The sequence below is a fragment of the Massilia sp. Root335 genome, assembly GCF_001425685.1.
Taxonomy (GTDB): Bacteria; Pseudomonadota; Gammaproteobacteria; order Burkholderiales; family Burkholderiaceae_D; genus Telluria; species Telluria luteola.
Genome location: NZ_LMCY01000044.1, coordinates 763 through 56264, shown reverse-complemented (window position 1 = coordinate 56264; position 55502 = coordinate 763). Strand labels below are relative to the sequence as shown.

At 66.5% G+C, this 55502-nt stretch carries 59 protein-coding genes and 1 pseudogene (1 of these 60 running past the window's edge); 36 read left to right on the top strand and 24 right to left on the bottom strand.

All coding sequences use genetic code 11. The features are described 5' to 3' along the window. Positions 1-1433 carry the 3' portion of a TonB-dependent siderophore receptor gene (locus ASC93_RS22695; RefSeq protein WP_056447792.1) on the top strand. Its footprint begins 742 nt before the window's first position, so only the last 1433 of its 2175 coding nucleotides appear in the window; the start codon falls outside the window, past its left edge; the stop codon is at positions 1431-1433. A 9-nt stretch (positions 1434-1442) separates the two neighbouring features. On the opposite strand, the gene ASC93_RS22690 is transcribed toward ASC93_RS22695, so the two are convergent. From ASC93_RS22690 to ASC93_RS22680, 3 genes are all read right to left on the bottom strand, one after another. After that, positions 1443-1925: a glutathione peroxidase gene (locus tag ASC93_RS22690; RefSeq protein ID WP_056447789.1), complete on the bottom strand. Its 483-nt coding sequence runs from the start codon at positions 1923-1925 to the stop codon at positions 1443-1445. A gap of 183 nt (positions 1926-2108) precedes the next feature. Then, positions 2109-3245 (bottom strand): PilT/PilU family type 4a pilus ATPase, encoded by a 1137-nt coding sequence (locus ASC93_RS22685; RefSeq protein ID WP_056447786.1) that lies wholly within the window; start codon positions 3243-3245, stop codon positions 2109-2111. 15 nt (positions 3246-3260) lie between these two features. After that, positions 3261-4304, bottom strand: coding sequence for a type IV pilus twitching motility protein PilT (locus ASC93_RS22680; RefSeq protein WP_056447783.1), 1044 nt, complete (start codon positions 4302-4304; stop codon positions 3261-3263). 179 nt (positions 4305-4483) lie between these two features. On the opposite strand from ASC93_RS22680, the gene ASC93_RS22675 reads away from it, so the two are divergent. The 3 genes from ASC93_RS22675 to ASC93_RS22665 all read left to right on the top strand — a co-directional run bounded on the left by ASC93_RS22675 (position 4484) and on the right by ASC93_RS22665 (position 6733). Next, positions 4484-5185: a YggS family pyridoxal phosphate-dependent enzyme gene (locus ASC93_RS22675; RefSeq protein ID WP_056447780.1), complete on the top strand. Its 702-nt coding sequence runs from the start codon at positions 4484-4486 to the stop codon at positions 5183-5185. A 37-nt stretch (positions 5186-5222) separates the two neighbouring features. Beyond that, positions 5223-6053 (top strand): pyrroline-5-carboxylate reductase, encoded by an 831-nt coding sequence (gene proC, locus ASC93_RS22670; RefSeq protein ID WP_056447777.1) that lies wholly within the window; start codon positions 5223-5225, stop codon positions 6051-6053. Between the two features lie 104 nt (positions 6054-6157). Continuing rightward, complete coding sequence (locus ASC93_RS22665) at positions 6158-6733, top strand: cytochrome b (protein ID WP_056448243.1); 576 nt, start codon at positions 6158-6160, stop codon at positions 6731-6733. Positions 6734-6780: 47 nt separating this feature from the next. Here ASC93_RS22665 and ASC93_RS32375 read toward each other — a convergent pair whose 3' ends face one another. Further along, entirely contained in the window at positions 6781-7476 is a 696-nt protein-coding gene (locus tag ASC93_RS32375) for a PEP-CTERM sorting domain-containing protein (protein WP_056447773.1), read from the bottom strand. 306 nt (positions 7477-7782) lie between these two features. On the opposite strand from ASC93_RS32375, the gene ASC93_RS22655 reads away from it, so the two are divergent. The 10 genes from ASC93_RS22655 to ASC93_RS22610 all read left to right on the top strand — a co-directional run bounded on the left by ASC93_RS22655 (position 7783) and on the right by ASC93_RS22610 (position 22266). Beyond that, complete coding sequence (locus ASC93_RS22655) at positions 7783-8835, top strand: LacI family DNA-binding transcriptional regulator (protein WP_056447765.1); 1053 nt, start codon at positions 7783-7785, stop codon at positions 8833-8835. A 1-nt stretch (position 8836) separates the two neighbouring features. Continuing rightward, positions 8837-9757 (top strand): sugar ABC transporter permease, encoded by a 921-nt coding sequence (locus ASC93_RS22650; RefSeq protein ID WP_056447762.1) that lies wholly within the window; start codon positions 8837-8839, stop codon positions 9755-9757. Positions 9758-9761: 4 nt separating this feature from the next. After that, positions 9762-10685: a carbohydrate ABC transporter permease gene (locus ASC93_RS22645; protein ID WP_082548271.1), complete on the top strand. Its 924-nt coding sequence runs from the start codon at positions 9762-9764 to the stop codon at positions 10683-10685. Further along, positions 10682-12298 carry an extracellular solute-binding protein gene (locus ASC93_RS22640; RefSeq protein WP_082548270.1) on the top strand — a complete coding sequence of 539 codons (1617 nt, stop codon included), beginning with the start codon at positions 10682-10684 and terminating at the stop codon, positions 12296-12298. The genes ASC93_RS22645 and ASC93_RS22640 overlap by 4 nt, the downstream gene beginning before the upstream one ends. 88 nt (positions 12299-12386) lie before the next feature. After that, on the top strand, positions 12387-13562 hold the full coding sequence (locus tag ASC93_RS22635; RefSeq protein ID WP_157202080.1) for a glycoside hydrolase family 88 protein: 1176 nt from the start codon (positions 12387-12389) through the stop codon (positions 13560-13562). A gap of 105 nt (positions 13563-13667) precedes the next feature. Next, positions 13668-16532: a TonB-dependent receptor gene (locus tag ASC93_RS22630; protein WP_056447754.1), complete on the top strand. Its 2865-nt coding sequence runs from the start codon at positions 13668-13670 to the stop codon at positions 16530-16532. Positions 16533-16542: 10 nt separating this feature from the next. Further along, complete coding sequence (locus tag ASC93_RS22625) at positions 16543-18297, top strand: beta-galactosidase family protein (RefSeq protein ID WP_056447752.1); 1755 nt, start codon at positions 16543-16545, stop codon at positions 18295-18297. Beyond that, the gene (locus ASC93_RS22620) at positions 18294-20360 is read left to right on the top strand and encodes a phosphocholine-specific phospholipase C (protein WP_056447750.1); all 2067 of its coding nucleotides are present in this window, start codon (positions 18294-18296) and stop codon (positions 20358-20360) included. The genes ASC93_RS22625 and ASC93_RS22620 overlap by 4 nt, the downstream gene beginning before the upstream one ends. An 11-nt stretch (positions 20361-20371) precedes the next feature. Beyond that, the gene (locus ASC93_RS22615; RefSeq protein ID WP_056447748.1) at positions 20372-21451 is read left to right on the top strand and encodes an ABC transporter ATP-binding protein; all 1080 of its coding nucleotides are present in this window, start codon (positions 20372-20374) and stop codon (positions 21449-21451) included. After that, positions 21448-22266, top strand: a complete 819-nt coding sequence (locus tag ASC93_RS22610; RefSeq protein WP_056447746.1) for a hypothetical protein — start codon at positions 21448-21450, stop codon at positions 22264-22266. The genes ASC93_RS22615 and ASC93_RS22610 overlap by 4 nt, the downstream gene beginning before the upstream one ends. A gap of 235 nt (positions 22267-22501) precedes the next feature. Here the strand turns inward: ASC93_RS22610 and ASC93_RS22605 are convergent, their stop codons facing one another. Both ASC93_RS22605 and ASC93_RS22600 read right to left on the bottom strand, forming a co-directional pair. Continuing rightward, the gene (locus tag ASC93_RS22605; protein ID WP_056447743.1) at positions 22502-25441 is read right to left on the bottom strand and encodes a polysaccharide lyase family 8 super-sandwich domain-containing protein; all 2940 of its coding nucleotides are present in this window, start codon (positions 25439-25441) and stop codon (positions 22502-22504) included. A gap of 128 nt (positions 25442-25569) precedes the next feature. Beyond that, complete coding sequence (locus ASC93_RS22600; RefSeq protein WP_056447741.1) at positions 25570-25917, bottom strand: hypothetical protein; 348 nt, start codon at positions 25915-25917, stop codon at positions 25570-25572. Positions 25918-26031: 114 nt separating this feature from the next. Here ASC93_RS22600 and ASC93_RS22595 point away from each other — a divergent pair, with 114 nt between their 5' ends. The 4 genes from ASC93_RS22595 (at position 26032) to ASC93_RS22580 (ending at position 28586) form a co-directional block, all read left to right on the top strand. Then, positions 26032-26430, top strand: coding sequence for a VOC family protein (locus ASC93_RS22595; RefSeq protein ID WP_056447739.1), 399 nt, complete (start codon positions 26032-26034; stop codon positions 26428-26430). A 49-nt stretch (positions 26431-26479) separates the two neighbouring features. After that, a complete protein-coding gene (locus tag ASC93_RS22590) occupies positions 26480-26707 on the top strand; it encodes a hypothetical protein (RefSeq protein ID WP_056447736.1) in 228 nt (75 codons plus the stop codon). Then, positions 26708-28057: an MBL fold metallo-hydrolase gene (locus tag ASC93_RS22585; RefSeq protein WP_056447734.1), complete on the top strand. Its 1350-nt coding sequence runs from the start codon at positions 26708-26710 to the stop codon at positions 28055-28057. It begins immediately after the preceding gene. Between the two features lie 121 nt (positions 28058-28178). Continuing rightward, entirely contained in the window at positions 28179-28586 is a 408-nt protein-coding gene (locus ASC93_RS22580; RefSeq protein WP_056447731.1) for a hypothetical protein, read from the top strand. 43 nt (positions 28587-28629) lie between these two features. Here the strand turns inward: ASC93_RS22580 and ASC93_RS22575 are convergent, their stop codons facing one another. The 6 genes from ASC93_RS22575 to ASC93_RS22550 form a co-directional block, all read right to left on the bottom strand. Next, the gene (locus ASC93_RS22575; RefSeq protein ID WP_056447729.1) at positions 28630-28962 is read right to left on the bottom strand and encodes a hypothetical protein; all 333 of its coding nucleotides are present in this window, start codon (positions 28960-28962) and stop codon (positions 28630-28632) included. Continuing rightward, positions 28959-29096, bottom strand: a complete 138-nt coding sequence (locus ASC93_RS31090) for a hypothetical protein (RefSeq protein WP_157202079.1) — start codon at positions 29094-29096, stop codon at positions 28959-28961. The genes ASC93_RS22575 and ASC93_RS31090 overlap by 4 nt, the downstream gene beginning before the upstream one ends. Positions 29097-29132: 36 nt before the next feature. Continuing rightward, on the bottom strand, positions 29133-29936 hold the full coding sequence (locus tag ASC93_RS22570; protein WP_056447727.1) for a lipid II flippase Amj family protein: 804 nt from the start codon (positions 29934-29936) through the stop codon (positions 29133-29135). Positions 29937-30035: 99 nt separating this feature from the next. After that, on the bottom strand, positions 30036-30338 hold the full coding sequence (locus tag ASC93_RS22565) for a hypothetical protein (RefSeq protein WP_056447725.1): 303 nt from the start codon (positions 30336-30338) through the stop codon (positions 30036-30038). A 278-nt stretch (positions 30339-30616) separates the two neighbouring features. Continuing rightward, on the bottom strand, positions 30617-30937 hold the full coding sequence (locus ASC93_RS22555) for a hypothetical protein (protein WP_056447721.1): 321 nt from the start codon (positions 30935-30937) through the stop codon (positions 30617-30619). Positions 30938-31061: 124 nt separating this feature from the next. Beyond that, on the bottom strand, positions 31062-31826 hold the full coding sequence (locus ASC93_RS22550; RefSeq protein ID WP_056447719.1) for a DeoR/GlpR family DNA-binding transcription regulator: 765 nt from the start codon (positions 31824-31826) through the stop codon (positions 31062-31064). Positions 31827-31899: 73 nt separating this feature from the next. Between ASC93_RS22550 and ASC93_RS32370 the strand changes: the two are divergent. Then, positions 31900-32469, top strand: a pseudogene (locus ASC93_RS32370) (NUDIX domain-containing protein); the annotation flags it as partial. A gap of 368 nt (positions 32470-32837) precedes the next feature. Here ASC93_RS32370 and ASC93_RS22540 read toward each other — a convergent pair. The 5 genes from ASC93_RS22540 to ubiA are packed head-to-tail and all read right to left on the bottom strand — an operon-like array spanning position 32838 to position 35131. Next, entirely contained in the window at positions 32838-33221 is a 384-nt protein-coding gene (locus tag ASC93_RS22540) for a hypothetical protein (RefSeq protein WP_056447717.1), read from the bottom strand. 6 nt (positions 33222-33227) lie between these two features. Beyond that, on the bottom strand, positions 33228-33521 hold the full coding sequence (locus tag ASC93_RS22535) for a hypothetical protein (RefSeq protein ID WP_056447715.1): 294 nt from the start codon (positions 33519-33521) through the stop codon (positions 33228-33230). Next, on the bottom strand, positions 33514-33918 hold the full coding sequence (locus tag ASC93_RS22530) for a phage holin family protein (protein WP_056447713.1): 405 nt from the start codon (positions 33916-33918) through the stop codon (positions 33514-33516). The genes ASC93_RS22535 and ASC93_RS22530 overlap by 8 nt, the downstream gene beginning before the upstream one ends. Next, on the bottom strand, positions 33918-34238 hold the full coding sequence (locus ASC93_RS22525) for a YqjD family protein (protein WP_056447712.1): 321 nt from the start codon (positions 34236-34238) through the stop codon (positions 33918-33920). Before ASC93_RS22525 ends, ASC93_RS22530 begins: the two co-directional genes overlap by 1 nt. Positions 34239-34276: 38 nt before the next feature. Then, positions 34277-35131: a 4-hydroxybenzoate octaprenyltransferase gene (gene ubiA / locus ASC93_RS22520; protein ID WP_056447709.1), complete on the bottom strand. Its 855-nt coding sequence runs from the start codon at positions 35129-35131 to the stop codon at positions 34277-34279. Between the two features lie 184 nt (positions 35132-35315). On the opposite strand from ubiA, the gene ASC93_RS22515 reads away from it, so the two are divergent. Beyond that, on the top strand, positions 35316-35846 hold the full coding sequence (locus ASC93_RS22515; protein WP_056447706.1) for a hypothetical protein: 531 nt from the start codon (positions 35316-35318) through the stop codon (positions 35844-35846). Here the strand turns inward: ASC93_RS22515 and ASC93_RS22510 are convergent. Further along, on the bottom strand, positions 35824-36768 hold the full coding sequence (locus ASC93_RS22510) for a hydrogen peroxide-inducible genes activator (protein ID WP_056447704.1): 945 nt from the start codon (positions 36766-36768) through the stop codon (positions 35824-35826). The genes ASC93_RS22515 and ASC93_RS22510 overlap by 23 nt on opposite strands. Positions 36769-36904: 136 nt before the next feature. On the opposite strand from ASC93_RS22510, the gene ASC93_RS22505 reads away from it, so the two are divergent. Together ASC93_RS22505 and rfaE2 are read left to right on the top strand one after the other, a co-directional pair. Further along, positions 36905-38095 (top strand): PilT/PilU family type 4a pilus ATPase, encoded by a 1191-nt coding sequence (locus ASC93_RS22505; RefSeq protein WP_056448234.1) that lies wholly within the window; start codon positions 36905-36907, stop codon positions 38093-38095. 10 nt (positions 38096-38105) lie between these two features. Beyond that, positions 38106-38585 carry a D-glycero-beta-D-manno-heptose 1-phosphate adenylyltransferase gene (gene rfaE2 / locus ASC93_RS22500; RefSeq protein ID WP_056448231.1) on the top strand — a complete coding sequence of 160 codons (480 nt, stop codon included), beginning with the start codon at positions 38106-38108 and terminating at the stop codon, positions 38583-38585. Positions 38586-38595: 10 nt separating this feature from the next. Here the strand turns inward: rfaE2 and trmL are convergent, their stop codons facing one another. Both trmL and ASC93_RS22490 read right to left on the bottom strand, forming a co-directional pair. After that, a complete protein-coding gene (gene trmL, locus ASC93_RS22495) occupies positions 38596-39066 on the bottom strand; it encodes a tRNA (uridine(34)/cytosine(34)/5-carboxymethylaminomethyluridine(34)-2'-O)-methyltransferase TrmL (protein WP_056447702.1) in 471 nt (156 codons plus the stop codon). A gap of 15 nt (positions 39067-39081) precedes the next feature. Continuing rightward, positions 39082-39627 (bottom strand): ComF family protein, encoded by a 546-nt coding sequence (locus tag ASC93_RS22490; protein WP_056447700.1) that lies wholly within the window; start codon positions 39625-39627, stop codon positions 39082-39084. A 484-nt stretch (positions 39628-40111) separates the two neighbouring features. Here ASC93_RS22490 and ASC93_RS22485 point away from each other — a divergent pair, with 484 nt between their 5' ends. From ASC93_RS22485 to ASC93_RS22460, 7 genes are all read left to right on the top strand, one after another. After that, complete coding sequence (locus ASC93_RS22485) at positions 40112-41020, top strand: methyltransferase domain-containing protein (RefSeq protein WP_229412839.1); 909 nt, start codon at positions 40112-40114, stop codon at positions 41018-41020. Between the two features lie 481 nt (positions 41021-41501). Further along, the gene (coxB, locus tag ASC93_RS22480; protein ID WP_056447697.1) at positions 41502-42698 is read left to right on the top strand and encodes a cytochrome c oxidase subunit II; all 1197 of its coding nucleotides are present in this window, start codon (positions 41502-41504) and stop codon (positions 42696-42698) included. A 95-nt stretch (positions 42699-42793) separates the two neighbouring features. Continuing rightward, a complete protein-coding gene (gene ctaD, locus ASC93_RS22475) occupies positions 42794-44389 on the top strand; it encodes a cytochrome c oxidase subunit I (RefSeq protein WP_056447694.1) in 1596 nt (531 codons plus the stop codon). Positions 44390-44396: 7 nt separating this feature from the next. Further along, positions 44397-44516, top strand: coding sequence for a cytochrome oxidase small assembly protein (locus ASC93_RS32365; RefSeq protein WP_229412838.1), 120 nt, complete (start codon positions 44397-44399; stop codon positions 44514-44516). A gap of 7 nt (positions 44517-44523) precedes the next feature. Next, a complete protein-coding gene (locus ASC93_RS22470) occupies positions 44524-45099 on the top strand; it encodes a cytochrome c oxidase assembly protein (RefSeq protein WP_056447692.1) in 576 nt (191 codons plus the stop codon). Position 45100: 1 nt separating this feature from the next. After that, positions 45101-45331 (top strand): DUF2970 domain-containing protein, encoded by a 231-nt coding sequence (locus ASC93_RS22465; protein ID WP_056447690.1) that lies wholly within the window; start codon positions 45101-45103, stop codon positions 45329-45331. A 76-nt stretch (positions 45332-45407) separates the two neighbouring features. Then, positions 45408-46265, top strand: coding sequence for a cytochrome c oxidase subunit 3 (locus ASC93_RS22460; RefSeq protein WP_056447688.1), 858 nt, complete (start codon positions 45408-45410; stop codon positions 46263-46265). A gap of 172 nt (positions 46266-46437) precedes the next feature. Here ASC93_RS22460 and ASC93_RS22455 read toward each other — a convergent pair whose 3' ends face one another. Further along, on the bottom strand, positions 46438-46641 hold the full coding sequence (locus ASC93_RS22455; protein ID WP_056447686.1) for a twin transmembrane helix small protein: 204 nt from the start codon (positions 46639-46641) through the stop codon (positions 46438-46440). Between the two features lie 43 nt (positions 46642-46684). Between ASC93_RS22455 and ASC93_RS22450 the strand changes: the two genes are divergently transcribed. The 6 genes from ASC93_RS22450 to ASC93_RS22425 are packed head-to-tail and all read left to right on the top strand — an operon-like array spanning position 46685 to position 51815. Continuing rightward, positions 46685-47422 carry an SURF1 family protein gene (locus tag ASC93_RS22450; RefSeq protein ID WP_056447684.1) on the top strand — a complete coding sequence of 246 codons (738 nt, stop codon included), beginning with the start codon at positions 46685-46687 and terminating at the stop codon, positions 47420-47422. Between the two features lie 49 nt (positions 47423-47471). Further along, on the top strand, positions 47472-48035 hold the full coding sequence (locus ASC93_RS22445; RefSeq protein WP_157202091.1) for a redoxin domain-containing protein: 564 nt from the start codon (positions 47472-47474) through the stop codon (positions 48033-48035). 7 nt (positions 48036-48042) lie between these two features. Beyond that, positions 48043-49212: a heme A synthase gene (locus tag ASC93_RS22440; RefSeq protein WP_056447680.1), complete on the top strand. Its 1170-nt coding sequence runs from the start codon at positions 48043-48045 to the stop codon at positions 49210-49212. Next, positions 49209-50114: a heme o synthase gene (cyoE, locus tag ASC93_RS22435; RefSeq protein ID WP_056447678.1), complete on the top strand. Its 906-nt coding sequence runs from the start codon at positions 49209-49211 to the stop codon at positions 50112-50114. The genes ASC93_RS22440 and cyoE overlap by 4 nt, the downstream gene beginning before the upstream one ends. Positions 50115-50116: 2 nt before the next feature. Then, on the top strand, positions 50117-50716 hold the full coding sequence (locus ASC93_RS22430; RefSeq protein WP_056447676.1) for an SCO family protein: 600 nt from the start codon (positions 50117-50119) through the stop codon (positions 50714-50716). A 28-nt stretch (positions 50717-50744) separates the two neighbouring features. Beyond that, on the top strand, positions 50745-51815 hold the full coding sequence (locus ASC93_RS22425; RefSeq protein WP_056447674.1) for an AI-2E family transporter: 1071 nt from the start codon (positions 50745-50747) through the stop codon (positions 51813-51815). Here the strand turns inward: ASC93_RS22425 and ASC93_RS22420 are convergent. Then, on the bottom strand, positions 51812-52333 hold the full coding sequence (locus tag ASC93_RS22420) for a GNAT family N-acetyltransferase (protein WP_162251944.1): 522 nt from the start codon (positions 52331-52333) through the stop codon (positions 51812-51814). The two genes, ASC93_RS22425 and ASC93_RS22420, sit on opposite strands and share 4 nt — an antisense overlap. 44 nt (positions 52334-52377) lie before the next feature. Between ASC93_RS22420 and ASC93_RS22415 the strand changes: the two genes are divergently transcribed. Next, entirely contained in the window at positions 52378-52701 is a 324-nt protein-coding gene (locus ASC93_RS22415) for a hypothetical protein (protein ID WP_056447669.1), read from the top strand. A 37-nt stretch (positions 52702-52738) separates the two neighbouring features. On the opposite strand, the gene ASC93_RS22410 is transcribed toward ASC93_RS22415, so the two are convergent. Then, a complete protein-coding gene (locus ASC93_RS22410; RefSeq protein WP_082548267.1) occupies positions 52739-53443 on the bottom strand; it encodes a phage tail protein in 705 nt (234 codons plus the stop codon). Between the two features lie 96 nt (positions 53444-53539). Further along, the coding region (locus tag ASC93_RS22405; RefSeq protein ID WP_157202076.1) for a DUF4214 domain-containing protein at positions 53540-55502 on the bottom strand (1963 nt) is incomplete at its 5' end.

Here is a 55502-nt window from a genome sequence, read left to right as displayed (position 1 = left end):
TGTCCGACAACGATCAGTTGAACCTGAGCGGTAACCTGCTGGCGCAGCGCGCCGCGAGCGACGACACGAGCCTGGACACCAATCGCATCGGCGGCCTGCCCGCGCCCGACTATCTGCGCGGGCACGGGCGCAGCGATTCGTCGGGCCGCTTCGTCTCGGCGGAGCTGAACTGGGTCGCCAAACGCTGGGGCGGCAAGCTCGATGCCAAGCTGCGCGCATCGGACGCCGACTTCGGCCTGCGCACCGACCGGCTGATGGCCACGGCCGGCGACGCGCTCCGGTTCGCGCGCCTGCGCGACGGGCGCGTGCGTTTCTCGGGCGCGAGCAGCAGCGGCAAATATACGCGCAGCCTGTTCGACGGGCATGCGCTGGCGGCGGGCTGGGAAATCAGCCGCGAGGAACAGGACTCCAGGGCGCACCGGGTGGACGGCCTGGTGGGCCAGGTGCCGCTCGACTTCATCGAGGCGTTCGATCCGCGCGTGCGCCGCACGGCCGCCTTCGCGCAGGACGAATGGAACGTCACGCGGCAGTGGTCGATGTACCTGGGGGCGCGCTGGGAAGGTATCCGCACCGACAGCAGCGGTTCGGGCCTGGTCGATACCACCTCGAACGCGCACGTGCTTAGCCCCGTCGCGCAGACGCTGTACAAGTTTCCCGACAAGAGCGGGCGCCAGCTGCGCCTCGCGCTGACGCACACGTTCAAGGCGCCGGACACCAACCAGCTGAGCGCGCGCCGCGTCGAGACGGAAACGAACACCCGGTTCAGCGCCGACATCAGCGGCAACCCGGCCCTGCGCCCCGAGCAGGCGAACGGCATCGACGTCACCTACGAGCATTTCTGGGCGCCGGGGGCCGTGTTCTCGGTCGGCGGCTCCCAGCGCCGCATCCGCGACTACATCCGCACGATCCTCGGGCAGGACGCGAACGGCCGCTGGCTGTACCACCCGGTCAACGACGGCAACGCCGTGGTGCGCACGCTCGACGTCGAGGTCAAGTTTCCGCTGAAGGCCGTCATGCGCGCCGGCGCGCCGCCGCTCGACCTGCGCTTCAACCTGAACCGCAACTGGTCGCAGGTCGCGACCGTGCCGGGGCCGGACAACCGGCTCGACCGGCAGATCCCGCTCTCCGCCGTGTTCGGCGCCGACTACAAGAAGGAACCGTTCAGCTGGGGTATCAACCTGGCCTTTCGCGAAGGCGGCATGGTGCGCGTCTCGCAGGAGCAGAGCACGCAGCTGCAGGCGCGCCGCGACGTGGACGGCTACGTCCAGTACTCGCCGCGCAAGGGGCTCGACCTGCGGCTTTCCGTCGGCAATGCGCTGGGCGCGGACGACCTGGGTTACTCGCGCTACCGCGACGCCAGCGGCACCAGCGAAATGTGGACGCGCGGTCCGCAGTCGATCGAACTGCGCTTCAACCTCGGTATGAAATTCTGAGGGCGCAGCTTACTGCTGCAGCGCCTTCTCGACGTCGCCCGCGATGTCTTCGGGTTTGGTCTGCGGCGCATAGCGATGCAGGACGGCGCCGTCGCGGCCGACGAGGAACTTGGTGAAGTTCCACTTGATGCCTTCCGTGCCCAGCACGCCGGGCGCCGCCTGTTTCAGGTGCTGGAACAAAGGATGCGCGGCGTCGCCGTTGACGTCGACCTTGGCGAACATCGGGAAGTTCACGCCGTAGTTCTTTTCGCAGAAGGCGCCGATCTCCGCTTCGCTGCCCGGTTCCTGGCCGCCGAACTGGTTGCAGGGGAAGCCCAGCACTTCCAGGCCGCGCGGGTGCAGTTCGCGGTACAGGGTTTCGAGGCCCTGGTATTGCGGCGTGAAGCCGCATTTGCTGGCGGTGTTGACGATGAGGAGGACCTTGCCGCGGTACTGCGCCAGGTCGACCGGCTTGCCGTCGAGGGAAGTGGCCTGGAAGTCGAACACGTTCATGGGAGTCTCCTGTAAGCTTGCGCTGATCCGAATGCAACAGTGTAAGACAAAGGCGGGCAGGATGCAGACGACCGCGAACATTCCCCTGGCCGCCGGCGCGCTGTTTTACGTGGGCATCATCGCGGGCGGCCCCGCCCGGGGCGGCAGGGCCGTCGTCAGGCTATCCCGCGTCGCGGTGCGTGTTCAGACGAGACCCAGCGCCTCCGTCCCCGCCGAGAAATCGCGATTCTTCGCGTGCTTGCTGTTGAGCTTGATGTTCAGGCGCAGGTCGTTCACGGAGTCCGCGTTGCGCAGCGCATCTTCGTAGCTGATCTTGTCGGCTTCGTACAGGTCGAACAGGGCCTGGTCGAACGTCTGCATGCCCAGCTCGCGCGACTTCTTCATGATCTCCTTGATCTCGTGGACTTCGCCCTTGAAGATCAGGTCCGAGATCAGTGGAGAATTCAGCAGGATCTCCATGGCGACCACGCGCCCCTTCGCTTCCTTCTTCGGAATCAGGCGCTGCGAGATCAGGCCCTTCAGGTTCAGCGAGAGGTCCATCAGGAGCTGCTGGCGGCGCTCTTCCGGGAAGAAGTTGATGATGCGGTCCAGTGCCTGGTTCGAGCTGTTCGCGTGCAGCGTGGCGAGACACAGGTGGCCCGTCTCGGCGAACGCGATCGCGTGTTCCATCGTCTCGCGGTCGCGGATCTCGCCGATCTGGATCACGTCCGGCGCCTGGCGCAGGGAGTTCTTCAGCGCCGCCTCGAAGCTGTCCGTGTCGACGCCGACCTCGCGCTGCGTGATCACGCAGTTCTTGTGCGGGTGGACGAATTCGACCGGGTCTTCGATCGTGATGATGTGGCCGTAGCTGTTCTCGTTGCGGTAGCCGACCATCGTCGCGAGCGTCGTCGATTTGCCGGAGCCGGTGGCGCCGACCATGATCACGAGGCCGCGCTTGGTCATGATCACGTCCTTGAGCACGTCCGGCAGGTCGAGGTCCTCGAACTTCGGGATCGTCGTCGTGATCACGCGCAGCACCATGCCCACGGCACCCATCTGCATGAACGCCGAGACGCGGAAGCGTCCCAGGTCGCCCGGGCTGATGGCGAAGTTGGCTTCCTTGGACAGCTCGAAGCCGGCCGCCTGCTTGTCGTTCATGATGGCGCGCGCCAGGTCGGCCGTGTGCGACCCCGTCAGCGCCTGGCTGGACACGGGTGTCATGCGGCCGTCGATCTTCATCGCCGGCGGAAAGCCGGACGTGATGAACAGGTCTGAACCGCCCTTGCTGACCATCAGGCGCAGCAGGTCGAACATGAATTTGGAGGCCTGGTCGCGTTCCATGTCGGTCCTCGCTGCTTATCCTGGGAAGTTTTCGGGGATCTTGGCGGCGGCGCGTGCGGCCGCGGGCGAGATCACGTTGCGGCGCACGAGGTCCGTCAGGTTCTGGTCCAGCGTCTGCATGCCGACGTTGGAGCCGGTCTGGATCGCGGAATACATCTGCGCGATCTTCGCTTCGCGGATCAGGTTGCGGATGGCCGGCGTGCCGATCATGATCTCGTGCGCGGCCACGCGGCCGGAACCGTCCTTCGTTTTCAGCAGCGTCTGCGAGATCACGGCCTGCAGCGATTCGGACAGCATCGCGCGCACCATCTCCTTTTCCTCGGCCGGGAACACGTCGACGATACGGTCGATGGTCTTCGCGGCCGACGACGTGTGCAAGGTGCCGAACACGAGGTGGCCCGTCTCGGCGGCGGACAGCGCGAGGCGGATCGTCTCCAGGTCGCGCAGCTCGCCGACGAGGATCGCGTCCGGGTCTTCGCGCAGCGCCGAGCGCAGCGCGTTGTTGAAGGACAGCGTGTGCGGGCCCACTTCGCGCTGGTTGATCAGGCACTTCTTCGATTCGTGCACGAATTCGATCGGGTCCTCGATGGTGAGGATGTGGCCGTATTCGTTTTCGTTCAGGTGGTTGACCATCGCGGCCAGCGTCGTCGATTTGCCGGAGCCGGTCGGACCCGTCACGAGCACGAGGCCGCGCGGCCGCATCGCCAGCTCGGTAAATATCTTGGGCGCGTTCAGTTCTTCCAGCGTGAGGATCTTCGACGGAATCGTCCGCATCACGGCCGCCGCGCCGCGTTCCTGGTTGTAGGCGTTGACGCGGAAGCGCGCCAGCCCCGGGATCGCGAACGAGAAGTCGCACTCCAGCATCTCTTCGTACTGCTTGCGCTGGCCGTCGTTCATGATGTCATAGATCATGCCGTGCACGTCCTTGTGCTCCAGCGCCGGCAGGTTGATGCGGCGTACGTCGCCGTGCACGCGGATCATCGGCGGCAGGCCGGATGAGAGGTGCAGGTCCGAGGCCTTGTTCTTCACCGAGAAGGCGAGCAACTCTGAGATGTCCATTTATAATCCTGTGGTGGGGGCCTCGCAAACCTGCTGCGCGTCGGATTTTCGTCCTGCGATGCTCGCCGTACCGTAAGTACGGCTGCGCTTCTCGAACGAAACTCCTTCCGCTCGCTACGGTTTTCGAGGCCCCTTTTGAAGTGCGTAGAACTGCAAAATATTTCCTATAGAAAACCATTATGTCCACAATCGCAGCCAACTTGCAAGCTGTCGAAGCGACAATCCAGGCCGCCTGCGAGGCCGCGCATCGGCCCCGTTCCGAGGTCCGGTTGCTGGCGGTGTCGAAGATGTTTCCCCCTGAAGCCGTGCTGGAAGCGATCGACGCCGGCCAGCGCGCGTTCGGCGAAAACTATGTGCAGGAAGGCGTCGACAAAATCGCCGCTGTGGCAAAAGCGCGACCGGACCTCGTGCTCGAATGGCATTTCATCGGCCCGATCCAGAGCAACAAGACACGCTCCATCGCGGCCGCCTTTCAATGGGTGCACACGGTCGAACGATTGAAAATCGCCCAGCGCCTGTCCGAACAGCGCCCGCCGGAACTGGGCCCGCTCGACATCTGCCTGCAAGTGAACATCAGCGGCGAAGCCACCAAAAGTGGCGTCAAGCCGGAGGAATTGCCGGACCTCGCCAAGGCCGTCGTCCAGCTGCCGAACCTGCGCTTGCGCGGGCTGATGGCGATTCCGGAACCGCAGGCCGATCCGGCCCTGCAACGCGCGCCGTTCGCCCGCCTGCGCGCGCTCGCGCGGGACCTCGCCCGCGCCGGCATCCACCTCGACACGCTGTCGATGGGCATGTCGGGCGACCTGCAATCGGCCGTGCTGGAAGGCGCGACCATCGTGCGCATCGGCAGCGCGATCTTCGGCGCGCGCCACTACGAATAGACAAGCGCGCAACACGCGCGCGAACACAAAGGACACCATGAAGATCAGTTTCATCGGCGGCGGCAACATGGCCACTGCCCTCATCGCCGGCCTGGCCGGCAAGGTCGCTCAACCCGCTGACATCCACGTCGTCGACCCCAACGCCGACGCGCTCGAGCGCCTGCGCACGCAGTACGGCGTGACGACGTCGCCGGACATCGGTGCCACCGTCGCCGCCAGCGACGTCATCGTGCTGGCCGTGAAGCCGCAGCAGATGCGCGACGTGACCGCTCATTTGAGAACTGAGCTGCAATCGCAACCGGCGAACAAGCCGCTGCTGCTGTCGATCGCGGCCGGCATCCGCGGCGCCGACCTGTCGCGCTGGCTCGGCGGCTACGGCGCCATCGTGCGCACGATGCCGAACACGCCCGCGCTGATCGGGCAGGGCATCACGGGCATGGTGGCGATGGCCGGCACCAGCGCGCCGCAAAAGGATGCCGCGGACACCATCATGCGCGCCGTCGGCCAGACCGTGTGGCTGGACGAAGAAAGCCTCATCGATCCGGTGACGGCGGTGTCGGGCAGCGGCCCGGCCTACGTGTTCTACTTCCTCGAAGCGATGCAGCAGGCGGCCGCCGAGATGGGCCTGTCCGCGGAACAGGGCAAGGCGCTGGCGCTGGCGACGTTCACCGGCGCGGCCCAGCTGGCGGCGCAGTCGGACGAACCGGTCGACGTGCTGCGCCAGCGCGTGACGTCGAAGGGCGGCACCACGCACGCCGCCATCACGAGCATGGAAGCGGCCGGTGTCAAGCAGGCAATCGTCGACGCGATGAAGGCCGCCGCCGCGCGCGGGCGCGAGCTGGGCGAGGAGATGGGCAAGGACGCCTGAGCGCAGGCCACGTGCCGTGCACCGGGCCGGCGCGAAAAGAAGTATCGTCGGGTTGCCTGCGCGCGTACGGCGCGTACGGCGCGATCGTCAAGGAGGTCAGCGACATGCACACCGACCCTGCCCGGAACACCTGGCGCTTCGCCCTCACGGCCCGGCTCCTGCACTGGATCGTGGCCGTGCTCATCGTGTGCCAGCTCGGCCTGGGCTGGACCATGATGACGATGGAGGACGACCCCGGTGCCGGCGCCCTGTTCGACCTGCACAAATCCGTCGGCCTGATGGTGTTCGTCCTGGTGGCCGTGCGCCTCGGCTGGCGCCTGGCGCATCCGCCCGCGCCGCTGCCGGCAAGCGTGGCGCCGTGGGAGCGCACCCTCGCGAACCTGGTCGAATGGACGCTGTACGCCTGTCTGGTGGCGATGCCGTTGACCGGCTACCTGGGCGCGTCGCACCAGAAACATCCGCCGGCGTTCTTCGGCCTGCCGCTGCCCGCGTGGGCGGCGCCGGACCACGACCTCGCCGAACGCTTTTTCGGCATCCACGCCGTCATCGCGTGGCTCTTCGCGGCCCTCATCGTTGCGCACGTGGCGGGCGCGCTCAAGCATGCACTGATCGACAGGGATGGCGTCTTTCGCCGCATGTCGCTCGGCCGCAAGGCGCGCGGCGAACCAGGTCGGCAATGAAAAAACGGGAGCCGAAGCTCCCGTCGCCGGCACCGCGTCGCGGCAGTTCAGGCCCGTTTCGACTTGCGGCGGCTGCCCACCAGGCCGGCGAGCCCGAGGCCCAGCAGGGCGATACTGGCGGGTTCGGGAACGGCTTGCGTCACCACCGGCGCGCCGTACCGGAACTGCGTGCGGTTGCCATAGTTCTGGTTAACGCCCTCGGCCGTCACATCGCTGCTGAACGCGTATGCGCGGTCGAACACACCCGCGGGAAGATAATTGGCTTCCACGCCGACGCCTTGCGCCGAACCGGAAATGCGCACGATATCCACGAGCAGGTTACCCATCGACGCATCGTAATTGAACTGGCCGTTGAAGCTGATCAGGGAACCGAAGCTGTTCGGACCGCTGAACGTTTCGGTATCGAAGACCTTGGCATCGGCACCGACGTTGCCGTCGAACGTTGCGCTCAGGCCGCCGACCGCCTTCGTCGTGGTCGACAGCGTCATGCGCCACGTCGACGTGCCGTTCCAGGACGAGCCATTGTTCGGGCTGGCGAAAAAGCTGACCTGGTCGATGCCGATCGCGCCCGACGGCAGCGCCGACGCCTTGTACACCTGCTGGTAGCGGGCGACGCACCAGAACGTGCAGTCCGACGAATAACTGCCATCGTTGGCCATGTCGCCGAGGGTCAGGACGGCGGCGTTGGCCTGGACGGCGCCGAGGGCCAGCAGGAGGGTGATTGCAACATTCTTGAAGGACATTTTTAGTTCCTTTAATTAATATTTGTTGCAATTAATTAAGCAATGTCCGTGCCATGGCTTAAAAATCAAAGGGTTATGAGATTTCTCAAAGAAAATAGAAATTTAATGTAAATAATTTCGACATGTAATCTCGGGAGCCGCCGCCGCGCTTCTTCGCCCGCCAGCCGAGCGGGCCGACGAGGGCGATGCAACAGCAGGGCGCGCAAGTCGCGCGCTTTTTCGATGCCGAGCAAAATGTCCGTTGCGTTTTCGGAAAAATCTGGTAACGTTAACCTATTCGAACAAAAACACGACGGAGAACAGGGAATGCCGGAGACGAAGAACAGCGGCGGCGCCGCGCACGTCACGTCGCACGACGTGGCGCGCAAGGCCGGCGTGTCGGTCATGACGGTGTCGCGCGCCATGAGCGGGGAAGGCTACGTGGCCGAGAAGACGCGCGAAAAGGTGCTGGCCGCCGCGCGCGAACTGGGTTACACGCCGAACCTGTCGGCGCGCATGATGAAGGGCAGCCGCACGAACGTGATCGGCGTGCTGGTCAACGACCTGCTGTCGACGGTGATCAACGAGATCGTCGGCGCGGTCAGCGTCAGCCTGCGCAAGTGCGGCATGGACCTGATCATCTACAACTCGATCGACGAGATCGGCGCGTCCGGCCGCAGCGGCGTGCAGCAGATGATCCGCAACCACTGCGACGGCCTGCTGTTTGTGCTGCCGCGCCTGTCGGACGGCTATATCGAATTCCTCGAGGCGAGCAGCCAGCCGACGGTCCTCGTCAACTACTGCCGCACCGATACGACCCTGCCCGTCGTCAGCGGCGCCAACTACGCGGGCGGCGTGGCCGCGGCCGAGCACCTGCTGGCGCTGGGCCACCGCCGCATCGGCTTCATCGCCGGTTCGCAGCACACGGGCCAGAGCCAGGAGCGCGAGCGCGGCTACAAGGCGGCGCTGCGCAAGGCCGGCATCCGCAGCGACCGCACGCTCGTCGCGCAGGGCGACTTCGGCCAGGGCTCCGGCTTCGAGGCGGCCGGGAAGCTGCTGCGCCTGCCGGACCCGCCCACCGCGATCTTCGCGGCCAACGACGACATGGCGATCGGCGCGATCAACGCCGCGCATTCGCTCGGCCTCGCCGTTCCGGACGACGTGTCGGTGGTCGGCTTCGACGACATCCCCGCCGCGTCGCTGCTGCACCCGCGCCTGACGACCTTGCGCCAGCCGCTGGCGGACATCAGCGCAGCCGCGGTGGCTGAACTGGTCCGCCGCATCAACCACGCGGAAGGGCAGCAGCACCGCATCGAATTCCCCTGCGAGCTGGTGGTGCGCGAATCCACCGCCGCGGCACCGTTGCGCGAAGCGGCCTGACATGGACCCGCTCTCCCGCTCCCAACGCATCGCGCGCGAACTGGCGCGCAACCGCAGCGTGTACGTGATGCTGGCGCCCGTGCTCGCGTACTTCATCGTGTTCCAGTACGTGCCGATGGCGGGCGCCATCATCGCGTTCAAGGATTTCAATCCGGCGTCCGGCATCCACGGCAGCCCGTGGGTCGGCCTGGACTGGTTCCGCCAGTTCTTCGACAGCCTGTTCGTCGGCCGCGTCATTTCGAACACCATCCTGATCAACGTGTACGACGTCCTCGTCGGCTTTCCCGCGCCGATCGTGCTGGCGCTGCTGCTCAACGAACTCACGGGCACGCGCTTCCGCCAGTTCGTCCAGACCGTCACGTACCTGCCGCACTTCATTTCCGTCGTCGTCGTCAGCGGCATGCTGCTGGACTTTTTTGCGCGCGACGGCGTGATCGGCCAGATCGTCGCGAGCCTCGGCGGCACGCCGCAGGCCGTGATGAACGATCCGGACTGGTTCCGCACGGTGTACGTCGGGTCCGAGATCTGGCAGAGCGTGGGCTGGGGCTCGATCATCTACCTGGCCGCGCTGGCGGGCATCAACCCGACCTTGTACGAAGCCGCGCGCATCGACGGCGCCAACCGCTGGCAGCGTCTGCGCCACATCACCCTGCCGGGCCTCCTGCCCATCATCGCCACCTTGCTCGTGCTGCGCCTGGGCCAGATGATGACGGTCGGCTTCGAAAAGATCATCCTGCTCTACAACCCGGCCACGTACGAGACGGCCGACGTGATCTCGACCTATGTGTACCGCCACGGCATCCTCGATGCGAACTACAGCTATGCGGCCGCCGTGGGCCTGTTCAACTCCGCCGTCGCCATGGTCCTGCTGGTGGTGGCGAATAAGCTGAGCCGGCGCTGGTCCGGCACCAGCATCTGGTGATGCCATGACGACCCGAGTCCTCTCCCGTTCCGAACCCGAAGTCCGCGCCTGGCGCCCGCGCCAGGGCTGGGGTTCCGCCGCCTTCGACGCCGCCAACGCGGCCGTGCTGCTGGCGCTGTGCTTCATCACGTTCTACCCGTTCTATTACGTGCTGATCGCGTCGCTGTCCGACCCCGTCGCGCTGATGGCCAACCGCGGCTTCATGCTGCTGCCGCGCGGTTTTTCGCTGGAGGCCTTCCATCGCGTGTGGGACAACCCGATGGTGCGCAGCGGTTTCTTCAACACGCTCGTGATCGTCGTCGGCGGCACCGCGCTCAACCTCGTGCTGACCTGCTGCGGCGCATACGCCCTGTCGCGCAAGCGGCTGCCGCTGGAAAAGGCGTTCATGGTGCTGATCGTGTTCACCATGTTCTTTTCCGGCGGGCTGGTGCCCAACTACCTGCTCGTGCGCGACCTGGGCCTGCTCAATTCGCGCTGGGCCATCATCCTGCCGTTCGCCGTCAGCGCGTGGAACCTGATCATCCTGCGCGCCGCGTTCAACGCCGTGCCCAAGGATTACGAAGAGGCGGCGCGCATCGACGGCGCCGGCGACTTCACGATCCTGCTGCGCGTGTACGTCCCGCTGTGCATGCCGACCATCGCCGTCGTCGGCCTGTTCTATGCGGTCAGCCACTGGAACGGCTACTTCTATTCGATGATCTATCTCTCCGACCGCGACCTGTTCCCGATCCAGCTGGTGCTGCGCGAGATCCTCGTCTCCGGCAGCACGGATTCGATGATGACGGGCGAGGCCGTCGGCCGCGAGGCGCTGTCGAACACGATCAAGTACGCCACCGTCGTGGTGGCCACGATTCCCGTGCTGGCGGTGTACCCGTTCCTGCAGCGCTGGTTCGTGAAGGGCGTCCTGACGGGAGGGATCAAGGAATGAAAAAAGCCTGTCTTCTTGCGCTGATGCTGGTAACGTTAACGGATTGCGCGCGGTCCGCGCCGGAGCCGATCCTGCTACCGATCGTGAAGCAGTCGCTGCACCTGACGTGGTTCGCCAACTTCAATGGCAAGGCGGCCGTCTCGCTGAAGTCGTACGGCGAACAGAGCGCCTACCACGTGCTGGCGGAGCGCACCGGCATCACGGTCGATTTCCAGCATCCGCCGCTGGGCGCGGAACGCGAGCGCTTCAACCTGCTGCTCGTGTCGGGCAACTACCCGGACGTCATCGAGGCCGACTGGTTCGGCTATCCGGGCGGATCGAGCAAGGCCTTGAAGGATGGCGTCGTCATCCCGCTCAATGACCTGATCCGCCGCTACGCGCCGAACCTGCAGGCGCTGCTCGACAAGCACCCCGAGGTCTACCGCCAGATCAGCACGGACGACGGCACGATCTACGCCTTTCCCATGCTGCGCATCGACCCGCAGGTGCGCAGCGTGTGGGGTCCGCAGGTGCGCCAGGACTGGCTCGATAAACTGGGCCTGCGGCAGCCGTCCACGATGGCCGACTGGTATCGCGTGCTGAAGGCATTCAGGACGCGCGACCCGAACGGCAACGGGATCGCCGACGAGATTCCGTTTTCCGCGCTGACGATCCCGGGCGAGAAGACCGTGCCCGGCCTGCCGCCGCCGCTGTGGGTGTTCCTCGGCGGCTTCGGCCTCGCGCCCGAGTTCTACCGCTGCGGCACCAAGGTCTGCTACAGCCCCGCGCAGCCGGCCTACCGCGACTTCCTCGCAACGATGCGCCAGTGGTATCGCGAAGGCCTGCTCGACCCGGACTACCTGGCGCAGACGGAGCGCCAGTTCGACGCCAAGATGACGAATGGCCTCGTCGGCGCGTACGCGGGCTACAACGGCAGCGGCCTGGCGCGCTTCACGGCCATGAACCGCGCGCGCTTCCCCGGCTTCAAACTGGTGGCGACGCCGTATCCGCAGGGCCCCGCGGGCAAGCGCTACGTCACGTGGCCGGAAGCGGGCGAGGAGTACATGGGCGTCGGCGCCGCCATCACGCCGAACAACCATCACGTCGTGGAGACCGTGAAATTCCTCGACTACGGCTATTCGGCGGCCGGCGGCCTCACGTTGAGCTTCGGCCGCGAGGGCGTCAGCTACACGATGGTGAACGGCGAGCCGCGCTACACGGATATCGTCATGAAGAACCCGAAGCTGTCCGTGGCCGAGGCGATCTTCGCCCACGCCCGCCCGCAGCAAGGTCCGCTCGTGCAGGACGTGCGCTACCTGCGCCAGTTCTATTCGATGCCAGAGCAACTGGAGGCCGTGCGCACGTGGTCCGATGCGTCGACCGAGCTGCTGCTGCCGCCGCTCGAAGTGGCGAGCCTCGATGCGCGCAAGTTCAACGCGATCATGAGCGACATGAAGATCTATGTGGCGGAGATGACGACGCGCTTCATCACGGGCCGCGAGCCGCTGGAGCACTTCGATGCGTATCGGCGCAAGCTCGACCAGGCCGGCCTGCCGTTCGTCGTCGCCGCGATGCAGCGCGCGCTCGACCGCTATGACAGCAAGGCGATCCAGCCGACGCGGGAGCAACCATGACGCAAGCGCCTGCCGCTGAATTCGCGGCCCGATCTGTTAACGTTAACGGTTTCGCGTGCCGATTCCATTTCATACCAGTCCAATGAACATGACGACACTTCCACTCAACGCCGCCGACCGGGACCTGTTCCGCGGCGCCCTGGACCAGGCCCTGGCCCAACTGGAGGGCACGTTGGCCGAATTCGGCGCGCGCTTCCCCGACGATACGGCGCCGCAAGACCGCTACCGGCCGCGCCGCTGGCTCGACTATCCGGACGGCGCCAACTCCGGCTGGACCACGGGTTTCTGGACCGGCATGCTGTGGCTCGCCCACGAGCTGTCGGGCCAGTCGGCCTTCCGCGCCGCCGCGCATGCGCACCTGGCGAGTTTCGAGGCGCGCCTGGAACGGCGCATCCAGATCGATCACCACGACCTGGGCTTCCTGTACATGCCGTCGTGCGTGGCGGCGTGGCGCATCCGCGGCGACGCGCACGCGCGCACGGTCGCGCTGGGCGCCGCCGACTACCTGATGCGGCGCTACCTGCCGCGCGCCGGGATCATCCAGGCCTGGGGCGACCTCGATGATCCGGCCCAGCGCGGCCGCATGATCATCGACTGCCTGATGAATCTCCCGCTGCTGCACTGGGCCGGCAGCGCCGGCGGCGACGCGCGCTACCGCGACGCCGCGCTGAGCCACCTGGAGCGCTCGCGCGACTTCCTCGTGCGCGCCGACGATTCGAGCTTTCATACGTACCACTTCGATCCGGAGACGGGCGCGCCGCTGTACGGCAGCACGGCGCAGGGCCTGGCCGACGATTCGTGCTGGGCGCGCGGGCAGGCCTGGGGCATGTACGGCTTCGCGCTGAATCACCGGCACGCGCCTGATCTCGGCCTGCTGGCGGTCGCGATGCGCCAGGCCGATTACTTCATCGCGCACGTGCCGCCGAACGGCATCGCGTACTGGGATCTCGCGTTCGGCCCGGGCAGCGGCGAACCGTGGGACAGCTCCGCCAGCGCGATCGCCGCATGCGGCCTGCTCGAACTGGCGGATCACCTGACCGGAGACGAGGCGAGTGCCGAGCGTTATCGCGCCGCGGCGCTGCACATGCTGCGCGGCCTCGTCACGCATTGTGCGGCGCGGGCGCCGGCCAGCAATGCGCTGCTGCTGCACGGCGTGTACAGCAAGCCGCACGGGCAGGGCGTCGACGAACCGAGTTTGTGGGGCGACTACTTCTATCTGGAGGCGCTGGCGCGCGTGCTGCACGGCGCGAACGGCTACTGGTAGGACATACAAGGTGACATAAGAAGCGCCGCATGGCGGCAAGGGCGGGCGCGATATACCGCGCCCGGGACAGCAGTGATATCGTGGAATCCAAGACAGGAGATGGAGATGGCAGCGAATAACAAGACTTACGATGTGCACCACCCGTTGAACCCGATGGCGATCGCCGTCGCCTGCGCCATCCTCGGCGCGACGGCCAGCGCCTCGGCGCAGACCGCGCAGACGGCGCATGACGGCCCGGCGGTCCAGCAGGTCGAAGTGACGGGCATCCGCGCGTCGAAGCAGAAGTCGCTGGAAAAGAAGCGCAACAACGACACGATGAGCGAAGTCGTGACGGCGGAAGACGTGGGCAAGATGCCCGACAAGAACGTGGCCGACGCGCTGCAGAAGCTCCCCGGCGTGAACACGCTGGCCGGCAGCGGCGGGCAGGGCGGCTACGACGAGAACGACCGCGTGAGCATGCGCGGCACGAGCCCCAGCCTGTCGCTCACGACAATCAACGGCCACTCGGTCGCGACGGCCGACTGGGACGCGAGCGACCAGCTGGCCGGCGGCGCCGGCTCCAGCGGTTCGGGCGCGGCGCGCAGCGTCAGCTTCCTGCTGCTGCCGTCCGAGATCGTCAGCCAGGTCATCGTGCACAAGAGCGCGGAAGCGGACCAGGTCGAGGGCGGCGTCGCGGGTGCCGTCGACATCATCACGCGCCGTCCGCTCGACGGCAAGAAACCCTTCAGCGCGGAAGCGAGCGTGCAGGGCGTGTACTCCGACCTGGCCGGCAAGACGAACCCGCAGCTGGCGGCCTTCCTCAACTGGACCAACGCGAACCGCACGGCCGGGGTCATGCTGCAGGTGTTCGACCAGAAGCGCAACGTGCGGCGCGACAGCCAGCAGATCACGTGGGGCCGCATCGGCGCCGCGACGAATGCGGGCAGGGCCAACGGCGGCGCGCTCGCGGGCACGCCGTTCGTCTCGGAAGTGATCGAGAGCCTGTTCCAGCAGCAGCGCAAGCGCACCGGCGGCCTGCTCGGCGCGGAGTTCAAGGTGACGGACGACTTCACGATCAACGCCGACATCTTCCGCTCCAAGCTGGACGCCAGCTATGCCAACAACCGCTTCGTCATGCGTCCCACGAACTCGATCGCCGGCGGCGTGGTGCCGACCAATGTGACCGTCGCGAACGGCGCCGTGACGTCCGCGCAGTTCGACAACACCGGCGCGGCCACGGGCACGCAGCTGGAATCGCAGGTCAACCCGAGCGCCGCGTCGCGCACGGGCTATGAAAACGTCGACTTCAAATGGCGCGTCAACGACGCCCTGCGCGTGACGGGCCGCGGCGGCAGCACGAAGGCCGAGGGCGACACTTACCTGTACTGGAACTATGCGTTCCTGCCGAATACCGCGACCGGCTATGTCTACAACGGCCCGAACGACCCGGTGACGGTGCTGCTGCCGAACGGCGCGGCGGCCGCGAACCTGACGTCGAACCCCGGCAATTCCGGCGCGGACCAGAGCTACAGCCTGCAGCACAGCGAAGACCGCGAGCACTACGGCCAGCTCGACGCCGAGTACAGCTTCGAGAGCGGCTTCGTCAACAGCGTCAAGGTTGGCGTGCGCGGTTCCGATCACAAGCGCACCGGCACCCGCCCGCTGAAAGCCGGCCTGCCGGAGAACGCCGCGCAGAACGGCCAGGTGTCGGCCGCGTCGCTGCCCGTCATCGGCTGGGGCGGTGCGCAGTTTCCCTCCGACTTCGGCAGCAACCTGGGAGCGACGGGCGCCACCGGGCCCTATATCTCCCCGGATGCGGTGGTGGCCTGGTCGCAGGCCAACCTGAACGCCAACGATGCCTTCAACAAGCCGGTGGCCGGCGTCTTCACCGTCAAGGAAAAAGTGAAGTCCGGCTATGTGATGGCGCGCTTCGGCAGCGACCGCTGGCGCGGTAACGCGGGCGTGCGCCTCGTGCGCACGGAAACCAGCGTGACGACGAACACGGGCCTGCCGTGCGGCGTGCCCACGGCCACCAACGGCATCACGTACGGCAGCGCGGCACAGGCGACCGCCTGCGCGGGCTTCGTGCCCGCGGGCGGCACGCTCACGACCGGTTCACGCTTCGGCAACTTCTACACGCTGACGACGGATTCCAGTTACACCAAGGCGCTGCCCAGCATGAACCTCGTGTACGACGCGACGAAGGATCTCGTGCTGCGCACGGCGGCGGCGCGCGTGATGTCGCGCCCGGACTACAGCGCGCTCGGCGCCAGCATCAGCGGCTTCGCCTACAACCCGGCGGCGATTCCGGTGTCCACCGCGTCGGGCGGCAACGCCAAGCTCGGCCCCGTCCTCGCGAACAACTACAACCTGGGCGTCGAGTGGTACTTCCAGCCGCGCAGCCTGTTGTCGGCGCAGCTGTTCTACATCGACTTCGACGCGCTGGTCGGTTCGGGCACGTCGACGCAGCAGCTGCTCAACACGGCCGTGCCGGCGTCGCTCGGCGGGCCGCAGGTCGTGAGCACGGTGGTCAGCTCGCCGGTGATGACGACCGGACGTTCGAAGGGCATCGAATTCGGTTACGAGCAACCCGTGTGGGGCGGCTTCGGCATCCAGGCCAACTACACGTACGTCGACGCGAAAGAGGCGAGCGGCCTGCCGATGCTGGGCGCGTCGCGCAACTCGTACACGGCCGGCGGCTTCTACGAGAACGACAAGTTCAGCGCGCGCCTCGTGTACTCGTGGCGCGGCGCCGCGCGCACCGGCTTGTATGGTCTGTCGCAGAACTATGCGGCGGCTTCGGGCACCGTCGCGGCCTCGCTCAACTACTCGCTGACCGAGGCGATCACGCTCACGTTCGAGGGCCTGAACCTGAACAATCCGACGCTGCGCTACTACAACGCCGCGGACGCGAACATCCCGTTCGCCGCGACGACGGCCTTGCACAGCAGCGGGCGCCAGTACTATTTCGGCGCGCGCTTCAAGTATTGAAAGGCGGGACATGGGTGATTTTCGTATCGAGGGCAACGGCTTCCAGCTGGACGGGCGGCCCTTCCGGATCCTGTCCGGCGCGATGCACTACTTCCGCATCCCGCCCGCGTACTGGGAAGACCGGCTGAGGAAGCTGCAAGCGATGGGCCTCAACACGGTCGAGACCTACGTCGCGTGGAACGTGCACGAGCCGCGTCCCGGCGAATTCGACTTCGACGGCATGGCGGATCTCGTGCGCTTCGTCGCGACGGCGCAGGCGCTGGGCCTGTACGTGATCGTGCGGCCGGGCCCGTTCATCTGCGCCGAATGGGAATTCGGCGGCCTGCCGGCCTGGCTGCTGGCGGACCCGGACATGGAGGTACGCTGCTGTTATCCGCCCTACCTCGCGGCCGTGCGCCGGTTCTACGAAGCGCTGCTGCCACGGCTGCTGCCGCTGCAGATCCAGCGCGGCGGCCCGGTCATCGCGATGCAGGTCGAGAACGAGTACGGCAGCTACGGCAGCGACCGGGCATACCTGGCCTGGCTGCGCGACCTGATGCTGGAACTGGGCGTCGAGACGATGCTGTTCACGTCCGACGGCGCGACGGACCACATGCTCACGCACGGCACGCTGGACGGCGTGTGGAAGACGGCCAACTTCGGTTCGCGCGCGGACGGCGAGTTCGCCACGCTGCGCCGCTACCAGCCCGACGCGCCGCTGATGTGCATGGAATTCTGGAACGGCTGGTTCGACCACTGGGGCGAGCCGCATCACACGCGCGACGCGGAGGACGCCGCCGCCGCGCTGGACGAGATCCTCGCGGCCGGGGCGTCCGTCAACGTCTACATGTTCCACGGCGGGACGAGCTTCGGCTTCATGAACGGCGCGAACACGGACCTGGAGACGCGCCGCTACCAGCCGACGGTGAATTCGTACGACTACGACGCGCCGCTGAGCGAGGACGGCGAACCGACGCCGAAGTACCACGCGTTCCGGCGCGTGATCGGCAAGTACGTCGACCTGCCGCCGCTGGCCTTGCCGGCGCCGGTGCCGCGGATCGAGCTCGATCCCATCCGCTTCACCGACCATGCGTCGCTGGCGGACAACGCGGCGCGGCTGGGCCCGACCATCGAAGCGGTCGCGCCGCGCTCGATGGAAGCGCTGGGCCAGGACTATGGCTACACGCTGTACCGCACCCGCGCGCGCCATCCGGCCGGCGTCGTGCGGCTGTCCGCCGAGCGCTTGCACGACCGCGCCCAGGTCTTCGTCGACGGCGTGCCGGCGGGCGTGCTGGAACGTGACGGCGACCTCGCCATCGACGTCGCGCTGCCGGGCGGCGCCTGCGTCGTCGAACTGCTCGTCGAAAACCAGGGCCGCGTGAACTACGGCCCGGACCTGCAGGACCGCAAAGGGCTGCTGGGCTGGGTCAGGCTCGGCATCAACAAGCTGTATCACTGGGAGATGATCCCGTTATCGTTGCGTCATCTGGACGTGTTAAGTTTTGACGCGTACGGCGGCGAACCGAGGAATCGGCCGGGCTTTCACCGCGCGGTATTCGACGTGGCGGCGCCCGGCGATTGCTTCCTCGACCTGTCCGGCTGGACGAAGGGCGTGGCGTGGCTGAACGGCTTCAATCTCGGCCGCTACTGGGAGCGCGGTCCGCAGCGCCGCCTGTACGTGCCGGCGCCGCTGCTCAGGCAAGGCCGCAACGAATTGATCGTGTTCGAACAGCATGGCAGCGCGTGCCGCACGGCGGCGCTGCATGCGGACAGGGGAGAAGCATGACCAGTCTTTCACGCCGCCGCTTCCTCGGGAGCGCCACCGCCGCCGCCGTCCTCGAGGCGATGCCGCCGCTGCTGCGCGAGGCGCTGGCAGTGCCGGCGCGCCGCAAGGATGGGACGGGCGGCAGCATCGCCGACGTGCGCCACGTCGTCATCCTGATGCAGGAAAACCGCTCGTTCGACCATTATTTCGGCACGCTGGCCGGCGTGCGCGGCTTCGGCGACCGCATGGCGATCCCGGTGCGCGACGGCCGCACGGTCTGGCAGCAGCACAACGGCCGCCGCATCGTGATGCCGTACCGGCTCGATGCCGGCGCCGGCAACGCGCAGCCCGCGCTGGACTTGCCGCACACGTGGCCGGACGCGCAGGCCGCCTGGGACGACGGCCGCCTGAACGCCTGGCCGCGCGCCAAGACCGATGCGGCGATGGCCTATTACACGCGCGCCGAGCTGCCCGTGCAGTTCGCGCTGGCCGATGCCTTCACAGTGTGCGACGCGTATCACTGCTCGCTGCAGGGTGGCACGAACCCGAACCGCCTGTTCATGATGACGGGGACGAACGACCCGTCCGGGCGCCACGGCGGTCCCGCCATCGACAACCGCATGGAAGGCTTCGGCCCCGTCGAGCAGGGCTTCACGTGGACCACGTACGCGGAGCGCCTGGAGGCGGCGGGCGTCAGCTGGAAGGTCTACAACGACATGGCGGACAACTACGGCTGCAATATGCTGGAGACGTTCAGAAGCTTCCGCGAGGCGTACGCCGCGCGTCCGTGTGCGCTGGCGGACAAGGGTTTATCGACGACCTTGCGCGACGCCACGCTGGATGGCCTGCGCGACGACGTCGTGAACGGCCGCCTGCCGCAGGTCAGCTGGATCATTCCGCCGCGCCTGTACAGCGAGCATCCGGGGCCGTCCACGCCCGTGCAGGGCGGCGCCTATACCTTGCAGGTGCTGGAAGCGCTGCTCGCCGACCCCGACGTCTGGAGCGGCACCGTGTTCCTGCAGATGTACGACGAGAACGATGCGTTCTTCGACCACGCGCCGCCGCCGGCGCCGCCCGCGTTCGCGCCGGACGGCACGCGCGCGGGGCTGTCGACCATCGGCTGCGCCGACGAATGCCATCGCGACGGCAGGCTGTACGGCCTCGGTCCGCGCGTGCCGATGCTCGTGATGTCCCCGTGGAGCAAGGGCGGCTGGGTGAATTCGCAGGTGTTCGACCATACGTCGATCCTGCGCTTCCTCGAAACCCGCTTCGGCGTGATGGAGCCGAACATCAGTGCCTGGCGGCGCGCCGTCTGCGGCGACCTGACGAGCTGCTTCGACTTCGCGTCGCCCGACGCGTCGGCGCCGCGCCTGCCCGTCTACGGCACGGCGCAGGCCGACGCCGAGCGGATGCGCCAGCGCGCCACGCCCGGCATCGAGGTGCCGGCGGAGACCGCGCAGGCGGCGCCGCGCCAGGAGCCGGGCACGCGGCCGTCGCGCGCGCTGCCTTACTACCTCGAAGCGCTGGCCGAACCGCGCCCGGACGGCGTCGCGCTCGCCTTCGCGAACGCGGGCACGGCCGGCGCCGTGTTCCATGTGTACGACCGCCTGCGCCTCGGCCGCATCCCGCGCCGCTACACGGTGGAGGCGGGCAAGCAGTTGGCCGACGTGTGGACCGCACCACCCGTCGTTGCGAGCGCCGTGCCGGTCAAGGTGCCGCCTGCCGGGGCCTACGATCTGTGGATCCTCGGGCCGAACGGTTTCCATCGGGGCCTGCGCGGCACCGGCGTGCCGGCCATCCTTGTGCGGGCCATGCGCGACGGCGACCGCGTCGTGCTCGAACTGCGCAACGGCGCGGATGCCCCGCGCGAAGCGGTCCTGACGATGCTCGCGTACGCCGACCCGGCACCGCGCACGATCGCGCTGGCGGCACACGCCGTCGAACGCGTGGCGCTGCCCGGCCCGTGGTACGACGCCGTCGTGCGCAGCGGCGATGCCGCATGGCGCTTCGCCGGCCGCGTCGAGACCGGCTACGACGGCACCAGCGATCCCGCGATGACCCTCGCGTCCACTCAACCCTGGTAGCAGGAGCCAGCATGGCCGACATCCAACTGCAACACGTACGCAAGTTCTACGACAACGGCTACCACGCCGTGAAGGATTTCAATTTGCACATCCGCGACGGCGAATTCGTCGTGTTCGTCGGGCCGTCCGGCTGCGGCAAGTCGACGACCCTGCGCATGATCGCGGGCCTCGAAGAGATCTCGGACGGCAGCCTGCAGATCGGCGGGCGCGTCGTCAACGACCTGCAGCCGAAAGAGCGCGACATCGCGATGGTCTTCCAGAACTACGCGCTGTACCCGCACATGACGGTGCGCGAGAACATGGGGTTCGCCCTGAAACTCGACAAGGTGCCGAAGGGGCAGATCGCCGAGCGCGTCGACGAAGCTGCGCGCATGCTGCACCTCGACGCGCTGCTCGACCGCAAGCCGAAGGAACTGTCCGGCGGCCAGCGCCAGCGCGTGGCGCTGGGCCGCGCCATCGTGCGCAAGCCGCATGCGTTCCTGATGGACGAGCCGCTGTCCAACCTGGACGCCAAGCTGCGCGTGGAAATGCGCGCGTCGATCACGCGGCTGCACCGCAAGCTGGGCGTGACGACGGTCTATGTCACGCATGACCAGGTCGAGGCGATGACGATGGGCGACCGCATCGTCGTCATGAAGGACGGCGACATCCAGCAGGTGGCCAGCCCGCTCGAACTGTACGAGCATCCCGCCAACCGCTTCGTCGCCGGCTTCATCGGCTCGCCCGCGATGGGCTTTCTCGAAGGCCGGCTGGCGCGCGGAACGCTGGTCGGCGACGGCTTCACGCTGGCGCTGCCGGCCGCGCTGGCGGCGCATGCGGCGGCGTTCGACGGCAAGCCCGTCGCCGCCGGTATCCGGCCGGAGCACCTGGCGCTCGCGGACGACGGGATCGAGGCCGTCGTCGACGTCGTCGAAGCGCTCGGCGCGGACACGATGGTCGGCCTGCAGGTCGGCAGCCAGTCCATCGTCGCGCGGCTGGCGCCGGATGTGCGGGTGATGCCGGGCCAGCGCGTGAAGCTCGCGCCCGATCCCGCGCGCATCCACCTGTTCGACATGGACGGCGGCGCCAACATCGGGTTGTCCGCATCGTGACGCTCGCCCTGCGCTTCCTCGCGATCGACGAAGGCCGCCAGCGCCTGCACCTGATCGACACCCGCGACGGCACCGCCGGCTGGCAGCGCGACCTGGACCAGTATCCGCTGGCGCGCGACCTGCAGCGCATCGGCGCGGACCGCGCCCTCGTCGGCTTCGAGCGCGGCTTTGTCGAGATCGACGTCGACAGCGGCGACATCGTCCGCGTGTGCGACCGCTGGTCCGGCGTGACGGCAGCGCGCCGGCTGGACGACGGCCGCACGCTCGTCACGGGCATGAACCTGGACGGCGGAGAAAACGGCATCGACGTGCTCACGCTGGACGCCGACCTGCGCGTGATCGCGACGGCGCGGCGCGAAGGCGATTACGTGCGCCTGATGCGGCCCGCGGGCGACGGCTATCTGCTGTGCACGAACGACCACATCCTCGAAACGGATGCAGCACTGCGGCCGCGCCGCAGGCTGGCCGCGCCGGGCTTCGAGCATGCGTGGATGGCCGAGCGGCTGGCCGACGGATCGACGCTCGTCGCGGCCGGCTATGGCGCGTTCATGGCGCGCTTCGATGCGGAGGGCCACCTCGTCTGCACTTTCGGCGGCAGGGACGCCGTGCCCGCCGAGGTCGCGCCGCTTTTCTACGCGACCTTCCAGGTGCTCGCCGACGGCCGCATCGCCGTCGCCAACTGGCAGGGGCATGGGCCGGACAATGGACACAAGGGGCGCCAGCTGCTCGTGTTCGATGCGGATGGGACGCTGGTCGATACCTGGTCGGATCCCGTGCGTATCTCGTCGCTGCAGGGGTTATTGGTGCTGGCGTAAAAGCCCGCGAACCGGTAGGGTGGGCTCCCCGAGCCCACGCGTTCAACGCACGGCGGCATCGGCGCGGCGTATCCAAGCCGCGTATCGCCGCGTGGGCACGGGGTGCCCACCCTACGGAACCAATGCCGTCGTTCCCGCGGCGGCGGGAACCCAAGTTCGCATCCGGAGTCGGAAAATCAGGTTACCGCCTGCGCGGGAACGACGGGTTACGCACGTTATCGATCGTCGGACCGATTCAGTGGTAGACCACGTACAACACCGGCCGGTTCGCCGCCGTCGCCTCGCGCGAGCCGTAGTTCACCCACCCGTTCGCGCCGACGTTCACGGGCGAATCGACCTTCAGCGGCAGCACCTTGCCCCCGCCGGCCGCCGCGACGGCCGCCGCCGTCACGTCCAGCGTGACGGCTTGTCCCGCCGCGCCGACGGCCCACGTACCGAGCACGGACGACACGCCCGGCATCGTGTTCCACGTGAGCCCGGTCTCCGTCCACGCGCTCGACGCGAGCAGCGACACGCGGTTGCTGAACGTGTTCGCGGCCCCGACGCTCGTCGGCATTAGCGCCAGCGTCGCACCCGCAATCGTGCCGGTGATGCCGGACACGTCGAACTTGAGCGCGGCCTGCCGCGCATAGCCCACGCCATCGTTCTTGACGACGAGCGTGTTCGCCGCGCCGAAGTTGGTGCCGGCCGCGGCGCCGTCCTGCACATACGTGTCGGCGGTGGGTGTCAGCGCGACGGTCGTTCCTTCCGCCAGCTGCACGGCGTAGCTGCGGCCGGCGGACGCGTTGACGTTCACGGTCAGCTTGATCGTGGGGTACAGCTGCGTCACCGTCACGGCCGGGTCCTTGCCGATCACCTGCCACGCGCTGCGATTGAGTTCGAGGTTGATCGTGCCCGTGTTGGCCTGCGTCGGGTCGGCGACGCCGATGTGCAGTTCCGATCCCGTGTCGCGCACGGTGACGGATGCCTTGCGGTTGCTCGTCAGGTAGGCGCCGCCGGCGTCGTTGACGGTCTTCGTCGCGTCGTTCCAGAAGTTGACGCCCGTGACGCCGGCCGCCGTGTCGCGCGCCGCATGCGCATCGAGGCTGTTCTCGAGGATCGTCACCGTGGGGCTGGCCGCGAAGGCCGCCGTGCGCGATGCCGTGTAGTTCGGCAGGATCACGTAGGCATACGATGCGTTCGCCGGCGCCGCGCCGTGGTTCAGCGCGAGGCTGAGGAAGGTGTTCGTCACCGTCGTGGCGGGGCCGCCCGTGTTGATCTGCTGCCAGTTTCCGCTGCGGGTCTCGCGCAGGCCGGACAGACTCACGGGGGAGGGGAACCAGTAGCCGATGTCGGTGCCGCTCACGTTGCCGGCCAGGTTCGCCCATTGCACGCTGGTCGTCGTCGCGGACCAGCCGCTCGTCGTGGGCATGGACAGGCCGTTGACGGTCAAGGCGTTGTTGCCGGCCGCGTTCAGCTTGCGGTTCTCGACGATCGTCTCGACCGTGCGGCCGTCGGTGTTCGCGATGCCCGAGCCGAGCGCGATGATCTTGTCGCCGAACAGGAACCACGACTTCTTGCCCTGCAGCGTGGACCCTGTCACTTTCGACATCGAGAATTGCAGGCCGGCCGTCGCGTGCAGGTTGTCGACTTCCGAGCCGCCGGCCCAGTTGTACGTGTTCGGGTAGTTGCCGAAGCTCGCCGGCGTGCCGCTGCCCGAGCCGTCCGTCGTCGTGCCGGGCAGGCGCGCCTGGTTCACCGTGGGCCAGTAGTCGCCGGAGAATTGCGTGAGGTCGTTGTTGTACACATAGGTCATGCCGGCGCCGGTCCACCAGGCCTTGATGTTCTCGCCGTTGCCGTATTCGAAGGCCGAGATGCGCGTCGAGAACAGCGACACCATGCTCGAATACCCCGCATAGCTGTGCAGCGCGCGGTCCATGCTGGCGAAGACGTGGGTCTGGATCTGCTCGGGATCGGGCGTGATGCTGCCGTTCGCGAGGATGCCTTTCAGGTTGGCGATGTCGTACAGCGACAGGCCCTTGTAGTAGTTGGCGAACGTCGTGTCGCGCTGCATCCAGTGCTTGACCGTGCCGTTGATGGCGGCGGCGTTGGCGGCCGGCGCGCCTTGCGCCAGCCGCGCCAGTGACACCGTCAGCGAGCGGCCGGCGTCGTGGTCGGTCGATGCCTGGCGCGAGATCGCGCGCCCGCGCACGGCGTCCATCACGGCGCCCTGGTAGACCATCGGCTTGTAGCCGTTCGCGTACCAGTCGTAGACGTTGCCCGCGTTGGCATCCGTGACGGCCCAGGTGGACCCGTTCAGCAGGTAGTACAGGCGCGCGATGTCGGACATCAGCACGAGGCCGTAGCTGCCCGTATAGGCGACGTTCGTGTGCTGGATGAACGAGCCGTCCGCATAAAAGCCGTCGCCGCTCGTCACGTACAGGAGCGCCTGGCTGATGGCGTCGCGGCCTTGCGCGATCTTCGTGGCCGACTTGCCGATCACGCCGCGCAGCGCGACGACGGATGCCTTGTCCAGGCGGTTGGCGCCCGTCTCGACGAGCGTCGTGCCGGTGCGCCTGGTCGGGTCGGGCACGTAATAGTCGACGGCGGCGAGGTGGTTGGCGATCTGCGTGGCGGAGAGCTGGCCGTACATCAGCACCGTGATGTCGTTGAGCGCCTGCGGCGAGCCGATCTCCCAGTCCCACCAGTTGTCGTATTTCGTGATGCCGCTGCCGTAGTGGTTCGCGTTCATCCAGTCCAGCGCGGAGAGGATCGCCGTACCCAGCGCCGCGTTCCCCTGCAGCGAGGAGCCCGTCGTCGAATACGCCAGCGCCATCGCCAGCAGCCGGTTGTAGGTCTGCGTGACCGTCGTTGATTTGGTCCACGTGGCGAGGTCGCTCCACAGGTACGTGCGGCCGGACGCGGTCTGCAGCGTGTCCCAATCGCCCTGGGCGGTGCTCGTGATGGTCGCGATCTGGGCGGCGACGTCGGGGTCCGCCGTGTCGACGGCGGCACCGCCGGTCAGCTGCAGGCTCCATTTGGCGCGCAGCGTGTCGTATTCGTCGGCGGCTGCGGCTTCCAGGTGGCCGCCGCCGGACATCGATGACTGTGCGGGCGCGGCGGCGTCGTCCTGCGCGGGGCCGCCGCAGGCGCTCAAGGCAGCGGCCAGCAGCAGGAGGGGAAATCGGGTGGGCATGGCGTGGTCTCCATCGTTTATGGTAACGTTAACGGAATGTCGCCATAAAATGATAGCCGAGCAGTTTGCATGCCCGGCCATGATATTTTTAAATCGTGGGTGGATGTGTTATGGCGTGATACGGCGGCTCAGTCGTCGAAGTCCTCGGCGAGGTTCTTCCAGCCGCGGCTCTTGGCGAACGGGGCGAATTCCTCGGGCGCCTCGAGCACGATGAGGCGGCTCTCCTGCAGGCCCGGGTCGCTGTGGCCGAAGTCCGGCCCCTTGTACCCGACGGCGCGCAGGCGGTCGATGATCTGGCGTACCAGTACGGTATCCTTGTACGCGCCGGGTTCGAGCCGGGCCTTGAATTCCACGTACACGTCGATGATCCCGTAGCCCTCGTCGAAAATGCGGATCGCCTTGACGTCGAGGGTACGGCCCTGGCTGTCCCGGGCCTGGAATGGGCCGGACAGTTCAATGTCGGAATCGGTAGTCATGGGGGAAGCATACCATTCCTGGATTTTTTTTCGCAGGCGTGTCGATTTCGCGCGCCGCCGTTCGTCGTCAGGATGCAGGACCCGTCATCCAACCACTTTCCACACGAGGACATCATGAACAAGCAGATCATCTTCAACCTGCCGGTCAAGGACCTGGATAAATCCAAAGCGTTCTTTGCCGCGCTGGGCTTCGGCTTCAACCCGCGCTTCAGCAACGAGAGCGCGGCGTTCATGGACGTCGTGGACGACACGGTCCACGTCATGCTGATGACCGAAGCCTTCTTCAGCTCCTTCACCAACCGGCCCGCCGTGCGGGCGAAGGAGGCCAACGAGGTGATCATCTGCCTGAGCTGCGAGAGCCGGGACGAAGTGGACAGCCTGATCGCGAAGGCCACCGCCGCCGGCGCGCGCATCCCGCATCCGCCCGAAGACCACGGCTTCATGTACGACCAGGGCTTCGAGGACCTCGACGGCCATTTGTGGAATCTCGTCTGGATGGCGCCGCAGGGCTGATCGGGCCGGAATGGTAGGATAGCGGTCCGCGCATCAACCAGAGGTAGCCATGACCATATTCGCCATGTCCGTATTCGACGCCACCGTCATCTACGACGGCAAGGAGCTCTTCAAGGGCCGGGGTGCCGCGAGCGTGTGGGCCGAAAAGCTCGCCAAGGAAATCGAAACCGCCGTCACCGTCGAGAAGATCGGCACCGGCTGGGCGTTGTGCGCCCGGCTGGACGGCGCCGACTGCCGCTGGGGCATCCTGGGCCAGCGGCTCAAGCGGCTGGACTGAATGGCCGCGCTGACGGTATCGAGGATCCTGCACGCGGGCTACGTGTTCGAATGCGGCGGCGCGCGCATCGCCTTCGACACCATCTTCGAAAACCCGTTCAGCCGCAACTGCCACGCGTTTCCGGACGTGCGGTTCGACGTCGACCTGATCCGGCGCCAGCGCTTCGATGCCGTGTTCATCTCGCACTTCCACGATGACCACTGCTCGCTCGAGAGCCTGGACCTGCTGGACCGCGCGACGCCGCTGTACCTCTACTGCCTGTTCGACGACCTGTTCGACATGGTGCGCCAGCTGGGTTTTACCAGCGTGCACGCGCTGCGCCTGGACCAGCCGGTGGACGTCGGCCCGTTCCGGGTCGTGCCGCGCGAAGCGATGGATGCCGACGTGGACTCGATGTTCCAGGTCCGGGCCGCCGGGCTGAATGTATTGAACGTGGTCGATTCCTGGATCGACGATGCGACGCTCGCGCGCCTCGTCGACGAGGCACCGTGGGACCTCGTGCTGTGGCCATTCCAGACCATGCGCGAACTCGAGGTGCTGGCGCCAACGCGCCACGCGCCCGCGCCGCCCGCGCTGCCGGAGGACGCGCTGGACCAGCTGCGCGCGCTGGCGCCGCGCTACGTCGTGCCGAGTTCCTGCCAGTTCGCGCTCGAGCCGTGGTCGTGGTACAACCGCGCCTTCTTCCCGATCTCGTATGCCCGGTTCGCGCAGGAGGTCGGGGCGGCGCTGCCGCAGGCGCGGGTGGTGCGCATGGACCCCGGCGTGTCGATGCGGCTCGATGCCGACGGCTTGCATCCGGCGCCGCCGCTGGACTGGGTCATCCCGGTCGGCGACCAGGACGTCGACTACGTCTACGAAGGCAATGCGGACGCACCGCCCACGAGCGACGTCGCCCGCCATTTCCCGGCACTGACGGCAGCGCAGTGGACGCGCGTGCTGGACTACTGCCGCACCGGCGTGCCGGAGAAATATGCCGGCCTTGACGCCGCCGGCGAGTATTTCGACAGTCCCCGCATCTGGCAATTGTCGGTCCACGATCACGCGGGCGAGGTCACGCGCTTCCGCTACCGCCTCGACGGCAGCCACGCAACGCCGGTCGACGCCGCGGGCGGTCCGCTCGGCTGGACCACCGACGTTCCCGCCGCGAAGCTGTACGCGGCGCTGGCCCTTGGCGAGTCGCTGACGTCGATGTACATGCGGATCAACGATGCCGTATTCGATGCCGGCACCGAGCGCGAACTGGCGGAGGCCGACGTGGTCGACGATCCGCTGATCCGCTGCCTGTTCAGCGACGGCTTCGGCGCCTACCAGCGCGCGCAGTTGCGGCGCCTGCTCGGCCTTACAGACTGAAACGTCTCTTACAGCGGCACCGACAGCTTTTCCCTCCCTGACCTGACACACTGTGGCCATGCGTACAGACCGCGCCGGGCCGGCGCGGTAGCATCCGTCATCATTCGATCAGGAGAGAACAATGAACATCAACGTACCTGTCATGCGCATTGCCGCCATCCTCGCGCTGACCGCAGCGTCGGCGTCCGCGTTCGCGCAGAGCGCCGAATATCGCCGTGGCTACGACGACGGTTACGCGGCCGGCCAGCGCGATGCGCGCGGCGACCGCGGTCCGCATCGCGGCTGGCCCCGCGTGTTCGTCGAAGACGCGGAATATGGCGCGCACGGTGCGGCGTGCGATGCGCGCCGGGCGGTGCGCGCTGAAATCGAGCGCAACCACGGCAACGTCCTGGCCGGCAACCAGCTGTGCGGCGATCCGGCGCATGGCCAGCCCAAGCGGCTGAGGATCGTCTATCGCTGCGGCGACAGCGAGGCGGTAAGGGTGGTCGCGCGCGAGAACGAGACGCTGCAGCTGAGCTGCCGGCACTGACCGGCGGATTCTTGTCGGCCGTCGATGGCGCGGCGCGTCGACGTCAAAGCCCGACGCCCCATTGCTCGACGGTCACTTTCGACACGCGTTTTTCCGGCGTCGTGTCGACGAGAATGGCGACGTCATAGTGCGTGATAACGGATTGCGCCACGTCGTGTTCTACCGCGTAGCGTTTGAATCCCGTCCCGTTATTCACACAGCAGACGAGCTGAAGGCCTCGGTCGGTAAAGAACTTCTCGGCAACGTCGAGCGACGTGCCCGCCGGCAGATGGCTGGCCGTCTCCGAACGCCAATAGTCGGCGCGTTCGGCCGCTTTGTGGTGGGCGCAGCCGGACAGCAAGAGTGCGGCTGCCATGATGCATAGATTACGAATCATTCTTCATCCTTTCGATGTGTGCACGCCTGCTCTGGAATCCAGCTTTCTTCCTCATCCTGTTGGTCCACTTTCCAATGCAATGCATTGTCAACGGCACGTAGCGCGGCTGTCTTACCGTCGGTCTTGCCCGTCATTGGCGCATGCCTTTGGTGGCGGACTACAAAAGGGCTTCATATGACGCGGGCCACCGAGGCAATCAGGATCGCCGCCGGCACGAGCAGTGCTTGTGCCGCCACCGTGCCTGCCAATCGGCTTCCTACCAGCCAGACGACGGCCTTCCTGAACTGCCCCTCCGTCACCTTTCCTTCGACGACATCGTCGGTCATCCCGGACATGTGCGGGTCAATGAACATCGCCATCATGATCGTGGCGCCGCCGTTGACGATCGACGAGAGCGTGCTCGAGGTGACCCGAACCGATGGATCGAGGACGCCTGCATAAAGCGAAGCAAACACGCCGACCGTCCAGAGCGCCGTAGCGCCGACATTCAGGAGCGTGATCCGGCGTGAAACGCCATGTCCCGACCGGATCTCGGTGACGTTTCGCGCGGCAGGCACGGTAGCGACGTCTCGGACGTAAGAAAGACCGCCTTTAAAGAAACTGTGAAGGATCAGCTTGGGAATCGAGCGATAGACCTGGAAATGCAGCACGGCGCGGCAGAACACCCGCTGGAACGTCGGAATCAGCAGCGCACCCGCGACCGTCGCCAGGCTTGCCGACACCATCAACCAGCGAAAATCGCCCAGCAGCGTGCCGGTTGCGAGAGCGTTCAGGTTGGTCTCGACGCGCTTTGCCAGGAATGGACCAAGAAAGGAATTCGAGGTTCGGGACACGAGCATAAGAATGCTGAATAGCGCCATGGACACCGCGATCCGCTTCGTCCGTACGCCGGCAATCCGTACCGAGTAGGCGAGTGTGCCGATCAGGTGGATGACGAACGTGAGAAAGCAGATGAGGAAAAGTTGTTTGTCCATGTCTTAGTCTGTGGCGGGGAACGTAAGCCGCATCTCCATGGCAATCTTGGTTGTGAATGGACGCACGGCAGCATCGCTTTTGAACAGTAATAATTCATGCTACTTCTGGATTGGCGTCCAACCGAGTTCCGCATCGGACAGCAAACGCAGTGTGATCAACTTGTTGCTGCCACGGACAGTGGTAATGGTGTGGCCGCGCTTTTCGTTGACAACCCGCGTGAAGAACTCCTGTTCGGTAATGGGTTGAGACTTCTCGTCGAGGTAGATCGCCTTTTCGTACTGTGCGATGAGGCTCTGCTTCCAGGTTTCCATGTCAGCCATCGTCGGATGCGATGTCTCTGCGGCACGAGCAGCCGTCAGGGACCAAAAGAGGAAAGCGAAAACTAGAAACAGGTGCTTCATCAATCAAGTCCCAGGTTGTTTGCGTCGTCGAGATGTCCGTGATCCATGCTGGGCAAGCTCAGCCCAGCGGCGACGCGTCCACGCTTCAGTTCAGCGCTGCTCTTCGCCAGGTTGAGACCACGCGACCGCCCGGTAACGGCCAAGCTTAGCAGAGTCATGCGGTCAAAAAAGGCGCGCTTTCTCACGCCTGGCTCGTTTGTCTTCCTGCCGACTCCAGCGATTTACCCAGCATGGCAAATTGGCGATCCGGAAAACTCGCGAATCGTCACAGCCGTCCGCTACGGACTTTTCTTTTCGGTCCGTACCAACGCAGCGACATGCTCGAGCCGGCAGTTGTCGAGCAACGTCGTCGTCACATCGACCGGACCGTACCATTTATATACGCCGACAAAGCCGCCGGTGCGCAGGATCCACGCCTTCTTCCTGACGGTATCGAACAGGACCGAATGATGAAAGCCGTCGATGACGTGACTGGTATCCGGAATCGCGATCCGGACCAGGGATTCCCCGGCGGCCGCATCCGGCGCGTGCGCGGCCGGGATCTCGACCGTGAAGCCGGAATAGGAAATGCCGTAGCGTTCGACCAGTGCGTCCGTCATCGGGCATGCCGATGCATGGGTCGATAAACACATCGCGGTCACTGCGCACGCTAAAAATTTCATTGCTCGTCCATCCTGCACGCCAGCCAACGTACCGTAATCTTCATCATTGTGTGGAATCCTTTTACACCGTTTTTGGCACATGCAGCGCAATACCCAACTCGCGATAAGGCCGCAGCAACGCCTCATCGGTCCCCGCCGGCACCACGATCCCGCTGATCTCGGAAAGCCCGACGATGCGATACGGCGACGCCGTCGCCAGTTTCTCCGACGACGCCAGCACGATCGTCTCGGCCGCGGCGTGGCACAGCGCGCGCTTGACGCACGCTTCCTCGTAATCCCCGGTCGACAGGCCGCTGTCCGGATGCACGCTCGTCACGCCCATGAAATAGGTGTCGGCGCGGATCTGCGCAATGGCTTCCAGCGTCGCCGCGCCCACGCCCACGGCCGAATGCCGGAACAGGCGGCCGCCGAGCATGATGACGTCGATGTCCGGATGGTCCATCAACGCCATCGCGATCGACGGGCTGTGCGTCACGACGGTCGCGCGCAGGTGGCGCGGCAATGCGCGCACGAGCTGGGCGCAGGTGGTGCCGCCGTCGACGAACACGACCTGGCCCGGCTGCACCAGCGCGGCGGCGGTGCGGCCGATGGCCGCCTTGTCGTCCGTGGCGATGCCGTGGCGCGTGGCGAAGTCCGCCAGCGCCGGACTCGTGGGCAGGGCGCCGCCGTGCACCCGCTGCAGCAGGCCTTCCTTCGCCAGTTCGCGCAGGTCGCGCCGGATCGTGTCTTCCGACACGTTCAACGCCGCGCTCATCGCCGTGGCGACGATACGGCCGTCGCGCCGCAGCGCGTCCATCAGATACTGTTTTCGCTGGCTCGTCAGCATGCGTCCCTTTCACCGTGCTTGACTGTGCACGATATTGCACGATAGTTTACACGAACTTCAATACTCGGAGAATATCGTGCAGGATCAAGTGGAAATCAGGCAGGTCGAGCTGCTGTCGGACGACTGGGGCGTGTTGAAAAAGACGACGTTCGCGCTGCGCACGCAGGATGGCGGCTGGGACGTGCAGACCCGCGAAACGTATGACCGCGGCAACGGCGCGACGCTCTTGCTGGTCAACCGTGCGCGCCGTACCGTCGTGCTGACGCGGCAGTTCCGCCTGCCGGCCCATGTGAACGGGCACGACGGCTTCCTCGTCGAGGTGGCGGCCGGCCTGCTCGACGGCGCGAGTCCGGAAGCGCGCATCCGCGCCGAGGTCGAGGAGGAAACGGGCTATCGCGTCGGCACCGTGCGCCGCCTGTGGGATGCGTTCATGAGTCCCGGCAGCGTGACGGAGCGCCTGCACTTCTTCGTCGCCGAGTACGAGGCGCGCGACCGCATCGGGCCGGGCGGCGGCGTGGCGGAAGAGGGCGAACGGCTGGACGTGCTGGAGCTCGACATCGACGCGGCGCTGGCCATGATCGGCACGGGCATCGTCGACGGCAAGACGATCATGCTGCTGCAGTACGCGCAGCTGCACCTGTTCGCGCCGCGCGGGATGATGATCCTGGTCGCGGGGCCGTACCGCTCCGGCACGGACGGCGATCCGGCGCGCATCGCGCACAACGTGGCGGCGATGGAGGCGTGCGTGATGCCGTTGTACGAGGCCGGGCACCTGCCCGTGCTGGGCGAATGGCTGGCGCTGCCGATGGTCCGCGTGGCGGGTTCGCAGCAGCCGGGCGACGCCATATTCGACGCGATGTTCCATCCACATGCGCAGCGTTTGCTGGAACGTTGCGACGCGGTGCTGCGCATCGGCGGCGCGTCGGCGGGCGCGGACCTGATGGTGGCGAGGGCGCGGCAGCTGGGCAAGCACGTGTACGCGGCGCTGGACGAGATCCCGCGCGCGTCCGTTCAGAACGGCGTGTAATCGGCTTCCGCGGCGTTGTAGACGAGGACCTTGCCCGACGCATCGACCTGGTAGCGGTCGCGCACCGGCGCGACGTCCGGATCGCCGCCGCAGCGCTGGTCGTGGATTTCACGGGCGGCGAATTCCCATCGGTCTGCCGTGGCGTTGGCCGGGGTATCGTTCTCGTTCATGAACGTCAGGCAGTCGAGATCCTTCACGCGATGCGCCTTCAACCGCGCGACGAGCAGGTCCAGCGCCTGCCGTTCCGAAATCTGCCCGGGCGCGGCGGCATGGCGCGCCGGCGTGTCCGGGGACGTGCGCGAACAGCCGGCCGACAGGACGGCCAGAACGAACAACGGCGCAGACAGGATGCGCAACACGAATGACATCGCCCGTCAGCGCCGCAGCTGCGCCACGAGCCCCAGCGCGCCGCGCGCCATCTTCCACACCGACAGGGCCGACGTGGCGACGCCGGCCAGGCGCTTGCGGCGCATGAGGACGAGTCCCAGCACGGCGCCGGCCGCACCCAGCACGAGCTTGCGGTTGGCGGCGACGTAGCCGGCCAGCGGATTGCCGGCCAGCGCTTTCGAAGGGCGCAGCGCGTCCAGCTCGTAGGCCAGGCCCACGCGCTGTTCGGCGCATTGCTCGATCAGCGCGGCGCGGCGTGCGGTGAGTTCGGACTTATTCATCGGCCGCTCCCGCGTGGTGTGCCGTGTGTTGGGCTGCCCCGTGGCGCAGGTAATCGATGTCGTTGCGCAGCTCGGCCAGGGTGGCGGACAGCAGCGGCGCCTCCGCGTTCATGCTGGCGCGCACCTTCAGCACGATGATGCCGGCCAGCGCGCCGAACAGGACGGCCATGCCGCCGACGGCTTGCAGGCGGTAGGTGTCCCAGAAGACGGCGATGACGAACAGCGCGGCCAGCAGCAGGGCGCCGGCGGCCAGGAACACGGCCAGCAGGGTCCACGCGAGGTGGCCCAGCAGGCGGCGTGCGTCTTCCTGGAATTCGACGGCGGCCAGTTCCAGGCGCGTGCCGGCCATGGCGACGAGTGTCGCCCCGATGCGGCCGGCCGTCGCGAAGAACGTCATTATTTACGGGCGATCAGCATGCCGATCACGACACCGACCGCGGTACCGAGGCCGACTGCCTTCCACGGGTTTTCCTTGACGTATTCGTCGGTGGCCTTGGCGGCGACCTTGGCTTTTTCGACCGCGGCTTCTTCCAGGCGGATGATGTCGTCCTTGGCCTTGACGAGGGTGCGCTCGAACTTGGCCTTGGCGACCTTGAACTCTTCGCCCGTCAGGTGGCCGCTGTGGCGCAGCCAGGCTTCCGCGTCCTGGATGACGGTCTTCAGGTCGGACAGCAGCTGGTCGCGGGCGCCGGTCTGGGTCGGGATTTTTTCCATCATGGGTGAACCTCTCGTTATCGATTATGTTACGGACAATATTATCCTAATGCATAGTCTAGCGCGACGCCAGCGAACACGGCCGCACCCAACCAGTTGTTTTGGTTGAACGCGGCGAAGCATTGCATGCGGTCGCGCCCGCGGATCAGGGTGTAGTGGTAGACGGCCATCCCGGCCGCGACCGCGATGCCCGCCACGAACCACCAGCGCAGGCCCAGCATCCAGCCGCACGCGAGATCGATGCCGAGCGCCGCCGCATAGCACACCATGATGGCGAAGACGTCGTAGCGGCCGAACGTGATGGCCGACGTGCGGATGCCGATGATCAGGTCGTCGTCGCGGTCGACCATCGCGTATTCCGTGTCGTACGCGACCGACCAGAACACGTTCGCGGCCAGCAGCCACCACGCGACGGCCGGCACCTGGTCTTGCACGGCGGCGAAGGCCATCGGGATGCCGAAGCCGAACGCGATGCCGAGGTAGGCCTGCGGGATCGCGAAGAAGCGCTTGAAATACGGATAGCTGCCGGCCACGATCACGGCCACGACGGACAATTCCTTCGTCAGCGTGTTCAGCGGCAGGATCAGCAGGAACGAAACGATCGCGAGCACGGCCGCCACCATCAGCGCTTCCCAGCCCTTGATGCGGCCACTGGTGAGCGGACGGTCGACGGTGCGCTTGACGTGGCGGTCGAAGTCGCGGTCGGCGTAATCGTTGATCGCGCAGCCGCTCGATCGCATCAGCGCCGTGCCGACGATGAAGATGACGAGATACTGCGGATCGGGATGCCCGCCCGACGCCATCCACAACGCCCACAGCGTGGGCCACAACAGCAGCAGGATGCCGATCGGCTTGTGGGCCCGGACCAGGCGGAAATACAGCGCCAGCTTGTTCATGTCGTTCGAATTGAATAATTGAGTATCTGCAAGGTCAGGATTGTAGCCTGCCGGGGCGCGCCCGGCAGTACGGCGCCGATCGGGTGAACTCGGCGCGGGTCCGGAAACCGGTACGTAGACGATGCACAAGGCATGGCGCACGCGGGCGCTCTACGATCCGGTCTTTCGACTAAGGAGACCTCGTATGCAGTTCGCAATCATGTTGGTGCTGGCCGGAATCGGACTCGGCTGTTGTACGCTCGCGGACGCCGCCGGCCAGGCGGAGCAGGGGGAATGGACGGAGGCGCAGTCGCTGCGCGAGCTCCCCGCCGGCATCCAGGCGCTGCTGGGCGTGGGACTCGGCGCGGACGGCATCGCCGACCGGGGCGAGGATTTCAACGAAGGCGACCTCCGCGCCGACAACATGCCGACGCGCCGCTTCGCGCTCGGCATCGTCAACGGCGACACCGCCCTGGTGGCCGTGGAGCAGGGCGGCCGCGCCTATACCGTGCGCGCCGTGGAATTCAGGCAGGCCGGCACGACGTGGGACGCGGTCCGCTGCGCGTCGATGAACGAATTGCCGCGCCGCGGCGCCGAACTGGCCGACGCCTTTACCGGTCGCCATGCCGGGCATCCCGGGCCGTGCCGCGATTTCGGCATGCGGATCGCCCAGCCGGCCGGCGTATCCGCATTGCCGGCCGCCCCGGCGCGCGTCAGGCTGCGGCCTGGAGCGTGACCATCTCGACGCCGGGCAGCCCGCAGTCGGCGACGGCCTTCACGACGGCATCGATGGCGGCGCGGCGCGTAAAACTCTTGCGCCACACGATCGCGACGCGGCGCGACGGCGCCGGGTCCTGGAACGGGACGAAGGTCAGCATGCCGTGCGGGTCCTTCATGTCCGGCACGGAGGCGCGCGGCAGCACGGTCAGGCCGATGCCGCTCGCGACCATGTGGCGGATCGTCTCCAGCGACGAGCCTTCGAACGTGCGCTGCATGCCGTTGCCCGGCGCCGAAGAGAAGCGCGCCATCTCCGGGCAGACTTCCAGCACCTGGTCGCGGAAGCAGTGGCCGGTGCCCAGCAGCAGCATCGTCTCGCTCTTGAGGTCTTCGGCCGAGATGTCCGCGCGCGTGGCCCACGGATGGTGCTTCGGCATGGCGACGACGAACGGTTCGTCGTACAGCGGCTGCACCGCCATGCCGTGTTCCGGCAGCGGCAGGGCCATGATGGCGGCGTCCAGCTCGCCCTGGCGCAGCAGGTCGAGCAGTTTTACCGTGAAATTCTCTTGCAGCACGAGCGGCATCTGCGGCACGTGCTCGATGAGGTTTTTCACGAGCGGCGGCAGCAGGTAGGGGCCGACCGTGTAGATCACGCCCAGGCGCAGCGGGCCGGACAGCGGGTCCTTGTTCTGCTTGGCCAATTCCTTGATGGCAGCCGTCTGCTCGAGCACACGCTCGGCCTGCGCCACGATCTGCGCGCCCAGCGGCGTCACGGACACTTCCGAGCCGCCCCGTTCGAACAGGGTCACGCCGAGTTCGTCCTCGAGCTTCTTGATGGCGACCGACAGCGTCGGCTGGGCAACGAAACAGGCTTCGGCCGCATGCCCGAAATGCCGGGCGCGCGCGACGGCGACGATGTACTTCAGTTCGGTCAGTGTCATGGGTTCTTTCTTACCAGCCGTGTTCTGGAAGACACGTTTGCCCAGGTTTTAGGCAGTCTGGCACTATTTTACCGGTAAAGCCATGGATATAATGGCCGTGCTGGCGATGTTGCCTGGCGTTAACAAAGAGGCATCCATGTCTTCGACCTTCGGCCCGGCGGAAGCCCAGGCCTACATGCACAAGCTGCTCACGGTGATGCATCACCAGGGCGGCTCCGACCTGTTCATCTCGGCCGATTTCCCGCCCAGCATGAAGCACCAGGGCGCGATGAAGCCCCTGAGCAACCAGCGCCTGACGGGCGACGTCACGCGTGCGCTCGCCTTGTCGCTGATGAACGAGCGCCAACGCACCGAGTTCGAGGCCGAGATGGAGTGCAATTTCGCCATTTCCCTGCCCGGCGTGTGCCGTTTCCGCGTGAACGTGTTCGTGCAGCAGCAGAGCGTGAGCATGGTGGTGCGCACGATTGCGTCGGAAATCCCGAACTTCGAAAAACTCGACCTGCCCGAGGTGTTGAAGGACGTCGTCATGACCAAGCGAGGGCTCGTCCTCGTCGTCGGCGGCACGGGGTCCGGCAAGTCGACGACGCTGGCGGCGATGATCGATTACCGCAACAGCAATTCGGCCGGCCACATCATCACGGTCGAGGACCCGGTCGAATACGTCCACAAGAACAAGAGCTGCCTCATCACGCACCGCGAGGTCGGCGTCGACACGCTGTCCTGGCACAACGCGCTGAAGAACACGCTGCGCCAGGCGCCGGACGTGATCCTGATCGGTGAGATCCGCGATACGGAAACGATGGAACACGCCATCGCGTTCGCCGAAACGGGCCACCTGTGCCTGGGGACGCTGCACGCGAACAACGCCAACCAGACGATGGACCGCATCATCAACTTCTTCCCGGAAGAACGGCGCAACCAGTTGCTGATGGACCTGTCGTCGAACCTGCGCGCCATCGTGTCGCAGCGCCTGGTCCGCACGGAAGACGGCAAGGGCCGCAAGGCCGCCATCGAAATCCTGCTGAACACGCCGACGATCGGCGAGATGATCCTGAAAGGCAATTTCCAGAGTATCAAGGAGATCATGCACAAGTCGCGCGAACTGGGCATGTGCACGTTCGACCAGGCCTTGTTCGAGCTCTACAACAAGGGCTTCATCAGCTACGACGAAGCGATCCGCAACGCCGATTCCGCGAACGGCCTGCGCCTGCAGATCAAGCTGTCGGGCGAGCGCAAGGCGCCTGGCGAGGGCGGCGCCGCCGCGAAGCCCGCCGAGCTGTCGATGCTGATGGACGAGCCGGAAGAGGAACCGCCGGCCGCGGGGTAGAATGCACGCCATGTCTACCTTCGAACAAAAACTCTGCACCCGCGCCACCCTGCCGCAACGCATCGCCGACCTGCCGAAACCCGTCGTGCTGACGAACGGCGTGTTCGATATCCTGCACCGCGGCCACGTCACGTATCTGGCGCAGGCCCGCGCGCTGGGCGCGTCGCTGGTCGTCGCGGTCAACACGGACGCGTCCGTGAAGCGGCTCGGTAAAGGCGACGACCGCCCGCTCAATACGCTGGCCGACCGCATGGCCGTGCTGGCTGCGCTGGAATCCGTCAGCCTCGTCGTCGAATTCGACGAGGACACGGCGCTGGAAGTGGTCCAGGAAGCCCGGCCCGACATCTACGCCAAGGGCGGCGACTACGTCATGAGCGCCATCCCGGAAGGCAAGGCGGTGCTTGCCTACGGCGGCAAGGCCGTCGCGATCGATTTCGCGCACGACCGCTCGACGACCAAGCTCGTCGCGAAGATCCGCCAGTTCGGCTGACCTCCCGGCATCAAGCCCCGCCCGCGAATCCGTTCTGGCGCCACGCCTCGTAGACGACGACGGCCACGGTGTTCGACAGGTTCAGGCTGCGGTTGCCCGGCATCATCGGCAAGCGGATGCGCTGGGCCGGCGCGAACGATTCGCGCAGCGCCGGGTCGAGGCCGCGCGATTCCGCGCCGAACACGAACACGTCGCCCGGACGGAACGCGCAATCCGCGAACGGCGACGAGCCGTGCGTCGTCATGGCGAACATCCGGGACGAATCGGGCCTGGCGTCCGCCAGGAAGGCGTCCCAGTGCTTGTGGACCTTCATCGTGGCGTAATCGTGATAGTCGAGGCCGGCGCGGCGCATCTTGGCGTCGTCCAGCGGAAAGCCGAGCGGCTCGATCAGGTGCAGTTGCGCCCCCGTATTCGCGCACAGGCGGATGATGTTGCCCGTGTTGGGTGGGATCTCGGGTTCGACCAATACGACGTGAAACAATTGATTCTCCTTGAGTTACGGATGGGGCGGCGTGCGCGCGAACACGAAGTTCGTCACGCGCGCCGCGCCGAAGCGCTTGAGCGTGGCGGCCAGTTCGCCCAGCGTGTGGCCGCTCGTCATGACGTCGTCGACGAGGCCGACGTGGCGTCCTTCGACGAGGTCCGGGTCGGCCACGGCGAACGCGTCGCGCACGTTGCGCGCCCGCGCGTCCGGCGCGACGCCCGACTGCGCGCGCGTGTCGAGCGTGCGCAGCGCCAGCGCCGGATGACATGCTACCCCGAGCGCCGCCGCCAGTGGCCGCGCGATTTCCAATGCCTGGTTGAAGCCGCGCTCGACCAGCCGGGCCGGTCCCAGCGGCACCGGGCACAGCAGGTCGGGCAGCGGCAGACCGGGCCGGGCCAGCACGGCGTCGCGGATCCGGCGCGCGAACCACGGCGCGAGCGCGAGGCGGGCGCCGAATTTTAATTGAAGGACGAGCTGGTCGAGCGGAATCGCGTAATCGACGGCCGCGACGGTGGCGTCGAAGGCGGGCGGTTCGCGGAGGCAAGAGCCGCAGATCAAGGTCGCAACCCGATCAACGTCGTCCCCGCGCAGGCGGGGACTCAATTCTTCATGCGTACCCGGCGGCACAAACTTGGGCCCCCGCCTGCGCGGGGGCGACGGTATGTTTACAGCTTGCGTACCCGGCTGCGCCAACTTGGGCCCCCGCCTGCGCGGGGGCGACGGTATGTCTGCAGCATGCGTACCCGGCTGCGCGAACTTGGGCCCCCGCCTGCGCGGGGGCGACGGGGTTTCTGCTGGTCGATCCATTGGTAGAGGATTCCCGCATTGCCCGCAGCGCACCGTCCGCGGCTGCGCATACGCGTCCCGGCACGCAGCGCACACGACGTCGTCGCAGCCGCCCCCGCACAGGGCGCAGACGGACGGCATCAGCACGCGCAGCAATGCGCGTGGCCAATGTCGCAGGGGTGGATAACGGGTCGTCATCGTGATTTCTACCCATCATGTACACTGCCGCCATTATCCCATTCACCAGCAGTCGACAATGGTTTCGCCCCAAGCCCCCTCCAAGATGAGCGCCCCGATCGATCCGGTCCGCGTGCGCCAGCTGTTCGCCGACCCCGCCCGGGTCGCTCCCTCCGATTTCCTGCGGCGCGAGATCGCCCATCGCATGTTCGACCGCCTCACGCTCGTCAAGACGGCGCCGCGCCAGGTGCTGGACGCCGGCTGCGGCACGGGCGTCGACATCGCCGAACTGCAAAAGCGCTATCCCGCCGCGCAAGTGCTGGGCCTGGACGCCGTGCCGGCCATGCTGGCGGCCGCCGGGGCCGCGCAGGCGCCGCGGTCGCTGCTCAGCCGTTTGCTCCCGGCCAAGGCCGGCATCGATCTCGTTTGCGGCGACTTCGGCAACCTGCCGTTCGGGCCGAACTCGCTCGACCTGGTCTGGTCGAACCTGGCATTGCACTGGCATCCCCAGCCCGACCGCGTGTTCGCCGAATGGCGCCGCGTCCTGCGCGTGGAAGGGTTGCTGATGTTCTCGAATTTCGGCCCGGACACGTTCCGTGAATTGCGCACGGCGTTCGCGGCGATGGACGAGACACCGCACACGCTGCCCTTCGTCGATATGCACGACTTCGGCGATCAGCTCGTGGAAGCCGGATTCACGACCCCGGTCATGGACATGGAACAGATCACGGTCACCTACGACAGCGCGGATAAATTGCTGGCCGACGTGCGCGCGTTCGGCGGCAATCCGCTGGCCACGCGCCACCGCGGCCTCGTCGGCCGGGCGGCGTGGCAGCGCATGCGCGACGCGCTCGAGGCGGGGCGCCGCGCGGACGGCAAGCTGGGGCTGACGTTCGAGGTCATCTACGGCCACGCATTCCGGCCGGCACCCAAAACGACGGCCGCCGGCGAGGCGATCATCCGGTTCCAGCCGCCCAAGCCGCGTTGAGCCTCGTCGGAACCGGCGTGCCGCGTTCCCGGCGCCCGCATGCAGCGTGTATACGATCGCGGTAATTTTCCTTGAATAAAAATTACCTGTTTCAGTATAATCAAAGACACTTTTTTCGACTGGATCAAAAAAGCGCTAAAAATTTAAGCACAAAAGCGTAAGGTCGAAGGGCATTTCGATAAATCGTCTCCAGGTTTATCGACGTGCCCGAAGGTTGGAGCATCACCCGGGGAGATCGGACAGCGTATCCGGTGTCCCCCGCAAGCAAGGTTAGAAGTCATCGCCCATCCAGGGAGCCAGACGGTTCCCGGCCGGGCGGTGTCGAGTCCCGAAGCGTCCGCCGGCGCGACGGGAAGTGGTTGCGTTTAGTTTAAAAAGGATTTCGGAACGGAAGTTGTCTTCCGTGGCCTCCTCCATGGTCACCCATAGGAGGGTCGCTTCCGTTCAAGAAATTTCTCTTCTAAAGGTGGTTGGGGACAACATGACATATGCAAAACGATTCAAAGCGTTGATGCCCGGTCTCGCGTTAGCGGTGGCCAGCATCCCGGTATTTGCGGAGCCCGGGCCCGTCGTGACCGGACGTCCGGAAGCGCTTCAGCTGAACCTGCAGCAGCCCGTCACGGGCATCGCAGCCTATATCTACAGCCTGCACAACTGGATGATGATCGTCTGCCTGATCATCTTCCTCGCCGTCTTCGGCGTCATGTTCTACTCGGTGTTCAAGCACCGCAAATCCCTCGGCCACAAAGCGGCCACCTTCCACGAATCCACGACGGTCGAAATCGCCTGGACCATCATACCGTTCCTGATCGTCATCGGCATGGCCCTGCCGGCCACGCACGCCGTCGTGCAGATGAAGGATACGTCGAACGCCGATCTCACGGTCAAGGTCACCGGCATGCAGTGGAAATGGGGTTACGACTACCTGAAGGGCGAGGGCGAAGGCGTCTCGTTCCTGTCGAACCTGGCCACGCCGCGCACCCAGGTGGGCGAACCGGGCATCGCACCGACCGAGAAGCGCACCGAAAACTACCTGCTCGAGGTCGACAATCCCCTCGTCGTCCCGGTCGGCAAGAAGGTCCGCCTCGTGCTGACCGCCAACGACGTGATCCACTCCTGGACCATTCCCGCCTTCGCCGTCAAGCAGGACGCCATCCCCGGCTTCGTGCGCGACACGTGGTTCAAGGCCGAACAGATCGGCACCTACCGCGGCAGTTGTGTCGAGCTGTGCGGCAAGGACCACGCCTTCATGCCGATCGTCGTGAAGGTCGTCTCGGCCGACGACTACACCGCGTGGGTCAACGGCGAGAAGAAACGCATGGCCGCGCTGTCCGACGACCCGAACAAGGTCTGGACCATCGACGAGCTCAAGACGAAAGGCGAAAAAGTCTTTGCGTCCAACTGCGTGGCCTGCCACCAGGCCAGCGGCCAGGGCATCCCTGGCGCGTTCGCCCCGCTGGTCGGTTCGCCGGTCGTGCTGGGTCCGAAGGCCGCACAGATCGACGTGCTGCTGAACGGTAAGCACAGCGGCAAGTATCCGTCGGCGATGCCGTCTTGGAAGCAATTGTCGGATTCCGAGATCGCTTCCGTCATCACCTTTACCCGCAACAACTGGACCAACAAGGCCGACGAAAACATCGTCCAGCCGTCCGAGGTCCTGGCTGCGCGCGGCAAATAAGGCAGACAAGGCTCAACACGCGTTTGGATTCAAGGGACCGGGCCGTCGCGCCACCGCAAACGGCCCTTGTTGTCCCGCACGACTAGGATACTGACATGACTTCCAGCACCATCGATCACTCGCACGACCACGGCCACGATCACGCACACGACCACCCGGTCGGCCTGCGCCGCTGGCTTTTCGCCACCAACCACAAGGACATCGGTACGCTGTACCTGTGGTTCGCGTTCACCATGCTGCTCTCGGGCGGCGTGCTGGCGCTGATGATCCGCACCGAGCTGTTCCAGCCCGGCCTGCAGTTCTTCCGCCCCGAATTCTTCAACCAGCTGACCACCATGCACGGCATCGTGATGGTGTTCGGCGCGATCATGCCGGCGTTCGTCGGCTTCGCCAACTGGATGATCCCCCTGCAGATCGGCGCGTCCGACATGGCGTTCGCGCGCATGAACAACTTCTCGTTCTGGCTGCTGCCGCCGGCCGCACTGCTGCTGGCGACGTCGTTCTTCGTGCCGGGCGGCGCCACCGCGGCCGGCTGGACGCTGTACGCGCCGCTGTCGACGCAGATGGGCCCGGGCATGGACATGGCGATCTTCGCCCTGCACATCATGGGCGCGTCGTCGATCATGGGTTCCATCAACATCATCGTCACGATCCTGAACATGCGCGCGCCGGGCCTGACGCTGATGAAGATGCCGATGTTCTGCTGGACCTGGCTGATCACCGCCTACCTGCTGATCGCCGTGATGCCCGTGCTGGCTGGCGCCATCACGATGACCCTGACCGACCGCCACTTCGGCACGTCGTTCTTCAACGCCGCCGGCGGCGGCGACCCGGTCATGTACCAGCACATCTTCTGGTTCTTCGGCCACCCCGAGGTCTACATCATGATCCTGCCGGCGTTCGGCATCGTCTCGCAGATCATCCCGGCCTTCGCGCGCAAGCCGCTGTTCGGCTACGCGTCGATGGTGTACGCGACCGCGTCAATCGCGATCCTGTCGTTCATCGTCTGGGCCCACCACATGTTCACGACCGGCATGCCGGTGACGAGCCAGCTGTTCTTCATGTACGCCACGATGCTGATCGCGGTGCCGACCGGCGTGAAGGTGTTCAACTGGGTCGCCACGATGTGGAAGGGTTCGATGACCTTCGAGACCCCGATGCTGTTCGCCGTCGGCTTCATCTTCGTGTTCACGATGGGCGGCTTCACCGGGCTGATCCTGGCCGTCACGCCGATCGACATCCAGATGCAGGACACCTATTACGTCGTCGCCCACTTCCACTACGTGCTGGTGGCCGGCTCGCTGTTCGCGCTGTTCGCCGGCTTCTACTACTGGGCGCCGAAATGGACCGGCCATATGTATCCGGAAGGCCGCGGCAAGTTCCACTTCTGGAACTCGCTGATCTGGTTCAACGTGACGTTCTTCCCGATGCACTTCCTGGGCCTGGCCGGCATGCCGCGCCGCTACGCCGACTACGCCGTGCAGTTCACCGATTTCAACCAGATCGTGTCGATCGGCGCGTTCCTGTTCGGCCTGTCGCAGGTGTACTTCCTGTTCTTCGTCGTGCTGCCGACCATCCGCGGCGGCAAGCAGGCCGAAGCGAAGCCGTGGGAAGGCGCCGAAGGCCTGGAGTGGACCGTGCCGAGCCCGGCGCCGTTCCACACCTTCGAAACCCCGCCGCTGGTGAAGTGAGGTCGTGATGAGCGACCATCGTTCGCAGCAGCAGAAGAAGGCCAACCTGCGCACGGCCCTGTGGCTGGCCGGGCTGGCGCTGTTCTTCTTCGTGATGCTGTTCGTCAAGCGCCTGTGGCTGAGCTGAGGTCGTCATGCAAGCGGAAACCAACGCAGGCCGCCACGAGGAAAGCGGCCGCCTGCGGCTAAACCGGACCACGCTCACCAAGCTGCTGGTGGTCGCGGCCATCATGTTCGGCTTCGGCTATGCCATGGTGCCGATCTACCGCCAGGTGTGCGAAGTGCTCGGCATTAACGTGCTCACGCAAAAGGACGGCACCGTGGCGCCCCCGGCCAACACCCAGGTCGACAAGGCGCGCACGGTCACCGTCGTCCTGGACGGCAACGCCCAGGGCCCGTGGCGCTTCCGCCCGACGCAGCGCAGCATCGACGTGCACCCGGGCGAGATGGCGACCGTGATCTACGAAGTCGTGAACACGCAGGCGCGCACCGTGAAGGCGCAAGCCATCCCGAGTTACGCGCCGCAGTCGGCCCAGCCGTATTTCAAGAAGGTCGAATGCTTCTGTTTCAAGGAGCAGATATTGAAACCGAACGAGGCGCGCCAGATGCCGGTCGTGTTCTTCATCGATCCGAAACTGCCGCGCGAAGTGAAGGACATCACGCTGTCGTACACGTTCTTCGAAGTCGGCGCCGTGACGGCGCAGAAGTGATATGGCAAACGACGACGATCCGCAGCACCGTCCGCCCGCACGGACGCAGACGTTCGGGGCCACGATGAAAGCCGTGTTCTGGTCGTTTTTCGGCGTGCGCAAGCGCCGCGACTACGAGCACGACGCGGCCAACCTGAATCCGGTCCACGTGATCGTGGGCGCTTTGATCGGGGTGGCGGTGTTCATCGGCATCCTGGTGCTGGTCGTGCGGATGGTCGTCGCCAAAAGTTAAAAATATATAAGCAACACGAAAGCAGGGAAGCGCAGCACCCCGGAATTCGAAACAATGCTTGATTGAGGAGATATACATGAGTTCACCCCATACCGCGCCGTACTATTTCGTCCCCGCTCCGTCCAGGTGGCCGCTGGCAGCCGGCATGTCGATGCTGTGCACGATGGCCGGCGCTTCCGGCTGGGTCAATGGCACCGCCTGGGGGCCCGGCGTCTGCACGGCCGGCATCGTCGCGATGCTGATCGTGCTGTACAACTGGTTCGGCGACGCCATCGGCGAGTCGGAATCGGGCAAGTACAACGAGCGCATCGACCTGTCCTACCGCTGGTCGATGAGCTGGTTCATCTTTTCCGAAGTGATGTTCTTCGGCGCCTTCTTCGGCGCGCTGTTCTATGCACGCACGATCTCGATGCCGTGGCTGTCCGACCTCGACCATAAAATCATCTGGCCGGATTATTCCGGCCACTGGGGCAATATCGGCCCGGCCGGCACCGTCGAGCAGTTCAGCACGATGGGCCCGTTCCCGATCCCGACGATCAACACGGCGCTGCTGCTGAGCTCGGGCGTGACCCTGACCATCGCCCACCACGCGCTGCGCGCCGGCCACCGCGCCCGCACGGCGCTGTTCCTGTTCGCGACGATCCTGCTGGGCGCCACCTTCATGGGCTTCCAGGCCTACGAATACCACCACGCCTACACCGAACTGAACCTGAAGCTGACCTCGGGCATCTACGGCTCGACCTTCTTCATGCTCACGGGCTTCCACGGCTTCCACGTGACGATGGGGGCGATCATGCTGTCCGTCGTGCTGTACCGCGTGCTGCGCGGCCATTTCACACCGGAACACCATTTCGCGTTCGAGGGCGCGGCGTGGTACTGGCACTTCGTCGACGTCGTGTGGCTGGGGCTGTATATCGTCGTGTACTGGTTGTAAATCAACCAATTTATGAACGTCGTCCCCGCGCAGGCGGGGACCGAAGTTTTTGCGTTACCTATGGCGCAAGCAAAATTGGGTCCCCGCCTCCGCGGGGACGACGTGTTTATGACGTGCTTAAAACGTGTTGATCACGTGCTTAGAACGTGTTTATGACGTGCTGACGATGCGCTTATGAATGCAGCCCCTTCGGCTGAATCCACCCCATCTTGTACGCGATCAGCACGAGCAGGAACAGCGTGATCGACAGTCCGACCCGCATCGCCAGCGCCTGGACGGTACGGTTGCTGCGGCCCTTGTCGCGCATCAGGAAGAACAGGGCGGAGGCAAGGCTGCCGATGATGAGCACGAAGGCGATGGCGACGACGATTTTCATGGGCGGCCGATGAGTTTGGTTGTTAGGGTTTCACGATCATTGTATGCGACTCCGCTTCCGTTTTAGAACCATTCCTTTCCTGGCGACGCTCGTGCTCGTGGCGCTCGGGATCGCGTTGGGCAACTGGCAGGTGCGGCGCGCAGCGGAAAAGACGGCGCTGCAGGCCCGGCTCACGCAGCGCGCCGCCCTGCCGCCCGTCGTGCTCGACGGGAACCCGGTCGACGCCGCCGCCATCGAATATCGCCGTGTCGTCGTGACGGGGGAATTCGCTCCCGACTGGCCGCTGTTCCTCGACAACCGGCCGCTCGACGGCCGCACCGGATTCGTTTTGCTGATGCCGTTTACAATAGCGGCTACCGGCAAAGTGGTCCTCGTCGCGCGGGGCTGGCTGGCGCGCGATCCTGCCGTGCACGACCGCGTGCCGCACGTGGCCGCGCCGGCCGGCCGCAGGACCATCGAGGGTCTCGCCGTGCTGCACCCGGCGCGCGTGATGGAACTCGGCAAGGCGCCGCCGCCTGAGCCCGGCGCCATCGTGCAGAACGTCGATCCGGCCGGCTTCGCCCGGGCCAGCGGTTTGAGCGTGCTGCCCGTGCTGGTCGAGCAGACGAGCGTGGACGGCACCGGCGCGCCGGCCACGGAACCCATCCGCAAATGGCCGGCCCCGGCCGTCGACGTCGACCGCAACAAGGGCTATGCCTTCCAGTGGTACGCGCTGGCGGCGATGGCTTTCTTATTCTTTGTGATGACAGGATTTCGAAGTGGAACCAAACAAGCCGGCTGACGCAGCCGCGATCCCCGCCGATGCCGCCCCCCGCAAGCGCGGGCGCCGCATGCTGTGGCTGGTGCTGGCCGTGTGCGCGGCGCCGATGATCGCCTCGTATTTCACCTACTACGTCATCAAGCCGCAGAAGCGCAACAACTACGGCACGCTGATCGACCAGCGCGCCCACCCGATTCCGGCGATGGCCACGACCACGCTGGACGGCCGTCCGCAGGCGCTGGACCAGTTCAAGGGCAAGTGGGTGATGCTGATGACGGGGCCGGGCGCCTGTCCCGACACGTGCCAGAAGGAATTGTTCGCCATGCGCCAGCTGCGCCTGATGCAGGGCAAGGACGCCGACCGCATCGAACGCGTCTGGCTCATCACCGACAAGGAGCCGCTCGACACCCTGACCATCCGCGAATACGACGGCACCCACATGCTGCGCGCCGACGCCGCGACGGTGGCCGGCTGGCTGCCGGCCGACGCGGGCACGACGCCGGCCGACCACATCTACATGATCGACCCGCTGGGCCACCTCATGATGCGCTTCCCGAAGGACCCGCAGCTGCAGGAAGTGCGCAAGGTCTACAAGGACATCAACAAGCTGTTGAAGGCGTCGGCCGTCGGCTGAGTTCATCATGGAAGTCTCGAATTTCGTCCTGCTGGCCCTGACCGGCATCCTGGCGGCCAGCGTGCCGCTCGCGCTCGTGTGGACGGCGACCGGCACGAACAAATACCGCAAGCTGGCGTGGGTGATCGCCTTCTTCACGTTCGACCTGATCGTGTTCGGCGGCTTTACGCGTCTCACGGATTCCGGCCTCGGCTGTCCGGACTGGCCCGGCTGCTACGGCGAAGCGAACCCGTTCCTCGCGCACGCGCACATCGCCGCGGCCGAGGCGCTGATGCCCACCGGGCCCGTGACGACGATGAAAGCCTGGATCGAGATGATCCACCGCTTCCTCGCGATGGGCATCGGCTTCATGATCGTCGGCCTGATGGCCGCCTCCTGGCTGGAATGGCGCCGCGCCCGCGCGCGCGCGGGCAAACCCGCGCACGGCCCTCTGCTGCCGACCGTGATGTTCTTGTGGGTGTGCGTGCAGGGCGCGTTCGGCGCCTGGACCGTCACGATGAAACTGCAGCCGATCATCGTGACCCTGCACCTGCTGTTCGGCCTGACCCTGCTGGCGCTGGCCGTCTGGCTGGGCGGCCGCGAGGACAAGCTGATGGCGCCGCCGCGCTTTTCTCCCGTGGCCGCGCCGGTGTCCGTGCTGCGCCGCCTGCGTCCGCTGGCGTGGCTGGCCGGCGCCGTGCTGCTGGTGCAACTGGCGCTGGGCGGGTGGGTAAGTACCAATTACGCGACACTGGCGTGCAGCGATTTCCCGCTTTGTAATGGACAAATTGTCCCAGAGATGGATTGGCAACACGGCTTCACGTTGTGGCGCGAACTGGGCAAGACGGCCGCCGGCCACTACCTGCCGTTCTCCGCGCTGACGGCGATCCACTGGGTGCACCGCAACTTCGCCCTCGTCGTCGTGCTCGTGCTGGGCTATACGGCCTGGCGCGCCTGGCGCCTGCCGGGCCTGCACGGCACGGCGCGCAACCTCGCGCTGGTGCTTGCCGCGCAGGCAACGACGGGCATCGCGACCGTGTTCCTGAACTTCCCGCTGCCGATCGCCGTGCTCCACAACGCGGGGGCGGCGGGTCTCGTCCTTCTGGTGACCATGTTAAACTACAAGGTACAGTATCAACTCGAGCTGGCGCTGCGCAGTCCACGACGTGAGGCCGCGACGTCCGCGAGCCATCCATGATTACGCAAACCGCCATCCATAAACCGTCCAGCCGCATCGCCCAGTACTGGTCGCTGACCAAGCCGCGCGTCACCCAGCTGGCCGTCTTCTGCGCCGTGATCGGCATGTTCCTCGCCACCGACGGCTTCCCCGGCTGGCACGTGCTCGTCTGGGGCACGATCGGCATCTGGCTGCTGGCCGGCGCCGCCTTCGCCGTCAACTGCCTGATCGAGGCCGAAGTCGACGCCCGCATGGCCCGCACCGCGCGCCGCGCCACCGCGATGGGCGAGCTGTCGCCCACGCAGGTCCTGATCTTTTCTGCCATCATCGGCGGCGCCGGCATGGGCGTCCTGTACACGCTGGTCAATCCGCTGACGATGTGGCTGACGTTCGTCACCTTCGTCGGCTACGCGCTGATCTACACGATCCTGCTGAAACCGAACACGCCGCAGAACATCGTCATCGGCGGCCTGTCGGGCGCGATGCCGCCGGCCCTCGGCTGGGCCGCCGTCGCGGGCGACGTGCCGATGCAGGCGTGGCTGCTGGTGCTGATCATCTTCGTCTGGACCCCGCCGCATTTCTGGGCGCTCGCGATGTACCGCCGCGACGACTACGTGCGTTCCGGCCTGCCGATGCTGCCCGTCACGCACGGCATGCAGTACACGGGCCAGCAGGTCTGGCTGTACTCCGTCGCGCTGGCCGCGTGCACCCTGTTCCCGTACGCCGTCGGCATGAGCGGCATCGTGTACCTGGCGGCGGCCGTCGTGCTGAACGCGGTCTTCCTGCGCTACGGCTGGCTGATCCACAAGCACTACAGCGATCAGGTCGCGCGCAAGGCCTTCGCCTGGTCCATCGTCTACCTGTCGCTGCTGTTCGCCGCGCTGCTGGTCGACCACTACGTGAAACAATACCTGCTGATCTGATGATGAAAAAACTGCTGCTTCCCCTGGCCGTCGCCTGCGCGCTGACCGTCTCCCTCGCCGCCTGCGACAAGCTGCCGGGCAAGCAGCAGGTCTCCTTCCAGAACACGGACGTCACCGGCCTCGATTACGCGAAAGGTTTCGCGCTGACGGACCACACGGGCAAGCCGCGCACGCTGGCCGACTTCAAGGGCAAGGTCGTCGTCGTCTTCTTCGGCTACACGCAGTGCCCGGACGTGTGCCCGACGACGATGGCGGAGATGGCGTCCGTGATGCAGAAACTGGGGCCGCTGGCCGACAAGGTGCAGGTCCTGTTCATCACCCTCGACCCCGAGCGCGATACCCAGCAACTGCTGGCCAACTACGTGCCCGCGTTCGACAAGCGCTTCATCGGCCTGCGCGGCACGCCGGAGCAAACGGCGAAGACGGCCAAGGAATTCAAGGTGTTCTACGCGAAGGTGCCGGGCACGGACCCGGGCAGCTACACGATCGACCACACGGCCGGCAGCTACGTCTTCGACCGCGACGGCCGCCTGCGCCTGTTCATTCGCCACGGCCAGGGCGCCGACCCTATCGTGCACGATCTCCGTCAGTTACTATCCTGATATCGTAAATAGCCGCATCAGGAGAGGCATGGATCGCCGACCTGGCAGAAACTATACGCGCGCCGGCGCCGTCATCCTGCTGACCCTCGGCTGCCTCTACGTCCTGCGCCCCTTCCTGGCCGCGATCCTGTTCGCGGCCGCCGTCGTCATCTCGTCCTGGCCGCTGTACCAGAAACTGCTGCTGCGCCTGCGCGGCCGGCGCACGCTCGCCGCGCTCACGATGACGCTGTCCCTCACGCTGCTCGTGATCATCCCGCTGGCGCTGGTCGCGTACAACCTCGCGGACAACGTGGCGTCGTCGTTCGACCAGATCCGCGCCGCGCTGAACCAGGGCGAGCTGCTGCCGCCCGCGTGGGTGCGCGAGATCCCGCTCGTCGGCGACCAGCTGGACAACTACCTGCGCCAGCTCGTCGCCAGCCGCGAGCGCATGATGGAGCTGGCGCGGCGCATGGTCGAACCGACCCGGCACGCGCTGCTGTCCGGCGGGTTGATGCTGGGTGCCGGCGTCGCGCAGATGAGCCTCGCCGCGTTCGTCAGCTTCTTCTTCTACCGCGACGGCGAGACGCTGACGGCCGTCATCGGCGCCGCCATGCGCCGCATCATGGACGAGGAGGCGGCCTCCGTCACGGAGATCGTCAGCCAGACCGTGCGCGGCGTGATGTACGGGCTGCTCGGCACCGCGCTGGCGCAGGCGCTCGTCGCGGCGCTCGGCTTTTCCATCGCGCGCGTGCCGGCAGTGCCGCTGCTGTCGGTGCTCGTGTTCGTGTCGTCGCTGATCCCCGTCGGGCCCCCGATCGTGTGGGGCGGGGCGGCCGTCTGGCTGTTCACGCAGGGCGAGACGGGATGGGGCATCTTCATGCTCGTGTGGGGCTTCTTCCTGATCAGCGGCGTCGACAACGTCGTGCGTCCGATGCTGATCAGCCGCGGCTCCAGCCTGCCGTTCCTGCTCACGCTCCTCGGCGTGCTGGGCGGCGTGATGGCGTTCGGCTTCGTCGGCATGTTCATCGGGCCGACCCTGCTCGCGGTGGGCTATTCGCTGATGAGCGGGTGGACCCATACGCGCGACCCGATCGTCAAGCAGGACGGCGACGGCGTCTAGCGGCGCTGTCGAGCCGCCGGCCACACCATCTGTTCGGTCAGCACGTCGCCACCGTCGGCCGCGAAGCCGAGCGCGTCGTACAGCCGGCGGGCCGCCGGATTGTCGCGCCGTACCGTGAGCGCCAGCGTGGCGCCGCTGTCGCGGGCGCGGATCTGCAGGGCGCGCAACAGCGCCGCGCCGTGACCCTGGCCCCGTGCTTGCGGCAGCAGTGCGACGTCGACGATGCGCCACTGTGGCATGCCGCAATCGACGAGCAGCCGGCCCAGCGGCACGCCGGCGCGCTCGATGACCAGGCTGTCGGCATCCGGGAACGCTTGCCGGTAGCCCGCCGTCTGCGCATGCCACTGCATGTCGATCAGCATCGCGAACAAGGCAGGCCCGGCGTCGACGGCACGCAGGTCGTCGCGCGTCGTCGCAAATAATGCCTTGAGAAAGGCGTCGTCGGCAGGCTGCGCGGGACGCGCGTGCAAATGGTCGAGGTCGAGTGTCAGCATGGTGAAGAATGGTTGAGCTCGCATACACGATCGCTCATAATGGGTTCGGCTCATATTGAACAATTGTCATGCACCCAAGCCTCGAACTTTTCACGCCGCTGCTAGGCACCGACTTCACGGTCGAGACCCAGGCCGGTCCCGTCGTGCTGCGCCTGGAGGGCTGCACCGAAGCGCCGCGCCGCGGCTTGCCGGAACAGTTCCGTGCCCCCCTGTCGCTGATCTTCAGTGGGCCACGCCAGCCGATCCTTGCCCAGGACAACTTCGCCGTCGAGCACCCGGTGCTGGCGCACCAGGTATGGTGCATCGCGCCCGTGATGCCGCCGCTGCCCGGCACGCAGGGCAGCGTCGCAACGCCGCCCGACCGGCAGCGCTATCAGGTGCTGTTCGCATGACGGATGGCGGCTGGACGCGCCGCCCGCCGCCGCGGTGTCACGGCCGGGACGGATAGTAGCCGTTCACGCAGATGATGTAATTGAGACCGATGAAAGGCGGCATCATCGGCGGCAGGTTCACGACCGTGGTCACCGGGATCGGCACCGGTGACGCCGAACCGGTCATGGCATTGGTCACCGTGCCGCCCGTGATCCCGCCCCCGCTGCCGCCGGTCGCCGTTGCCGCCGCCGTGTTCAACGCCGTGGTGCCGGCGTTCGCCGTGGCGACGTAGCCGCTCGGTGCCGCGCTCAGTCCGCTGCCTTTCAGGGGCGCCATATAGCCGTTGGCGAGTGGTGTCGGGCTGGTTGCCGCATCGTTGCTGACATGCAGCGTGACGGTCGGCTGGGACGCGGCACCGCCGCCGGTCCCTGCGAAGGTGGCGGTATGGGTGTGCTCCGGCAACTGGTTCACGTTGCTGATCGTGCCTGTGCCTGCTGCCTGGAGCGCGGTCGTGGTGGTGCCGCCTTTCTCGGCCCAGGCCAGGTTTGTCACGGGGCCCTGGCCCGGCTGGACCGGCACCCGGCCGCGCAAGTCCGGCAGCGCGAAGGTGGTGACGCCGTCGCCCCCAAAGACATTGCTGATGAGGGAGAACAGCGCCTGGTATTGGGTCACTTGCAGCAATTGCCCCTGGCATAGCAGCCAGTCTTCCGGCGCCCAGTTGAAACTGACCAGATTGATTTGTCCTACGTATGCCTCTGCCATGATGCTCCTTTGTTTGTGAAGTTAACAGAGCCGGCATCGTTGCAAGGCCGGCGGCGCATCCGCAGGCCCGTTGCCTGCGGCTGACCTGGCGCACCTCTACTGCGTGGGAATGCTGGTCGAGATGGTGCCGATCAATGCCACTTTTTCGGCCGAATCCGCAAAGGCGAGCAGCACGTCACCCCGGTCGACGCGGCCGCCGGCAAGCGAATCGATCCAATACTGCGCCTCGGTGCCGACAGGCTCGCGGTGCAGTGCGCTCTCGTACAGCGTATCGACGAACCGGACGTCATCCATCCCGCTGTACTGGCCCGAGCTCTCGGCGGACATGACGAACGCGTTGGCGATGCCCGTCATGGCCATGCCGTTCTCGTGCGCGCCGATCCAGTAATTCAGTCCGGCTTCGTCGGGTGCGCGGTCGAACAGGGCGCTGTACATGCGCACCAGCGTCGCGACGTCGGTGGCATTGAAATCGGTGTCGGCCGGCGCGATCGCCAGCATTTCGGCCGAATCGGCCACCGCCAGCGCCACGTCGGCGCGGTGCGTGCCGGCGTCCAGCTTGCCGGTCCAGAAGGCCGTTTCGTCCCCGCCGGCCGTGCGGTGCAGGGCGTTCTGGTACAGCGCCTGGACGAAGGCGGCGTCGCTCATGCCGCTGTCGCCGCTCTGGCCGTACAGGCTGCGGGCGATCTGGGACAGGCTGGCGCCCTTGCCGCTTGCCGCGGTCGCCGCATCGAGGGTCTCCAGGCCGGCCGGGTGGCCGGTCAGCGCCTGCACCAGCCGGCCCGCGGTGCCATACGCCGAGGTATCGCCGGTCGCACCGGTAAAGTGCAATGCCTCGACATTGGCCACCACGTCGGCGCCGTCCGGGCCGCCGTTCAGCTGCGTCACCACCAGTTTGCCGCCGGCCACGCGCATGCTGTAGTCGCTGCGATTGGCGCCGGCCAGCTGCAGCGTATCGTGGCCGGTGCCGCCATCGATCGTGTCGTTGCCGGCGCCGCCGAACACGACGTCATCGCCGTCGTCGCCGAAGATCTGGTCGTTGCCCCCGGCGCTGCCGACGATGTCGTTGCCGCCGCCGCCGTGCAGCACGTCGTCGCCCGGTCCCAGATAGATGGTCTGGGACGCGCTGTCGCCCCACACGTTCTGCTCGCCCGCGCCGCCGCTGACGCTGACGGCGCCGATCAGCGCCACGAATTCGACGTTGTTCAGTTCGATGCTGGTCCCGGCCGGCAGGCCACGGCCATCGAGCACGATTGCCGTGGCGGGGCTGCCGGCACTGGCCGCGGTGCCGTTGATCGCGAGGTGATCCGGGCCCGGCGTCATGCCGCCGGTTGCGGCGATCGGGACGATCGTCTGCACGATCAGCGGCGCGTCGGACGCCAGGTCGCCCAGGAAGCCGCTGCCGCCCCCGGTCAGCATGCCCTGGTCGTGCGACCCGGCCGCCGTGTGGGCCTGGATCTCGCGGATCAGGTCCGCCAGCGAGTCGCCCGCGGCCTTTGGCTGGGCGGAGCCCGTGGCCTGCAAGCCGATACCGACCGGCACCTGCGTCGTCAACAGCGCGCTGCCGTCCGCGCCGTGCGCCAGCGGAATGTCGGCCACCGTGTTGTCGCCGACCTGGTCGACGCGCCCGGCGGTCACGATCGGAATGCTCAGCGCCTGCGAGACCGAGCCGTCGCTGTTGACGACGGTACCGACCTGCACGGCGACGCCGTCGACGGTGGGCTGGACCGGCGCCGTCGGCGCTGGCGTATTGTTCACGACGCTGGTGGCGCCGAGGCTCGCCGCATCGTTGCCGGCGGCGTCCTGGATGGCGTTGACGTCGTCGGCGCCGCCCGGATCGCCATACGCCACGGTGACCGCCGCACCATCCGCGACCGGTGACGCCAGGTTCAGCGTCACGGTGTGCGCCGCGGCGTCGATGGCGATCGCCGTGACGGAGACCGCGCGACCGCTCGCCGTCACGGTGAAGTCGCCGGCAACCGGCACATGGGTCGCGTCCAGCAGGCCGGTATCGGCATACGTCATGACAAGGGTCGCGCCATTGACGCTCGCGCCCAGGAAA

Coding starts and splice junctions, on each gene's coding strand:
- ASC93_RS22410 (WP_082548267.1), bottom strand. CDS start 53,443: ATGGCAGAGGCATACGTAGGACAAATCAATCTGGTCAGTTTCAACTGG.
- ASC93_RS22555 (WP_056447721.1), bottom strand. CDS start 30,937: ATGACGGACGCACTGGTCGAACGCTACGGCATTTCCTATTCCGGCTTC.
- ASC93_RS22590 (WP_056447736.1), top strand. CDS start 26,480: ATGACCATATTCGCCATGTCCGTATTCGACGCCACCGTCATCTACGAC.
- ASC93_RS22650 (WP_056447762.1), top strand. CDS start 8,837: ATGGACCCGCTCTCCCGCTCCCAACGCATCGCGCGCGAACTGGCGCGC.
- ASC93_RS22640 (WP_082548270.1), top strand. CDS start 10,682: ATGAAAAAAGCCTGTCTTCTTGCGCTGATGCTGGTAACGTTAACGGAT.
- ubiA (WP_056447709.1), bottom strand. CDS start 35,131: ATGAACAAGCTGGCGCTGTATTTCCGCCTGGTCCGGGCCCACAAGCCG.
- ASC93_RS22535 (WP_056447715.1), bottom strand. CDS start 33,521: ATGAATAAGTCCGAACTCACCGCACGCCGCGCCGCGCTGATCGAGCAA.
- ASC93_RS22510 (WP_056447704.1), bottom strand. CDS start 36,768: ATGACACTGACCGAACTGAAGTACATCGTCGCCGTCGCGCGCGCCCGG.
- ASC93_RS22430 (WP_056447676.1), top strand. CDS start 50,117: ATGAAAAAACTGCTGCTTCCCCTGGCCGTCGCCTGCGCGCTGACCGTC.
- ASC93_RS22580 (WP_056447731.1), top strand. CDS start 28,179: ATGAACATCAACGTACCTGTCATGCGCATTGCCGCCATCCTCGCGCTG.
- ASC93_RS22615 (WP_056447748.1), top strand. CDS start 20,372: ATGGCCGACATCCAACTGCAACACGTACGCAAGTTCTACGACAACGGC.
- ASC93_RS22550 (WP_056447719.1), bottom strand. CDS start 31,826: ATGCTGACGAGCCAGCGAAAACAGTATCTGATGGACGCGCTGCGGCGC.
- rfaE2 (WP_056448231.1), top strand. CDS start 38,106: ATGTCTACCTTCGAACAAAAACTCTGCACCCGCGCCACCCTGCCGCAA.
- ASC93_RS22570 (WP_056447727.1), bottom strand. CDS start 29,936: ATGGACAAACAACTTTTCCTCATCTGCTTTCTCACGTTCGTCATCCAC.
- coxB (WP_056447697.1), top strand. CDS start 41,502: ATGACATATGCAAAACGATTCAAAGCGTTGATGCCCGGTCTCGCGTTA.
- ASC93_RS22470 (WP_056447692.1), top strand. CDS start 44,524: ATGCAAGCGGAAACCAACGCAGGCCGCCACGAGGAAAGCGGCCGCCTG.
- ASC93_RS22690 (WP_056447789.1), bottom strand. CDS start 1,925: ATGAACGTGTTCGACTTCCAGGCCACTTCCCTCGACGGCAAGCCGGTC.
- ASC93_RS32375 (WP_056447773.1), bottom strand. CDS start 7,476: ATGTCCTTCAAGAATGTTGCAATCACCCTCCTGCTGGCCCTCGGCGCC.
- ASC93_RS22685 (WP_056447786.1), bottom strand. CDS start 3,245: ATGGAACGCGACCAGGCCTCCAAATTCATGTTCGACCTGCTGCGCCTG.
- ASC93_RS22525 (WP_056447712.1), bottom strand. CDS start 34,238: ATGATGGAAAAAATCCCGACCCAGACCGGCGCCCGCGACCAGCTGCTG.
- cyoE (WP_056447678.1), top strand. CDS start 49,209: ATGATTACGCAAACCGCCATCCATAAACCGTCCAGCCGCATCGCCCAG.
- ASC93_RS22655 (WP_056447765.1), top strand. CDS start 7,783: ATGCCGGAGACGAAGAACAGCGGCGGCGCCGCGCACGTCACGTCGCAC.
- ASC93_RS22530 (WP_056447713.1), bottom strand. CDS start 33,918: ATGACGTTCTTCGCGACGGCCGGCCGCATCGGGGCGACACTCGTCGCC.
- ASC93_RS22600 (WP_056447741.1), bottom strand. CDS start 25,917: ATGACTACCGATTCCGACATTGAACTGTCCGGCCCATTCCAGGCCCGG.
- ASC93_RS32365 (WP_229412838.1), top strand. CDS start 44,397: ATGAGCGACCATCGTTCGCAGCAGCAGAAGAAGGCCAACCTGCGCACG.
- ASC93_RS22605 (WP_056447743.1), bottom strand. CDS start 25,441: ATGCCCACCCGATTTCCCCTCCTGCTGCTGGCCGCTGCCTTGAGCGCC.
- ASC93_RS31090 (WP_157202079.1), bottom strand. CDS start 29,096: ATGACGGGCAAGACCGACGGTAAGACAGCCGCGCTACGTGCCGTTGAC.
- ASC93_RS22575 (WP_056447729.1), bottom strand. CDS start 28,962: ATGATTCGTAATCTATGCATCATGGCAGCCGCACTCTTGCTGTCCGGC.
- ASC93_RS22585 (WP_056447734.1), top strand. CDS start 26,708: ATGGCCGCGCTGACGGTATCGAGGATCCTGCACGCGGGCTACGTGTTC.
- ASC93_RS22620 (WP_056447750.1), top strand. CDS start 18,294: ATGACCAGTCTTTCACGCCGCCGCTTCCTCGGGAGCGCCACCGCCGCC.
- ASC93_RS22635 (WP_157202080.1), top strand. CDS start 12,387: ATGACGACACTTCCACTCAACGCCGCCGACCGGGACCTGTTCCGCGGC.
- ASC93_RS22485 (WP_229412839.1), top strand. CDS start 40,112: ATGGTTTCGCCCCAAGCCCCCTCCAAGATGAGCGCCCCGATCGATCCG.
- ASC93_RS22665 (WP_056448243.1), top strand. CDS start 6,158: ATGCACACCGACCCTGCCCGGAACACCTGGCGCTTCGCCCTCACGGCC.
- ASC93_RS22515 (WP_056447706.1), top strand. CDS start 35,316: ATGCAGTTCGCAATCATGTTGGTGCTGGCCGGAATCGGACTCGGCTGT.
- ASC93_RS22505 (WP_056448234.1), top strand. CDS start 36,905: ATGTCTTCGACCTTCGGCCCGGCGGAAGCCCAGGCCTACATGCACAAG.
- ASC93_RS22445 (WP_157202091.1), top strand. CDS start 47,472: ATGCTGTGGCTGGTGCTGGCCGTGTGCGCGGCGCCGATGATCGCCTCG.
- ASC93_RS22455 (WP_056447686.1), bottom strand. CDS start 46,641: ATGAAAATCGTCGTCGCCATCGCCTTCGTGCTCATCATCGGCAGCCTT.
- ASC93_RS22420 (WP_162251944.1), bottom strand. CDS start 52,333: ATGCGAGCTCAACCATTCTTCACCATGCTGACACTCGACCTCGACCAT.
- ASC93_RS22460 (WP_056447688.1), top strand. CDS start 45,408: ATGAGTTCACCCCATACCGCGCCGTACTATTTCGTCCCCGCTCCGTCC.
- ASC93_RS22415 (WP_056447669.1), top strand. CDS start 52,378: ATGCACCCAAGCCTCGAACTTTTCACGCCGCTGCTAGGCACCGACTTC.
- ASC93_RS22675 (WP_056447780.1), top strand. CDS start 4,484: ATGTCCACAATCGCAGCCAACTTGCAAGCTGTCGAAGCGACAATCCAG.
- ASC93_RS22680 (WP_056447783.1), bottom strand. CDS start 4,304: ATGGACATCTCAGAGTTGCTCGCCTTCTCGGTGAAGAACAAGGCCTCG.
- ASC93_RS22450 (WP_056447684.1), top strand. CDS start 46,685: ATGCGACTCCGCTTCCGTTTTAGAACCATTCCTTTCCTGGCGACGCTC.
- ASC93_RS22540 (WP_056447717.1), bottom strand. CDS start 33,221: ATGTCATTCGTGTTGCGCATCCTGTCTGCGCCGTTGTTCGTTCTGGCC.
- ASC93_RS22630 (WP_056447754.1), top strand. CDS start 13,668: ATGGCAGCGAATAACAAGACTTACGATGTGCACCACCCGTTGAACCCG.
- ASC93_RS22465 (WP_056447690.1), top strand. CDS start 45,101: ATGGCAAACGACGACGATCCGCAGCACCGTCCGCCCGCACGGACGCAG.
- ASC93_RS22645 (WP_082548271.1), top strand. CDS start 9,762: ATGACGACCCGAGTCCTCTCCCGTTCCGAACCCGAAGTCCGCGCCTGG.
- ASC93_RS22440 (WP_056447680.1), top strand. CDS start 48,043: ATGGAAGTCTCGAATTTCGTCCTGCTGGCCCTGACCGGCATCCTGGCG.
- proC (WP_056447777.1), top strand. CDS start 5,223: ATGAAGATCAGTTTCATCGGCGGCGGCAACATGGCCACTGCCCTCATC.
- ctaD (WP_056447694.1), top strand. CDS start 42,794: ATGACTTCCAGCACCATCGATCACTCGCACGACCACGGCCACGATCAC.
- ASC93_RS22595 (WP_056447739.1), top strand. CDS start 26,032: ATGAACAAGCAGATCATCTTCAACCTGCCGGTCAAGGACCTGGATAAA.
- ASC93_RS22425 (WP_056447674.1), top strand. CDS start 50,745: ATGGATCGCCGACCTGGCAGAAACTATACGCGCGCCGGCGCCGTCATC.
- ASC93_RS22625 (WP_056447752.1), top strand. CDS start 16,543: ATGGGTGATTTTCGTATCGAGGGCAACGGCTTCCAGCTGGACGGGCGG.
- ASC93_RS22565 (WP_056447725.1), bottom strand. CDS start 30,338: ATGAAGCACCTGTTTCTAGTTTTCGCTTTCCTCTTTTGGTCCCTGACG.